Source organism: Pseudomonas asplenii (assembly GCF_900105475.1).
GTDB lineage: Bacteria > Pseudomonadota > Gammaproteobacteria > Pseudomonadales > Pseudomonadaceae > Aquipseudomonas > Aquipseudomonas asplenii.
The window spans coordinates 4,819,191-4,876,861 of record NZ_LT629777.1 but is presented as its reverse complement, the minus strand read 5'-3'; the positions used below and the strand labels follow the sequence as shown (position 1 = coordinate 4,876,861).

Below are 57,671 nucleotides of genomic sequence, written 5' to 3'. Positions count from 1 at the left end.
TGCTTCAGCGAGATACCCGCATCTAGGTCAAGCAAGGTGATAGCGCGAACGTTATCCAGGAAGATCAGGTCGCTGGGGGCCCAGTCATCGAACCAAGCTTCTAGAGAGTCAAGGTCATAATCTGGATAGAGGTCAACGCTGACCATAGTGTGGTCGGCGTGGGGATCGTAGAAATCCCTGATAGGCTCGGCTTCTTCCACCATGGCCACGTGGTCGTCACGTGAGCCGAAATGGAAGGGCGCGCTATGGACTGTCAGATTATCGCCGAGCTGCGTTAGGGTTTTCAGGCCGATACCGAACCGACCTTTGAGCTCAGCTGATTGCTGCTTGGTGGAGTAGAAGGGGTAGATCATTGGTAGCACGTGAGGCAGTTCCACGGGCAAACCGTTATGGACGATGACCAACTGCTTACTGCCGTGAACAGTCTGTACACCAAATTGCACGGAGGTGGCATTCAGGTCATCAGCATTCTGGATAACCTCACGAAGCCCTTGGTAAGGGTCAGTGTTCAGCCGTTTGGCGCCCTGATTTCCTCCCTTGAGCAGGGTGGTCAGGATCTCGGGCTGCTCACGTTGAAGCTTTACAAACTCGGTGAGTGCAGCATTCGCATACGCTTTGCTGCGCAGCGTCGGCTCCTTGAAAGTGGAGGCCGAGTTAAAGCAGGCTGAAGCGTGTAAGCGTCCGAGTTGCTCGTCCATGATGGACTACTCCATAAAGGCATTTTGAGATCAGCCGATCATAGACTCGCTTCGGTGCCAGTTCCATGGATGGCTAGGGTTCGGAGCGCCGCCTGTATACCAGTTGGGTGGCGGATAAAGCAGATACGTCACGCCTTAGGTGGAGTTACGGGTTCCCGAGCTAAGGTGCACTTCGCAATCTGATGATCGTGCTTATCTGCTGGCGCCGGCTGCAGATCTTGCCCCTCCATACCCGCAACAGCAGTGGTTGCGCAGATCAACGGGCACTCGATAACATTGGCCATTACAGAAAAAAGGACTTTGGAAGCATGTATTCCCCACGTCAGCATTTCGCGCTACTGAGCCCCATCACCGATCGCCAATTGGAAGAGCTTCCTTCTAACCTTGCCAGCCTTTTTAGCAAAGCCGCCTTGGTAGAGGCCGGTTTAATGGCGGAACACGAAGAGCTTGAATTTGAGACCAGCGCTATTGAACGGGATGGCGGCTTATGGGCTTTTTTCACTGTCGCAGTCTCAGGTTGCGCCCCTACTGAGAATTTGCTGACTGCCTTGGTATCTGGTTTCGAGCGCAGTGCTAACAGTGGCTATATGATTGGTAAACCAGGTAGTGGATATGGCTTGCAACCAGGTGGGACACTACTGCCCGAGTGGGAATGACTATATCGGCTTTCGGTGGGCTCGACCGAGCGAGGCTGCGAGCTTAAAGGGAAGCGGTGCATTGCAAGGCAGCCAAACGGCTGAAATTGCTTGCCAGGGTGGCGCTCCTTCACCCTTGGGCCTAATCGTCACGTCCCAAACACTCGGGAGAGTAGGGTGCTCGTGTTGAGTAGAGTGCTACTGCTTCAAAACCTCAGAGATCCAACGCTCCATCTCCGCTTCAAACCCATCCGCGCAAAAGTCCAGGTTTGGCCAGTAGTTTTGGTACACCTCGTAATCGAGCGCGGCTGCGTTCGCGCGGTTCTCGGCATTCAGGGCATTCCAGGCCCGGTACATCCGGTGCTGCCAATCGGTCTCCATGACCAACTGGTACGACGTGTCCCATGACCAACTGTCTTTCATGAGCGTCGTCACGAAGAAATCCGCAGCCGCATTCGCACAGCTGGCGTTGTGGGCAATCATCCTGTCCACGATCGTATAGGAAATGCCAATGGCCTGGAAGATGGATTCCCCTTGACTGTCCAGCTTGTCACCGAGTTGTGGAGAATACGTGGTCTGAGGCTGCTGCGGGATGAAGATGAAAATTTCCGTGGTCGGGGAGGTCATAGGTCTGCCCTTATTGTTGTTTGATTTCATGATGCCCGTGGAGCAACCGTCGCTGCAACGCGTTGCATGGCGTCTGCTCTGCATTCCTCAATCAGTGAGCTCCAGCCTGATTCTCCAGCGGGAAGACACGCGTGGATCTTGTGGCTAAAATCAGTACGCCCGTACTGGCCATAGGCAATCATTGCGTTGATGATCCGCCACTTCAGGAATGCTTACAGGGGGATACATGGAGTCAGTTGTTCCAAGAGACCGGTCGATATCCGATCTCTTATCGCGTGCCGCAACAGCGGATCTGGAAGTCTTGGCCGACCTGATCACCGACAATGGCAAGGGCAGGGTAGCCCTCGACAGCGACGTGAAGGCAACCATCATGACCCGGAAGGTGCAGGGCCGCTTGCAATCTATTTCAGGCCTGCTTGAAAAGGAAATTCGTGCGTTCGGAAGCAACACCATTGCCTCCGCATTTCGAACGGAGAGCATCGACTACCTCGAGCTTGCGACAGATGTCGCCAAAAAGCTGGACGGAAAACCCTCCGCGCAAGATGACATTTTCGCCATTGAGGAAATCATCATCCGCCAGGCCATGGACAAATACATGGGAGACGAAGCGCTCAAGGACTATCTGAGCGGCGGCAATCTCGCTGGCTACATAAATGAAATGGTGAAAACGCTGATGTTGTCTGCCGGTAGCCTGGGCGGTATGGCTGCTACTGGTGGCGGGGCGGGCTTTGCCAGCGCATTAGGAGGCCGGGTGCTCTCAATGGTGGCAGCGCCACTTGCTATCGGAGCCGCAGGACTCGCGATTTACCAGGCTTCGTCGCCGGCGTTCCGGATCACCATTCCTGCCGTGCTGCAAATCGCCAAGCTGCGGCGCGCACGTTACGACCAGGACTTCGAAGCCTACACGGAGAAACTGAAAGCATGTTTGTAAACGTTGACGCGCTTGTACGCTCCTTGCCTGATATCCCAGATGTCCTGGCCAAACTGCATAGCGGAGATTACACGCTTTGGGGTGGCGTAGTCCGACACTCAAAGGGAACCGAGAAGGCTGGCCAGATCGTCGGGCACCTCCTTTTTCCGGGCGACTCAGGGCATGTCCAAGAGAGCCTACAGAGCCTGCAGTCCACCCTATCAAGTGGCCTGGGGTCGCTCCAAACCGGCATGGATCAGGTGCAGCAGAGCTTGAATGTGCTTCAGGGTCTGCAGTCGGCCAATCTCGTAATGAGCGGCCTCAACCTCGCAGTGACAACTGCAGGCTTTGTCATCGTTTGCAAAAAACTCGATAAAATCAGCCAAAAAATAGACGAGCAATCAAAAACGATCGCACATACATGGCAGTTGGTGAGTGAGGGGCACGAACGGAATCTACTCGCTGATGAGGCTCGCTTTCGGGGCCTGCTAGTCACCGCAATGCAGTTCTGCGAGGAAGGTGATGTTCCGCAGCTCAGGCCATTGATTGGATCGTTCAATGAACAGTATCAGTTCACCAGGCTTCTCCTGGAACGGCATTCGCGGAATGCCACCAGTAACGTCGTGCTCTTCGATCAGATTTCATTACTGCAAAACCGATTGGTAAACCTTGGCTTGATGATGTCCCACGTTCAGTTGAAGGCCGGTTCTCACAAGTACGCCCGACAAAGCCTGACGGAGCTTGCCACCGACATCGCCAGCCTCAACGCTTCACGGGTAAACGCTTTGTCCAACGATCGCAGTGTTGCGTCAACGGTCACTCATGAGCAATTCGCGGGTCTGACTCGTTTCCTGCAGGACGGAACACAGATGACGCCGTCTCTGACCTATCAAGCTGATCTCATTGAGCTTGAAGTGAAGCATCCTGGGCTGCTTCAGCATGCGACCGAGGCGCGGGAAATTTTGCTGATAGCCGCGTGAGCTATTAATCCGGTTGCCGTCAACGAAACGCGATGCTCGACGCTGCCATTAATGCCGGGGAGGGCAGTTGCAAGCGGAGCGCGCAGGCCTTTGGCCGTAGGCACGAGGATGGAAGCCCGCAGGGCCAAGACCCCGATTCAGTCGGGGCTTGGTTCACGACAGCCGTGCCGCAGGCCGTGCCCAGCTAGGTGTTCCTGGGTGTGATGTCACCGGTGGTGCATGATCGCCGTCAGAGCGACGGCCCACTTGCATGCTTGCGTAGCCACTGAGACGCCGGCAGATGCTTTCGGATTCCAATATCTGGCCAAATAGATTCATCTTGATGTAGCTCATCAATACGCACTGCGCTCGGCACCCATCCAGCCGCCTTCGCCGACTTCCTCAGCTCGAGGAACGTGATTGATGCACCGGGCTGAAACCGCGCGCAACCACGCCAATCGGCGTTCTCCGCGAGCGGACTTTGCTGCAGACGCATCAAAATGGCGGTCGTGAATCTGCTGAATAGCTCGAACATGGTAGGACTCGCGTAACCACCACTACCATCTATCAAAGGCAGAAGCAGGCTTTGCGGGGAAAGATCCGAATTCTGGCTGTGCCTGAACTTGGCATATCGGCGGAAATAGGCAGCGAACTCAGAAGCCAGCGGATAGCGCAGGCGAGGGTAGTGAGGACTCTCAAACCAGACCGGTGAGGTTTGCCCTGTGCTTGCCTTTGGGGAGCCGGCCTCGTCGGCTTTGAAGCTTGAAAACCGCAATTTAAGGGCCGATGTTGACCCCAGCGCACGCAGTGGAACGTCAGAGTAGATGGCCACGGCCGCGACGAGGAGCCATGGCTGCCACTGATTATCGTTCTGGGCCAATGACGTGGCTGTAGACATCAGATCAGCCAGTTGTGCCGGTGTGAAAGTCGGCCGGGCTATCCCTTGGCGAACCTCGAAATCTCTAGGCTTTAGGGCACCGAACGGATTAATTAGAGTTGTAATTCGCAGGGCGCATAGGTAGTCGAAAAAATCCCTCCCACCGTGCAGGAAGATACTGCGGTGCTGGTCAGTTCCGAGTGCGAAAGTCGACGCGGAATTGTCCGCCAGCTGCTTTCTGACTATCGGACGCCAATTGCCATTAATTGGCTTAACAGCGAATTCCGTCTTGGTCTTCAGCAGGTAACGCGTTCCGCCAGTCCTCGAAATCCATGACATAGGTAGGCGCATGACGAAGTGCATGAACTCCCTAGCATCCGTTTCTCGCCATTCTTGTATCGGCTTGTGCCGAACAGACCAGCTCCAATGCATCATCGTTTCGAGCACTGGACACATGATCTTGTAGTGCCTGGGGGTGAATTCCGGCCGTTGGCACTGCTTGGCCAGAAAGTCGATGCCGAGGCGCCAGGCTTGGAATGCTTCCAGTGCGGGGTCTAGGGTACCGAGCCGTACGCGGACGTCGTTATTGATTGGACGCTCCAGGCCTTGGTGGTCGGTTAGGAGCACAATGGGCGGAAACAACGGATACGGCACGAAGGAATCCGTGGGGTCGGCTGGCTCTGGCGATTCGCACGGCTGGCTCGACGCAGGCTTAGGACGTGGTTTGCGCGCTGGGTTCTTAATCGATGTCCGCGCTGACTTCATCATGGCGCAAAGCTCCTCATCCGTCGGTTGAGCGTCTGTTGAAGGACAGCCCTAATCGTGGCGGTGGCCGTAAACACGCTGCGGCCACTAGGCACGCAACGTGGTCGGGTCACCGGCTGCGGCTGCCTGCAAGCGATCTAATCTGGCAGCCTAGCCTAAGCTGCAGGGACGCCAGCACTCGGCCGTGGAGTGCCTGCGCATGGATGTAAATTGTAGACGCCGAGGGATGCTGGCGAATGCGGAATCACATTTAGGCCGCTGAGGCACAGGGATCAATTGTGGTTAGGCTTGGGGCTGACTTGAGTGCAGGTGCCGATTGTCGAGCAAACCACCGGTATGACAGTAGAAGACTAAACTCTGCCAATCGTCGGCGCAGTTCAGTGAAGCTTCAGTTTCAACCGTAGATCGAGAGCGTTGACTGAACTAGAGGATAGAATTTCGGATGGGATCTCTAGCTGCTGGATTATGGTTTTCAAACCGGGCGTTCAGGGGTGGTGGGGCCGGTGAAGCTGAGGAGGTACTGGAGAGATGGAACGTAACGGGTTGATTCGATGGGTGTATGGTCAATTCAAGCAAAGTCTGGTTTTCGGGGGCTGGTGACATGAACATTTCTGACATAGCACATAATTTAACATAATATACATTATGCGTAGTGTTATATGCTCCGATCAGGCGGGAGCCTTGCAGAATCCAAGACCCCATTCCGACCTCTGGACAACGTGGCTTCCTCTCCGGGACACTCCCTCCAATCGCATAACCTCGCAACCAAGGACGCTTCATGAAATGGATACTCGCTACGCTTATGCTGTTCGCCTGCTGCCCAGGATCCGCGCAATCCATCACGCAGCCTGTTGTCGCTCAAGTTCAGAAAACTGCTGACTCGATGCTCTGCGCAACCTACAAAGGTGAACACTCGGCATTTGGCAAAGCCATGAACAAACAATGCCGTGATCGTGCACGTGCCGAGTTCGATAGCCTGCCAGACGAAAAGTCACTCAAGGACTGCATCAAGCCTGGCAATGTGATCAACGATGACGTCAGAAAATGCATGAAAGGCCTTTGACGTGCCCAACGTTTGAGTCGATCGTCAACTGCTCATGCCAGATAGGCGTCCTATGAAATAACTCATCACGCCGTGATAAACGATACCAATTCCTTGCGTAAATTAGCCTGCGTCAAAATCGGTTGCAGGGTATGCAGAGTTAAAGCTTTATCGAACCCATGCTCAGGAGTGTCACGAACGATCGCAACAGCCCGGCGGTACTCGTCGCCCACAAGATGCGGTCCATTATTCCTTTGGTAGTCAGGATGCAACTTGGGTGCCTGCGCTACTGAATAGGCAAAAAGCCCTCCCCATATTTCATAAAGTGCGTTGAACGGTGGTCGATTCATGTCAAAGGGTTTGTAACCGGTCATGATCAGATACTGCTCCGCGCGTGGAATCTGGCCCATTGCATCAAGGTCTTTCTGGAGCTGGCCCGCATCCCAGGATAATGTCTGCCCGGAAAACGCAACGGCCATACCCTCAGAAAACCAGGTTGGTAACGCATAAATGTGGTTCTTGCGAAGTACCTGATGCTGGAAGATATGCACCAGTTCGTGATGGATCAGGCGTTTTGCTGCCTTGACCTGATAAGATTTCTCTTCATCTTGGGCGTTCAGGTCCAGCGTTGGCGATAGGCAAAGCTCCAGTTGATCTAGCCGCGCTTCCCCCCCATAGCCTTCCTTGACGACCGTTTTCGGTATCTGCCATTCGATAGCGCATCCCGAAAACTGTTTGATACAGAGCGCGAAGGCCCGCTCAAACTCTTCCTCGATCCACGTTTTGATGCTCGGAGTGAAGTCCCCCTCGAACTGGATATTGCTGGCCATCAACTAACCTTTCCTGTGTTTACACGTATATCAATCTAGATGGGGGCTTTCTACTGTAGAACAAGGACACACGCCAATTGTGCCATCTGTACCTTTAATGAACGAAGCCCGGCCTCAGGGCTCAGATGCTACGCTGAAGCCATCTGTTATCAGCAAGGCAACTGCCAATGATGTCCGCCGTGCTTGAGATACCTGCCATGAAACCGAAGCCGCGTCTATCGACTCGCCGTCCTGGAGTACTGGGGCTGTATTTGTCGTTCGCGCTGCTGGTGACACCGCCTGTGCATGCTACACCCTCGCCCCTCGATCTGTTCATCCTGGATGCGCCGCCGCTGACCTTCGTCGATGACGCCCTCGGGCATGGGATCGCCGGCGATATGGTCATGCAGGCGATCGTCAAGGCGGGTTACACCGCCCAAATAGAGGTACTGCCCTGGGCCCGGGCGCAGCGGCATGTCAGTGAAAAACAGGACTTGTTGATCGCACCGCTGACGCGTACCCCGGAACGCGAAGACCGTTTCACCTGGATCGCGCCGATCATGAGCATGCAGCGGGCATTTTTCACTCTTGATGCGCCGGTGACCAGTTTTGCACAAGCCCGGCAGTCCTACGGGTTGATTGGCGTCGGCCTGGGCAGCGCACAGGAAGAGATTCTGCGGGCCCAAGGCTTCGACGAAAAACAGATCTATCCGTTGACAATCGGCGATAATCCGGCGCAGATGTTGCTCATGGGCCGTATCGATGCCTGGTTCAATGGCGTGCCGGAGAGTCGTTACATCTGGCCGAAGGTGTCCGAGCGCAAGCTGTTCATGAGTCCGGTCATGAGCACTGCGGATCTTTATCTGGCCTGTTCCAAACAGTGTTCCCCGGAACTGGTCAAAGGCTTGCGTGATGCCATGGAAACCTTGCGCCACGACGGCACCCTGGAGCGGCTGCGGGCTCGCTATATTCCGTAATGATCCCCGGCCGATACGCGTTACGTTGGCCCTTCCCTACTCCACTCGTTACAGGCATTCCGTGGCGGCCTGCTTGAACGTCGAGGACTTGAAGGTCGACGCCAGTGGTTGACGCTCGTACAGGAAGATCTTCCCGCCCATTGGCGCCTTGTAGGCTTCCAGGACGTTGTTCGCGGCGAACCTGCTGGCCACCACGATCTTGTAATGCCGCTGGGTTTGCGACACGGTCGGGGTGATGGCGTTTTTCTGCAATTTCGGCACCACGCACTCGGTGTACTGCTCGGGCGTCTTGCTGGTCTGCAGGGTCAGGGTCGGATCGTTCGGGGCTGAGGCACAGCCTTGGAGCAACAACCCGGCGAAAGCCAGGACAGGGACAAGTAAGCGGCGCATGGGCGAATCCTGCAAGAAAAGACACGGTTCGTTGGAATGCGTGCAATTCTCCGGTTTTCCCGCGCAAACGGAACTTGCGATGCTCGATGGTCACTATTACCGGCACTGATAGTCAGCGCTTGACCGCAGCCCGTGCCTCGCACAGCCGGCTCACACAGACCGAGCCGACCACGGCCAGGATGATCGGCACCAGGAAGTCATGCTCGATGCGGGTGAACTCGGCCACCAGTACTATCGCGGTGAGCGGCATATTCATCGATGCACCGAGGAATGCGGCCGCGCCGACGATCGCGAACGCGCCCAGTGGGACTCCCGGCCAGGCCAGGCTCCACGCGCCGCCCAGGATGATCGCCATGAGTGCACCGATCGCCAGTCCCGGCGTCAGCAGGCCACCTTCGGCGCCCGCGCGCAGGCTGCTGCTGGTCACCAGGACCTTGACCACCAGCAGCAACGCCGCCAGGCCGATGCCCAGTTCACTGTCAAAGCCCAATTGTGCCGGGCCCTTGCCATTACCGAGCACCTGCGGCAGATAGACGGCGATGCAGCCGATCAGGATGAAGTTGAGCAATGACAGCACGGGCAGTTGCCAGCCCCGGGCGGCCGTGGCCCGGGCTCGGCTGGTCAGGCGTACGAACCCGTAGGCGGCCAGGCCGAACAGCGGCCCGGCGAGCAGCGCCCAGGTCAGCAGGCCGGTGCTCAGGGGCATCGCCGGGACTACGTACTGCATTTCTGCACCGAGGCCAATCCAGGCCACACAAGCGCCAATCGCCGAGGTCGCCAGCGCCATGATCGCCACCGGCCAACTGAAACTGCCGACCAGCACCTCCAGTACAAAGATCGCACCACCCAGCGGCACGTTGTACACCGCCGCCAAACCGGCGCCGGCGCCACAGGCGATTATCAGCCGATGAGTCGCGTCGGGCAGCCCGGCCTTGCGCGATAACCATGCGCCGACCAGTGCACCGACTTCCCGCGGCGCGACCTCTCGGCCCAGCGGAGAACCCAGCGCGACCGTGACGATTTGCAGCAAGGCATGGACCAGTGTGCTTTTCGCCGGCATGTCGGCTGCGCCTGGCATCACCGCTTTCTTGATGCTCACCAGAGGGCGGCCAAAGCGATAGAGCAGCCACCAGCCCAGGCCGGCCACCAGTCCGCACAACGTCAGCACCAGCACTCGGCGCTCGGGCGAGGCACTGCTGACGCCGATCAGGAAGCTGTCGTGAAGGGTCAGGCTGTCCTGGCCGTAGCCATAGGCCAGGTGCTGGATGCCATGCAACAGCATCGCCAGCAGCATGCCACCGAGTCCCGCCCCCATCCCGGTGAGCAGGACCACAGCGCCGAGCGTCAGCCATTGGCGTGTCCGTGAGTGGGTTTGCGGGTGGGTTAGCTGTTCCTGTGCTTCCTGTTGCGCCAAAGCCATTCGAAACCCTGTATTGTCGACCGCGTCAAATACGCCTGGCGGTCAGTATGTCGGGTTGGCGCGGGTCTGCAAATGCCAGGCAAGGGTCGAGTCAGGTTGGGTTCAGGAAAGCCTGGGAGGCTATGTCCCCTGGCGCTGCAGCGCGTTGCCCGCCAGTTCTTCGCGCAGTTCCTCGAGCAGGCGCAACGCATCTTCCCGCTTGCGCAGGCGACTCAGGGCAATGCCCGCGACCATCAGGTCGACCCGCCCGGTTTCCCGGTCGTAGACCCTGACGCTCAGCGAAGCATCGCCCAGCACGCACTCGCACGCCAGCGGCGCAAAGCCCTGTTCGAGGAGTGCTCGTATATCCATTAAATAAAACACCGGCAATGTCCTTGACCTGATGGGCGGCGAGCCGGACACAAGGTTCGCTCGCCATATCTCCATCCTGAAACGACAAGGCCGTCGAATAAACCCGAATATGAATTAGTGGCACTGGTGCATTTGCACTATCAGTCCTTGCTCCGGCCACTGAACAGACCCCGTTCACGGGCCCAGACAATCGCTTCGCTACGGCTGTGTACGGCAAGCTTGGAATAGACCGTTGCGACATGATTGCGCACGGTATTGGGCGCCAGCTTCAGCCGCGCGGCGATTTCCTTGTCGGCCAGGCCTTCGCAGATCAGCTCCAGCACGTCACGCTCGCGCGGCGTCAGGTCGGCGTAGGACAGACCGGGCAGTTTCTGCACACTGACGTTCTTCACCGTTGCCAGCTTCTCGATCAGTTTCTGGCTGAACCAGGAGGTATCCTGCATCGCCGCCTCGATCGCCGCGACCAACTCCATTTCGGAACGCTTGCGCTCGGTGATGTTCATCAGCACCAGCAGGTAACACGGCTCGCCCTGGATCTGCACACTGTCGGCGGACAACGCACAATCGATCAGTTCGCCGTCCTTGCGGCGGATTCTCAGGTCCAGGTTGCTCAGGCGACCGTTCGTTGCCAACACGCTGAAGATCCGTTCGCAGAGTTTATCGTCTTCGAAGACACCGATCGCCTCGACCCGCTGCCCCAGCAGTTCCTGAGCCGAGTAGCCGGTGCTGTCGAGAAACGCTTCGTTGATATCGAGCAGTTGCCGGTCGGCGGCGACGCAGAGCAAGGTCGGCGCCGGAGCCAGGCGAAAGGCCTTGGCGAAACGCTCCTCACTCTGGCGCAGCGCGGTCTCGATCCGCCGACGCGGCTCCAGGTCCATGAAGGTGAACAGCATGCAATCCTGTTCATTGATGTCCAGCGGCTGGCCGGCCACGATCACCAGTTTGCTGCCACCGTGTGCCAACTTCAGTTCAGCCTGCATCTGCGGAATGGTCGCGCCCTCCCCCAGGCGCTGGATTGCCAGCTCGCGGCGCTCGGCCTCTTCCAGCACATCCAGCTCGTAGACCGAGCGGCCGATCACCTCCTCGCGGCGGTAGCCGGTCATTTCCAGGAAGCCCTGGTTGACCTTGATGTAGCGCAGGTCACTGAGCCGGCAGATTACCGCCGGTGCCGGGTTGGCGCCGAAGGCCTTTTCAAAGCGTTGCTCGGCAACGGCCAGTTCGGTGGCGTCGCTGATGATCAGCACCAGCGATTCCGGCTCGCCGGCGCGGTCGGTCAGAATCATGCTGCGGATGTTGTGGACCCAGGTGCGCTCCGGCTCGGCCTGGGGCGTGACCTCGACGATCAGGTCGCTGAAGGTCTCGCCCTTGGCAACCCGGGCGATCGGGTAGCTGTCAGCGGTCAGGGCGTGGTGATTGCGATAACGCAGGGCAAACCGTTTGCGGTACTGCGCCGCATTCGCTCCCAGTTCGCCGACCTCACTGACCCCATGCATGGCCAGGGCGGCCTCGTTGGCCCAGAGAATGCTCTGGTCGATCTCGATCAGAATCACGCCGTCGGACAGCCCGGAGATGATCTGCTGCAGTTGGCGGCGGTTGGTTTCGGTGGCGAGGAAATCCTGGCTCATCGTTTCTCCCGAGGGGTCTGAGGACACGAGGGCCGGGATTTATCCGGCCATTGCGATATCTGACCCCTGCCGCGTGCGCAAGTGCCTCGAAAGACAAGCGCTTGTGGAGCGCGCGGCGAGCTTGGCCGCAAGAGCGTCCGTTGCTTCAGGGCTTGAGCGAGACGGCGATCCAGTTCGCCAGGTCGGTGACCTCGTTACCGCTGATGGTGTGCACGACACCGGGATAGGAATGAAAACCGGGCTCGATGGAGAGCGTCTGCAAGTAACTCAGCGCCTCTGTCGCGCCGGCATAAGGCACCTGTGGGTCGGCGGTGCCATGCCCGATGAAGACGCTCAACCCCCGGTAGCTCGACGGTGCCAGCACCTGCGTGCGAACCACTGGCAGCAGTCGCCCGCTCAACGCGGCAATACCGCGCAGCACTTCGGGGTGCCGCAAGGCTACCTCGTAGGTCATCATCGCGCCCTGGCTGAAACCGATCAGGAACACCTTGTCTGGCTGGGTGTGGTACTTCTCGGTGGCCCGCTGGATGAAATCGGTCACCGCTTCGGCGCTCTGGCTGAGGTCTTCGCGGTTGCCATCGTACTGCGCCGAATCGGTACGCCGGTGGAACCACTGGTAGCCTCCCGACGCCAGTTCCAGCCGGCCGCGCACCGAGAGCACGGTGTAGTCGGCCGGCAGGCTCTCGCGAATGCCGAACAGGTCGTCCTCGTTACTGCCATAGCCGTGGAGAAAGATCACCAGCGGCTTATCGTGGGTATCGGGGCTCGCCTGTTCGAGGTAGGTCAGCGGCATGTCCGCAAGCAACTCGGCAGGCTCGGCGGCCTGGGCCAACGAGCAGGACAGCAGCAAGGCCAGGGCCAGGGGTTTGAACATGGTCGATCCTTTCGGGTAATGGGGCCGTGATACCGGTTCGGCCTGGCCGGGGCATGTTGCAGCCGGCCGTGGTGGTGATATTGGCGTGGGAGTACCTCAGGCTTCTGGTACGCCCTGCTCCCAGGCGGCCCAGTTGCCCACGATTTCCTGCACCAGCGTATTCCCCACCCGATAAAGGTTTTCCAGGGCCGGCTCGAACCCACCCTGCTGCGCGTAGTTGAGCAGGTTGTCGGCATCGCTGTAGCCTGGATACGGTCGGTCGAAGTTCGATCCGGCCCGCACGACCGCCAGGCGGTCGATATCCAGCAGCCCGGCTCGCGCCGCTCGCGACAACGCTTCATAGGTCGAATTGTCTTCCTGCTGGGTGGTGCAGTAGATCCCTTCGCCATCCGTCAACAGGCGGGTCCAGGCCTCTGCCCGTTCGCCCAGGCGAGTGCCGGAGAACCAGGTGCAGCTTGCCGCAGTATCGCCACAGATCACCTGCGGTGGCTGGTTGGCCGGGGCATGGGGATACTTCGTGCGCCAGGCCGCCGACTCGGCGCTTTCGCTCAGGGTCACGTGGCGGGTCAAGGCATAGGCCCTGGCCTGCAGGCGCGGATTGAGTTCGAACAGCTCAGTGCGGTAATCCAGGCGCGGTTTTTCGTCCGGGCCACGGGTATTGACGCCGATATAACCGCTCGGCCAATCACTCGGTGCATCCCGCGAGTCGAGCGCCCACTGAGTGCCGAAGTCCACCAGATAGCGGGCCCAGGCCGCCGTACCGAGGGTGCCGCGGTGCGGGTTGATCCCGGCGATACCGGCAATCAGGAAATAGGACTGGCGCAGGTCGAATTGTGTCGACAGGGCCAACGCAAGGGTCGAGGCTGCCGCGTTGGTCTGGCCCATGCCGGTCACCAACAGGCAGACGCCCTGGTCGTTACAGAGGATGTTCGGGTAGTCGGCACTCAGCCCCGGCAGAGGGACCGGGTGATTGAGCGCCAGGCGCTCGATCCAGCTCTGTGCTTCGGGCGCGAACATGGCGATCAGCACCACTTTCGGCTTGATCGGTAAATCGAATGACATGAAACCTCCATGGACTGGGCTGCGGGCATGTAGACCCGCAGCACGGCTCGAACGGGTTGTTGCAATCAGTTCTGCTGCTCGAGCTGACGAACGATCTTGTCCTTCACCAATAGCCGTTTTTCCTTGAGCTTCCTCACGTCGTCATCCTCTGCCAGCGCTGCTTCAGCAGCCAGTACCTGTTTGTCGATGTCGTCATATTCGTCAAGCAGGTGATTGAGTTTGCTGTCCTGTGCCCTGCGCTCCGTGACCTGTTCCCGGGTCAAATGCAAATCTGCGAACAAGTCGTGCTTAACCGGCATATCGTCACCTCGTAAATCTTGAAACAGATGGCTGTTCAGGGAGTTACTGTCTATCAATAACACGCCCCGCTGCCGATTGCCTCACTGCTTTGCCTGGCGCCGGCGAATCCAGCGCCAGCCGATAGCCCCCAGCAGCAGTGCGCTTGCCCCAAACACCATGGCCTTGTAGGGACGTAGCGTCGAACGCACAGTATCTATCGGCTGGATCAGGTAGCGCCGGTTGGCCTGGTCGAACCTCGGCTCCTGGCATTGCTGACCGAAATTGCCCGCCCAACTGACATACGGGCCCTGCTCGACATAACGCTGGTACAGCGCGATTTCCTCGTCAGTGCCGGCTACCCAGCCCGCCGCCTTGCACAAGACCGCAGCAAATGCCTGGCTGCTGTGGGGCAACTGGTCGGCGGCCTGGTTTGCCAGATCGGCGGCGATGTAACGGTAGTGATAACGCTGGTTCGGCTTGGCCTCGGTGCCCAGTTGGCGCTGCACTTCGGCGGCCTGCAGGAACGGTCCCGGTTTTATCTCGACACTGCCCAGGCTGTAGCTACCGCCGAGCAAGTGATAATCCGGCGACATCTCGTAGCCGAGCAGTTCCATCCCAGACTTGCGCGCCAGGGTCGCTGCGCCGAACAATGCCTCGGCACGGCCGGTGGCGGTCCAGCGTGAGTCCGCGTCCTGGCGATCCTGGCCGTATTCGAGGGCCTTGGCCTGCAGTTCGGGGGTGTCGAAGTAACCCGGCGCTTGCGCGTAACGGCCTTCGCGCAACAATCGCCGTCCCAGCAGTTCGCGCAATTGCGCGGCCACCGGGCGGTGCACATAGTTGTCCTTGTCGGCCTGGGTAGCTGCTGGTGGTGCCGTCACATGGGCATCGACATAGCCCTTCAACTCATCCAGGGTCAGGACCCGCTCGGCCACGGTCGCGGCATCCGGCCAGTAGATGTCCTGGCTGCGATAAAGCTGATCGAAGGCTTGCAGATAGTCGCCGCGATCGAGGGCCAGGATCGCGCTTTCGCCCTCGACCCTGCAGCCGGGCTGGACGCTTTCCCACGTCCAGTCCGGCGTACGCCGCGAGCCCCAGCTTTCATTTTTGGGAAACGCTGCAGCCGCCTTGGCGTAAGCGGCGGCAGCCTGAACCTTGTCGCCGTCGCGCAGCGCCAGCTTGGCCCGTACCCACCAGGCCAGGCCGCCATCGCCGGCGTGTGCGAGGAAAGCCTTGGCCGTGGCGAAGTCACCTTTCTGGTAACTCAGCGCCGCCAGTCGATCAGCGTATTCCAGATTGCCAGCGGCGCTGTCGAGCACCATCTGGGTCAAGCGCGGGGTTTGCGGCGGCTGGTCCTCGAAAGACCCGCCCACGCGACTCAACAGGTAGGCGGTCAGGAGCTTGTGCACCGTGGGATGTTGCAGTTGTTCCCGCAAGGCCTCATCCGGCAACGCCTGCAGCTCGCCAGCTACTTGCAGCAGCGAGCTGTAGCCACTGCTGGAGCCGAGCCGACTCTGGCTGGCATACAGTTGCACCGCACTCTCCCAGTCACCGCCGAGCTTGGCCAGCAGGGCCTCCTCGCCCAGGCTGGCGACTCCCAGCTCCAGCGGGTCGCTGAAATCGCCGGCACTGAGTTCCCGTACCTGCTGGAACGCCAAGCGTGCCTGGGCCTGCAGGGCGACAGGAGTCTGCTGCGGATCGTCGTTGGCCTCGCTGCTCAAGACCACCAGGGCCCGACCGAGGGAATAGGCCGCCCAGGTACTGCGCAGCTTGCGCTGCTCGGCAGGCAGCGCCAGGACCTTGCGAAAATACTCCACGGCCAGCGCCTGGTTGCCGGTATCGAAGGCTACGGCACCGGCGAGATAGAGGCGCATTTCCTCAGGCAGGTCGGCGCCCTCGGCTTCGACCTGTCGCGGGTCCTGGAGGGTGCGCAATTGCACCACCTTGGCCCGCAGGTTTTCCGGCAACTCGCTGGCCTCGACCTTGTCGCGTTGCGTGCGATAGGCACGAGCGTTGTCGTCGCTGTACCAATAGGGCGTCAGGGTCGCCTCGGTGGTCGGCTTGAGCCCCACCACCGGCGGGCCGAAGCGACTGATCTCAAAGGCGAAACTGGTTTCCGGCAACTCGGCCAGAGACTGCGCCCGATCGTCCAGCAGGCGCAACGGAAAGTCCGGGCCGCACGCCAGCGCCGTGCCGAACGGCAGGCCGAGGGACAGGCACAACAGGTGCCGGGACCAGTTACGGGTAGACATGCCACGCTCCTTGATCGATGCGAATACAGCGCGCCCAACCGAGGGCACGCCGGCCGCCAGCCGCGACACGGGCGCTGGACGGGCGGCTGAAAACGAGATGTTGCGCTGAGGATTGCACGTCATAGCCATTGAGCCCGTCGGCCGCTTCGCATTGCTCGGCATTCAGTTCAAACCGCTCGGGCAATGCCCGATCGAGATTGCCGACATTGGCCAGGCTGATGTCATAGAGGCCATCGTGCTCTGAGAGTTCGACCCGCCATTGGCTGGCAAGGGGCTCGCCACGGGCAACTGCGCCCAGGGTCGTCAGGCTCCAGGCGCGGCGATCGTCCGGCAACGGCAGGCGAAACCAGATCAAGCCGGCCAGGTGCGCGGGTGGTTTGTTGCGCAGTTGTCCGACCAGGGTCGCTACCTGTTGCGGATCCGCCAACAGCTCGCGGCGGGCGCCGCCACGGCTCAGGGGGGCTTCGCTTTCCACCACGGGAGCGCCGCCGGTATCTGGCAGCAAGGCCACGCCATAGGCCGGCAAGGCGAGGTAAAACGGTTTTTCGGTAACCCGCCCCCAGCGCTTGGCCCACTCCCTGGCCTGGGATGGATTGAACAGGCCCAGCTTCGGATTGCTCACCGCATGGACCTGCAACACGCTGCTGTCCACCGCCCGCAACAGCGCGGGCAACTGCGGGCTGCCGAGCCAGGCCGGCAAGGCGGTGATACTCAGTTTCAAGGTCGGCGGCAACTGCTCGCGCAGTTTCAGCAGGAACTCGGTATAACCGGGCAGGCGGGCACTGGCACTGTCGTGATCGATTTCCAGCCCGGCGAGGGTAATCCCTGCGGCCTGCCAGTCCGCCAACAGTTGCGCGATCTGCGACTGCGCCACCGCCAGGTCCAGGGCCGGAAGCTGGCCATCAAGGCGCACCACCGCGATCAGCGGGCGACCATCGGCCTTGAGTCGCGGCAGATCGACCTGCGCCCTGCTCCAACCGGCTTTGGGTTGAGCCTGCAGCGCCAGCACCCGCAGGGTCGAGAAGTCCGCCCGGCTCTCGGCCAGCGCCTGCTCGTGGGCCGCACGCCACTGGCGTTGCCAGATATAGACCTGCTGGTCGAGGGGCGTAGCCGGTTCCGGCTGGCAGCCGCCCAGCAGCCCCAGCACCAGACATGAACACAAGCGGCGAAAATACGACGTGACAGGCATACAGTCCTTGGCCGGGCGCTCAAGCGCCGTTTTGAGCGGCGATGTTACCTCAACACGCAAGCCGCCGACATGAAACGCGTGCCCACTGAAAGCAAGCGACGGATGGCCGGGGTAGAAAGCGGTGTCCGGCTTGCGCCTGGGGAATCGCGATCTAGTCTTTATCCATGCCTTTGCAGAAAAACCGATCCCCCCACGTAGTCGGGTCAGCCGTTTTGCCCAGTGACAACGACAGCGGAGTCCGCGTCATGGAAGAAACCCTCATCCTGGTCGATGAGGATGATTGCGAAACCGGCAGTGCGCAAAAGCTGTTCATCCACCAGCAGGGCCTGCGACACCGGGCCTTCTCGATCTTCATCTTCGATGAGCCAGGCCGTTTGCTGATGCAACAGCGGGCTCTGGGCAAATATCACTCGCAAGGCCTGTGGAGCAACACCTGCTGCGGACATCCGCGCGTGGGCGAACAGACCCACGCTGCCGCGCAACGGCGGCTGTTCGAGGAAATGGGCCTGGCCTGCCCGTTGCACAAGGTCGCCTCCCTGCTCTATCGGGAACAGGTCTCGAACCAGTTGATCGAGCATGAATTCGATCACCTGTTCGTCGGCCTCAGCGACGTCCCGCCGCTCGCCAATCCCGACGAGGCCATGGCCTGGTCCTGGCTGGCGCTGTCCGATATTCCCGGGTGTATCGCCGCCGAGCCGGAAAAATACACCGTGTGGCTGCGGCGGATTTTCGAGATCTACACACCTGCGGCCTTGCAGCGCTGGCACGAAATCGCCGTCACGCGCCCTTCCCCCAGTCATTTGGCTCTATAAGAGGCGCTTGTTCATGACGGCAGATGCGCCCCACGCGCTGGCGACCTTGTTGCCGGACGACAAGACCCGGCAGGCTTTCGACACCGGGTGTCGGGGCGTGCGGCCTGGCGGTCTGCGCTGAGTCCGGGAGACGTCGACACCATGTTCGAACTGCTCAATACCATCGACAGTCCCGCCCACCTCAGGGCCCTGCACCAGCAGGCACTGGCGCCACTTGCCGACGAATTGCGGGCGTTTATCCTGCACAGCGTGTCACGAACCGGCGGGCATCTGTCGGCGAACCTGGGCAGTGTCGAGATCGCCATCGCCCTGCACTATGTTTTCGATACCCCCCATGATCGAATCGTCTGGGATGTGGGGCACCAGGCCTATCCGCACAAGATACTCACCGGCCGCCGCCAGGCCATGGCCGGAATACGGCAATTGGGTGGGATATCCGGTTTTCCACGACGGCAAGAGTCCGAGTACGACAGCTTCGGCACCGCACATGCCGGCACCTCGATTTCCGCGATACTGGGCATGGCCCAGGGCGCGCGGTTAACGGGCAGCCCAAGGCATTGCGTTGCGGTGATCGGCGACGGGGCCTTGAGTGGCGGCATGGCCTACGAAGCGATGAACAACGCCGGCCGCTACGCGGATCTGCCCTTGCTGATCGTGCTCAACGACAACGACCTGTCGATCTCTCCGGCGGTCGGTGCTCTGCGCGAGCATCTGCTCAGGCTCTGCACCGCCGATGCGCCAGATGAGCCGAACAATCTGTTCGAGAGCCTTGGCCTGGACTACAACGGCCCGGTCGATGGACACGATCTGCAGGCGTTGATCCCGATCCTGCGGGCAGTGAAACACCGACGCGGTCCGCAACTGCTGCATGTCATCACGCAAAAGGGCCATGGCTACAGTCCCGCCGCCAGCGATCCGGTGCGTTATCACGCGACGGGAACATTCAATGCGCAGCAGGGCCTTCAGGCTTCTGCCCCCGGACCACAGAGTTTTACCCAGGTGTTCGGCAACTGGCTGTGCGACGAGGCCGAGCGGGACCCGCGGGTTGTCGCGATCACTCCGGCCATGCGTGAAGGTTCCGGCCTGGTGGAGTTCGAGCGGCGCTTTCCCGACCGCTACTTCGATGTCGGCATTGCCGAGCAGCATGCCCTGACCTTTGCCGCTGGCCTGGCGACCGAGGGCCTGAAGCCGGTGGTCGCGATTTACTCAACCTTCCTGCAACGGGCCTACGATCAGTTGATCCACGACATCGCCATCCAGAACCTGCCGGTGCTGTTGGCCATCGACCGTGCCGGTCTGGTCGGCGCCGACGGTGCCACGCATACCGGGGCCTTCGACATTGCTTACCTGCGTTGCATCCCCAATCTGGTGATCATGACGCCGGCGGATGAAAACGAATGCCGGCAGTTGCTGCATACCGGCCTGTTGCACGACGGGCCGGTGGCGGTGCGCTATCCCCGCGGGACCGGCTGCGGCGCCACGGTAGAGACACACTTGAGCGCGCTGCCGATCGGGCGCGGGGAAATACGTCGGCGTTCGGCGCAGCTCCCTGGCCACCGCGTGGCGATCCTGGCTTTCGGCCCCCTGCTGTCCGTCAGCCTGGAGGCCGCTCAGTACCTGGATGCAACCGTGGCCAACATGCGCTACGCCAAACCGCTTGACGTGGACCTGATCGAAAACCTGGCCAGCAGTCACGACCTGCTGGTGACGGTGGAGGAAGGCTGTGTGAAAGGCGGTGCTGGCGCCGCTTGCCTGGAACACCTGGCCGCCTCGCTGATGGGCAAGCCTCTTCTGCAATTGGGCTTGAGCGATCAGTTCATCGAGCACGCCACCGTCGAGCAGTTGCTGCACGCCTCGGGCCTTGACGTCGAGGGGATCGTTACCTCGATCCAGGTCTTTCGCGAGCAGGTCGGGTTTCGTAACGGCCAGCGGCGGCCAGACGATGGCAGCCCCATCATGAGCCCCCTCTCGAACTCATGACCGGGTCGCGGCATGGCGACCTCTGGAAGGTCTGTTTTCCCTGATCAGCGGTGCCGGCATTCAGACCTGCCACCAGCGCGGCAGAAGCCGGCGGATCGGCTCCTGGTCGAAACGATCGTCGATCAGTACCACCACACCACGATCCTGCTGACTGCGGATCACCCGGCCCGCCGCCTGTACCACCTTCTGCAAGCCCGGATACAGGTAGGTGTAGTCATATCCTGAACCGAATAGCGCGGCCATACGCTGCTTGATCTGCTCGTTGAGCGGGTTCAATTGCGGCAGGCCGAGGGTGGCAATGAAGGCACCGATCAGGCGCTGGCCGGGCAAGTCGATGCCCTCGCCAAAGGCTCCGCCCAGCACGGCGAAACCGATGCCCTGGCTGTGTTCGGTGAACTGGTCGAGAAACGCCTGGCGCTGGCCCTCCTCCATACGCCGCGATTGCAGCCACAGCGGGATGTCTGGGTGGGTATCGGCCAACAGTTGGGCCACTTGTTGTAGATAGTCGAAGCTGCTGAAGAACGCCAGATAGTTGCCGGGGCAGCGATTGAACTGCTCGGCGAGCAATTCGACGATCGGTGCCAGCGAGGCCTGGCGATGCACGTAGCGGGTGGAGATCCGGCTGACGATATGCAATTCCAGTTGCTCACGCTCAAAGGGCGACTCGACATCGATCCACGCGGTATCGGCCGGCAGGCCCAGCAGGTCGGCGTAGTAGTGCCGGGGGCTCAAGGTCGCGGAAAACAACACGCTGCTGCGGGCAGCACTCAGTCGCGGGCGAATGAAGGCCGCCGGTACCACATTGCGCAGACACAGCTGCGACAGGCGCCGTCGGCCCTGCTCACGTAAACGGATATCGAACAGGAAATGCTCGTCGAACAACTCGCCGACACGGGCAAACTGCAACAACTCGAAGTAGAACCCCTGGAGTTCGCCATCCAGCCCCTGCGGGTGGTCATTGAGGTAGTCGCCGATGGCCGAGGTGCACAGGGCAATGGCCGCCAGCAGTTTGCCCGGCGCCTGGTCGTAGGCCTGATAGCTGGCAAGCTGCTCCTTGTGCAGGGCATTCCATTCGCGATTGAGTCGCTGCAGCGCTTTCTTCAGCGGTTCCGGGGCGTTTTTGCGCAGTTGCCCGAGGACCTGCTGATCGAGGCTGGCGCTGTACATCTGCCGCCCCCGCTCCACCAGATTGTGGGCCTCGTCCACCAGGGTCGCCACCCGCCACTGGTTGGCCTGGGCCAGGCCGAACAACAGCGCGCTGAAATCGAAGTAATAGTTGTAGTCGGCCACCACCCAGTCGACCCAGCGGGCCATTTCCTGGCTCAGGTAGTACGGGCAGAGGTGATGGGCAAGCGCAATCTCCCGCAGCGCCTCGCGGTCGAGCAGAGCCACGGCAGCGGCAGCCTGACGCGCAGCGGGCAAGCGATCATAGAAACCCTGCGCCAGGGGACAGGCGTCGCCATGGCAGGCTTTGTCCGGATGCTCGCAGGCCTTGTCCCGGGCAACCAGTTCCAGCACCCGCAACGGCAATCCGGGCTGGCTGGCGTGCAGCACCCGCGCTGCATCGAGGGCGAGCTGGCGCCCCGGGGTCTTGGCGGTGAGGAAGAACACCTTGTCCAGTTGCTGCGGCGCCAGGGCCTTGAACATCGGAAACAGGGTGCCGAGGGTCTTGCCGATGCCGGTGGGCGCCTGGGCCATCAGGCAACGGCCGGTGCTGACCGCCTTGTACACTGTCTCGGCCAGGGACCGCTGGCCGGGGCGGAACTCGCCATGGGGAAAGGCCAGTTCCCGGGCCGCCTGGTCACGCGCATGGCGATGGGCCATTTCCTGCTCGGCCCAATGCAGGAACAACGTGCACTGCTGCTCGAAGAACACCTTGAGATCGTCAGCGCTCCAGGTTTCGCGTAGCAGGGTTTCCTTCTCGCTGACAATATCGAAGTACACCAGCGCCAGGTTGATCTGCGCCAGTTGCAGGCTCTCACAGGCCAACCAGCCATAAATGCGCGCCTGGGCCCAATGCAATTGGCGATGGTTGGCCGGTTGCCTGGCGAGGTCGCCGCGATAGGTCTTGATTTCCTCCAGCTGGTTTTGTGCCGGGTCATAGCCATCCGCCCTGCCCCGGACCCGCAGTTCGCGGTAATGCCCCTCCAGCGCCAGTTCGGCACGATAACCCTCGTTGCGACGCGCAGCCACGGTGCGGTGGCCGGTGATGCCCTCCAGGGCCGTCGGCGACGGCGTGAAGCGCAGATCGAGGTCGCCAGCCTTGGCGGTGAATTCACACAGGGCCCGCACGGCAACGCTATAGCTCAAGCGACCGGCTCCGCCCATTGCACGTAGCACACGGCAACCGGCATCTGGTGCTGGTGACAGAACTCCAGCCAGCGCAACTGGTTGTCTTGCAGGCGGTCGCCGGGGCCCTTGACCTCGATCATTCGATAGCTCTTGCGGGCTGGCCAGAACTGGATCAGGTCCGGCATGCCGGCGCGATTGGCCTTGATATCGAGCAGCAGGCGTTCGAACCAGTGTTTCAAATGGGCCGCCGGCAGGCATTCCAGGGCCTGCTCCAGCAGGGGCTCGGTCAGCACGGTCCAGTACACGAACGGTGATTGCAGCCCCCATTTGGCACGGTACGTTTGCCGTATGGTGTGCAGGTAGCGTTGATCCCCCAGTTGCTCCAAGCACTGGGCAAACAGCTCGGCGCGACGGGCATGGAAGTCTTCGCTGTGCAGATCGGCGGGGCCGCTCTGGAACGGATGGAAGAATGCCCCCGGCAACGGTGCGAAGATCGCCGGCCAGCACAGCAGGCCGAACAATGAGGTGATCAGGGTGTTCTCGACGAAATGCACCGGTCCCTGTTCTTCGTGCAGGTGCCGGGCCACTCGCTGCTCGACCGATTCGTCCGGTTCCAGGCTCAGGCTGAAATCCAGCCGGGTGACCGGCGTCGGTGTCTCACGGGCGACCGCCGGCAGACCGAGCCGCCGCCGCAAGCGCGGCAGGATACGCAGCAGATGCTGTTGCTCTTCGGCGTTCTGCGGCGCCGCCTCGGCGACACAGGCCAGGGCCATCGCCTGTTCAAAGCGTTCCAGGCGCTCCAGTACCCGGATGCTGCGCAAGCGAGCGCCGGGGTACTGGCAGTTGTCATAGATCGCCAACGCGTCAGCCAGCTCACCCAGCCGCTCGCCGTGCTGGCCCAGTTGAAACAGCAACTTGCCGCGGCGCCGTTCCAGCCAGGGGTTGTCGGTTTGCATCTGGCTGACCTGTTCCAGCACCGTGGTCAGCGCCTCGCCGGCCTCCAGCGCCTGCCGGGCCACCTGCAACTGCAGATAGCCGTCGATATCGGCCCGGCTGCGCAGGCCACGGGCGTCGGGATGAAACTCGACCTTTTCGTAGCTGAAAATCCCCAGGTCGGCCAACACGAACTCCGACCAATCCTGGTACAGGTTGCCGAAGAACATCAGCCGCAGGCGGTCACACAGCGCCATCAGTTGAATACTGTAGAGCCGGTCCGGCACCTGCGGGCACCACTGGGCGAAGGGCCGTGACTCGACGAACAACGGCGCCAGTTGTGCATACAGCTCGGTTTTCCTGGCCTTGGGCTGCTCGATGGCAGCCTGGAAGGTCTGGACGATCTCGGCCTTTTGCAATACCGCGAAGACGCTCTCCAGCGTCAGCGGCTGGTCGTCGCGGACCCAGCCGAGCGTCAGCAGTGGCTGCACCGCCGCGTCGCTATCGCCGATTTCCGCATAGCTCAGCTTGCTGGCGCGAAAGTGTTCGCCCTTGCGCATCACCATGCGCACCAGCAAGGCCCGCGACGCCTTGGGCAGACGGGTGAAATGCTCGATGAACGCCTGTTCCTCGGCATCCAGCAGGTCGGCATAACGCTGCGCCAACCAATCGAGCACACACTGGAAGTTGTTCAGGTAATAAAACGGATCGTCGAGAGGAGCGTTTGTCACGGGCAGGCAGGACCACGGTTGTCGAATGCTGGTTATGCATACAGATAACAGCCCTCCCCGCGTCTGGCAAACACAATTGGACAAAGGGTTGCCCGAGCGCCGTTTTCAGCTGCCGGACTCCAGCCGCAAGGCGTGGCCCAGCGCTCCCAGCGCCTGTTCCAGATGGCGGTGGCCGTTGGCCGTGCTGCTCAGGCGCAGGCAATCGCGATGCAACCCGTGCAGGCTGAACAGCTCGCCGGGGGCGATGACGATCCGCTGTTCGAGCAGGTGCTCGAATACGCTGCGCATATCCACCGCCCGCGTGGCCCGCGCCCAGACGGTCGCACCGCCCTGCGGCAGGCTGAAGTCCAGCCCGTCGGCCAGGCGCTCCTGCAGCAGTTGGCAGAACTGCAACATGCGCTCCTGCAACAGACGGCGCAGAGTGCACAGGTGCTGGTCGATGCGCCCGCTGCTGTAGAGTCGGGCGATGGCCTTCTGCCGGGTCGGCGACATGCGAAACGAACGCAACAGGAAATGCCGTTGCAGTTCCACCGCGAAATGTCGCGACAGCAGATAACCAAACGGCGCCTCACAGCCCATGAAACGCTCGAAGCCGGCCAGCACCAGCAGGCGGTCCGGGTCGACCAGGTCGCGCATGCGCATGCCGCCGGTCTGGAAGGCCAGTTCGCCGTGGCTGTCGTTTTCCAGTAGCCAGACGCCAAAGCGCTCCAGCAGCCGGGCAACCTGCCGGCGTTGTTCCAGGGGCATCAGGCTGCCATGGGGCATATTGATCCCGGAGGACATCAGCAGCAGCTTGACCGGCAGCGTCTGCAACAACTGTTCGAGCCGACCCAGGTCGAAAGCGCCGTCGCGGTCCAGCGGCAGCTCGACCACATTGACTCCGCCGGCCTGCAGCAGCCGCAGGATCACCCAGTCGCATGGCGATTCCACCAACACGGTGGTGTGCTTCAACGACAGCGCCGCCATCAGGGTTTCCAGCACGCCGCGCAGGTCAGCGCCGATATACACGTCGTCGGCATGCCAGTAACGCTGGGCCGAGGTGGTGTAGCGCACCGCGAGGGCGGCGCGCAGTTCCAGTTCGCCGAACGGCTGCAACTGCGGCTGCTGCTGTCGCGGGTACTGGCGCACCAGTTCGCGCTCCAGCAGCAACAGCGGGTTGTCCAGCGAGAGCAGCAAGGCCGGTTCGTCATTGCCCAGCAGCAACGTGCCGGGCCTGCGCGAATGGACATAGATCCGCTCCAGCAGGTCGGCGCTGCCACTGACGAACGAGCCACCGGGAACCGGCAACGCGTAGTAGCCCGATTTGGCCTGGGAGTACACCCGCCCTTCCTTTTCCAGCAGTGAATAGGCGTACTGGACGGTTGAAATCGATACGTCCAGGCGTTCGGCCAACTGGCGTAACGAGGGCAGCCTGACCCGGGCGTCGGTTTCCACCTCATTGATCAGGCTGACCAGGTAACGATACACCGCCTGGTAGGCAAAGCCCGGCTGCTTGCGTTCCCGCGAGGTTCTGGGTGTCCGGCCGCTCGGCCAGGCCGGAGTCGTGGTGGACTCGGGAGGTTCTGAAACAGTCAATCGCAATCCCTTTAGCGTCCCGACAGGACTTCTTTACGGACTTCGCCGCTGTCGGGATTGATGATGTCGACCCGGTGCTTGTCCGGATCGCTGGCCCGAACCCGGGCAATCAACGAAGCGGCAGTGCTGAAGTCGACCTGTTTTTTCTGATAGAGGTCCTGCAGTCGTTCGAGGGGCAAACCACTGATATCCGTCAGCCATTGCTCGACCTGTTCGCCGACCGGCATGGCTGACAAGGCCTTGTGCAGATCCGGCAAGGCCACCAGCATGCCCGGGTGGCAACGCCTGAGGAAAAGCTCCAGGCCACGCCCCTGGTTGACGAAGGGCGCGAACAGCAGGCAGATCAGTTGCCCTTCGCTCAGGCCATAGGCTTCCTGGGCGTAGGCCCTGGCCAGGGCTCGCCGGCCGAGGAGTTTTTCCGGTGTGTCATAGGCCGCCATGGACTGCTCGATCAGGCGTGCCGACATGCGTTTCTTGCGCATCATCACCACCGCCAGTTGCAGGTATTCGCTGATACCCACCTGGTAGCTCAGGCCTCTGACGTACTGCGCCTGCAAACCACGCATATGCGCCATCAACAAAGGGTTGGCGCAATCGGACTCGCTGAAGTGAAACGCCAGGTCGTCGAAACGAAAGCCGAGGAACTCGGTCAGCAACGGCCAGCGCTGCTCGATGTCGCTGCCCACCAGATCATGGATGCCGACCAGCATCGGTCCATGGCTGCGGTTCGAACGGCTGATGGCCGGGCCTTGCGGTTGCACCGGGGTATCGCCGTAGAGTTCGCGGTAGTACTCGAGGCTGAGTTCGTTGCAGGTCCTGACGGCCTCCTCGAACTCCAGCGGGCGGCCTGTCGGGCGGCTCTGCTCGAGCTTTTCGGTCGAGCGCAGCAACCACGTCAGGTACTGTTTCTGCTCGCGGGGAGGATCGCCGATGATCAGGGCGTCGATCCCCTGATCCCAGGAACTGGCGCGCTCGTGAAAATCAGCCATCGACAGGTAGCAACTGTTGCAGAACGTTGTCCGGCCGTCCCCGGCCGTCAGGTGGCCGTTCATGAGCAGGTTGCGCCGGTTGAGGTCACGGCCCGAATCGGACAGCGGCGTGCGGTGATGAAATGGCCGGACATGCTGGTTATCCACCATCAGCAACTCCACACGCGGATCGTCATAGACGAACAAGGCACTGTAGCCGTGGTGAATGTTGTTCATCACCGTGGACGTCAGGCCAGCATGGCGCGAGGTGGCGATGCGCAGGTTGAACGTCGCCGGCGAGCGCCCGGCGATGCTCAACTGCGCGGCACGCAGGAATGCCAGCGTATAACTGCTGTCCTTGCCGCCGCCGTGGGCCACCATGACCTTGAACTCACCGATGCGCTCGATGCCGCCAGCGGCGACAATCAAACGCTGGATCAACAACTGCAGGGCGATACGTTCGGCACGGGTGAAATAACTCATCAACCGTTGCAGGACCTGCTGATATACATAGTTCATTGCCTGCTCATGAATGGAGCTCATAGCCTTTACACCTGGGTTGGGTTCAGTGTCGGGCCAACGGCGCTCGTATTGTGCGTACTTGCCGGATTTTCACGTTCAGGAATATGTTTGCCGTCCGCCACCGGGACCTGTCGAGCAACAATTAAGAGTATGACCCTGAACCTGTAACATCCATAGCAGGATATACGAGAGTGCCCTGACCACTGAGTGCCGGTTAGCGTTGGGGGTTTCCGCAGAAAAACAACTTCCTAGGAATGTTCCTACATCTACTTACAAGCGCAACTTACATGGACATCCTTAATTGCAAACACCCCTCGACGCTAACATGCCATTACTTTGCCTAACCCCTGGCCACACGGCCGCAAAAGCTTGTGCAACTGGAGCGTGGCAGTACAACAATTGAAACTCGACCATGACTCGTTCCTTGAGCTGAAAGTTACCGGCTAATTATCAGTGCTTGCCGAACGATTAATAGATACAGAATTTCAAGAAAAACCAGTTCAGTTCGTATAAAACGAACATCGTCAGGCCGTTTTTCCGGGGCAAGGCGCCCTGAAATGTTGGACAAAATAAAAAGCCCCGTATCAGGCGACTGATACGGGGCTCGATAATGCGCGGTGACTTCAGACGGGATCGATCTGCAACACCACTCGTCCACGGCATGGACAAGCGTCCATGAAACGATGGGCCTCGACGAACTCGTCGAAAGGGAATGTGCGAATCTCCATCGGCGGCAACACCCGATCCGCCGTCAGTTGGTTGATATCGCGCAGTGCCCGTTGGAGCGCTGCCTGGTCCTGGACGATCCCCAGTTCCGGCTTGCCGGTGAAGTTGCCGATGCAGTGCACGAAGAACTGGATGTTCTTCTGGAACGCCGCACAGGCCGGGAACGGCGTCTGGTTGCCGCCCTGCAGGCCGTACAGCACCAGGCTGCCACGCGGCGCGAGCACATCCCCCAGCAGCGACATCTGCGGGCCACCGAGGCCATCGAAGACCATGTCGACCCCACGCCCGTCGGTGTACTTGTTGATCTGCATCAGCAGATCCTGTTCCTCGGTAACCACCACCTTCTCGGCACCCAGGGCCAGCAGGCACTCGCGTTCTTCGGCGGTCTTGGTTGCGGCGATCACCTTCACGCCCAGGGCCTTGCCCAATTGCACGAAGGCCGGGCCGGCGCAGTGGCTGGCGTCGGTGATCAGGGCGAACTGTCCCGGTTTGACCCGTGCCAGCTCGACATAGGCGAAATAGGCAATCAACAGCGGCGTGTAGTGAACACTGGCCTGAACCGGCGTCAGCACATCCGGATAACGGGTCAGGGCCGAGCGCGGCATGAGGATCAGCTCGCCATACACCGGGTAGTCGTTGGGGCTCTGGGCCGGAAAGCTGGCGACCTTGTCACCGACCGCCAGGTCCTCCACTCCATCACCGAGCGCCGTGACCACACCGGCCATTTCATGACCGATACCGGCCGGCAGGCGGGCATGGGAAGAAGCCAGGTTCTGCCGCCAGAGCACGTCGTACCAACTGATGCCAATCGCTTCGACACGGACCTGCACTTCACCGGGTGCAGGCAAGGTCGTCACATGCTCTTCGCATTTGAGCACCTCGGCCGAACCAAACTTGTGAAAACGGATCGTGCGGGACATCGCAAACCTCGCCAAATGAACTTCTAATGACACGAACTCTATCCGGGCTTTGGATTGAAGACCATCCGTGCCCATTAATAGTCGACATGCCTGTCATTGATTCCGGGGTATTGTACACAATGTCAGCCGCCGCAGACCGTGGCCGTGCGAAAAGCCGCTTTTGCCTGACGGGACAAACCTCAACCCTGCCCCCAGCCACGACGATGACCGGCTTAAACCGGAAAGTTCATTTTTCCAGTGCGAATCAGCTGCTTTTGCCCGTAAGATTCATCCCTTACGTTATTGACCGTCTTGTGAAGCGAGCCCGATGAACCGTAACGACCTGCGCCGCGTCGATCTGAACCTGCTGATTGTGTTCGAAACCTTGATGCACGAGCGCAGCGTGACCCGGGCGGCGGAAAAGCTGTTTCTCGGCCAGCCGGCGATCAGTGCGGCGCTGTCGCGCCTGCGCAGCTTGTTCGATGATCCGCTGTTCGTACGGACCGGGCGGAGCATGGAGCCCACGGCGCGGGCCGAAGAAATCTTCGGCCTGCTTTCGCCGGCCCTGGACTCGATTTCCACGGCGGTCAGCCGCGCGGCCGAATTCGACCCGGCCACCAGTACCCAGGTGTTCCGTATCGGTCTGTCCGACGACGTCGAGTTCGCCTTGCTGCCCCAGTTGCTCAAGCGCCTGCGGGCCGAGGCGCCAGGTATCGTGCTGGTGGTGCGTCGGGTCAATTACCTGCTGGTACCGGCCAAGCTCAGTTCCGGCGAGATTTCCATCGGTGTGTGCTACACCACTGATCTGCCTGCCAATGCCAAGCGCAAGGTCCTGCGGCGCAGCTCCCCCAAGCTGCTGCGGGCCGACACCATGCCCGGCCCGCTGACCCTGGACGACTTCTGCGCCCGCCCCCACGCCCTGGTGTCCTTCGCCGGCGACCTGAGCGGTTTTATCGACACCGAGCTGGAGAAGCTCGGGCGCAAGCGTCATGTGGTGCTGGCCGTGCCGCAGTTCAACGGCCTGAGCACCCTGCTCAGCGGCACCGACATCATCGCCAGCGTGCCCGACTACACCGCCGATGCCCTGACTGCGGCGGGTGGCGTCCGTGCAGAGGATCCGCCGATTCCGGTGCAGAGTTTTGAACTGCACATGGCCTGGCGCGGATCGCAGGACAATGACCCCGGGGAGCGCTGGTTGCGCTCGCGGATTCAGATGTTTTGTGGGGACCCCGATAGCCTGTAACGGAATTCCACTAAATTCTATAAAACCATTTAATAACAACAAGTTATTGGATTTTTAAGACCATAGCCGTCTGTCTAAATCCAATGGATTCCACGACTCATGGGGGCATAATTGGGGGCAAATTTCGGTTCCTTAAAAAGGATGCCCCCACCGATGCCCCCAGATAATGCGGTTGTTTTCAAACGAAAACTCAGCGATGCCTTGATCCGCTCACTGACCGAACCTGGCAAACACGCCGATGGCGAAGTTCCTGGCCTCTACTTGGAGGTGAGGGCGTCGAGTAAGGTCGGCAAATCCCCTTCCAAGGTTTGGCGATTGAAGTATCGGCTGCATGGGAAGGAAAACCGCTTCTCCATCGGCGCTTACCCCGACATTAGCCTCAAGGAGGCACGCGACATTGCCCGCGGCGCACGCCGCGACGTGGCTAACCACACCGCTCCGCTCAGGGCCAAGACCGCCAAGATCGAGGCACAGTTGCTCAATGAAGAGCGCACCTTCGCTTACGTGGCCGAGCAATGGTTGGCATTCAAGTCTGCCGAACTGGTGACAAAATCCATCTCGGGCTTTACCGGAGCGCTGAACAACCACATCTTGCCTGCCATTGGCAAAAAACCGATCAGCGAGATCAAGTTGGAGCACATCACTACGATCATCACTGAGTTGCGCCGCCAGCGCACCATGGCCATGGCCCGGCGCGTGCGCACCATCATACGTGCCGTTCTGGGCTTTGCCGAAGGTCGCGGCTGGGTGGAGCGCAACGTGGCACTCAGCAACATTGAGGAGTTGAAGATTCGCCACATCGTGACCAGCAACCCGGCGATCGAAAGGCCATCCGACTTGGGCAGGTTTCTTCTACGCCTTGATGACTGCAACGACGGCAGCGTTGCCACCGCAATGCGCCTGCTGGTCATGTTGCCGGTCCGCCCAGGCGAACTGGTGCAGATGCGCTGGGAAGATGTCGACTTGGCGGGCGCCGATTGGCGTTATGTGGTGAGCAAGACCAAGCATCTGGACAAGAGCAAACACATCGTGCCGTTGCCTGAACAAGCCTTGGTTCTGTTACGCGAGCTACATAAAACCCGCGTGGTGGATGAAGAAGGCAAAGGCTGGGTGTTCGTCTCGCCGGTCTATCCGGGACGTCCCATAAACCCGACCTCCATGCTCAAGTCCTTTCAGCGTATTTGGCCGGAGTACAACATCACTGCTCACGGCTTTCGCGCGACCTACAGAACCATTGCACACGAGCACTTGGGCATCGATCCAATTGTGCTCGAACTATCGTTATCCCACAGAATGCCAGGTGCACTAGGGGCTGTTTATGCGCGTGCGCAACTGCTAGCGCAACGCCGGGAAGCGGCTCAACGATGGGCTGACTATTTAGATCATCTACGGCAAAACGCTTGGCGAGTGACCACAGATTGACGATATACGAAAATCAGGAGATTGGAGCAGGAAACGATACTCGCATCTAACGCCCGCCCCATTGAAATCTAAAGATTTTCTTTTCTTGCCTAAGCAGGGAAGGACTTAATTATAAATTTTATTGAGGTACATCAAGAGCCAAGTACAAGTGACTCCATGCTACGCCATTTAATTCTATTTATCGCCAATCGACGAACTCTCCGTAATTGACGCTCTTTTCGCATCACCACAGAGAGCTATGAATGAGAGAGCGCGGGGACCCTCTGACTGAAAAAAAGGATCAGGATGCGTAAAGATATTCACGGGCTTCTTGTTTACGTTATATCGACCTATGTTAGCTGAGCGCCCGCTTGAAGCGGGCCACCCATTAACAAGTATTAATTAAAAGGTCGGCATCCAGCCGTGACTAATAGCTAGTTAGACCTTGAATTGGGTGACTAACCTACACTGCTCAGCCGATAGAGCATTAAGGGTTGATCCCGACTCCAACGCCTTCTTCGCCGCTGTGGCGACTTGATCCGTAATTTGTCCCATTCCTGTTATTGTGAAGTTGATTTCTTCAGCCACCTGGCTTTGCTGTTCTGCAGCTGCAGCAATCTGATTATTCATCTCATTGATGATGTTTACGGACGCCGTGATACCCAAGAAGGTATGCGCGGCCATCTGCGCTTGCTGTAAACATGATTGAGTATGGGTATGACTTTCAAGCATTGATTGGGTCACCGACTGACTCCCGCCCTGCAAACGTTCGATGATTAATCTAACCTCCTCAGTCGCAAGCTGGGTTTTTTGCGCCAAGCTTCTAACTTCATCAGCCACAACAGCGAAACCACGGCCATGATCTCCGGCTCGAGCGGCTTCAATAGCGGCATTGAGTGCGAGCAAATTGGTTTGTTCTGCGATGGCACGGATCGCAGTTACAACAGCTCCGATATCATTGCTGCTTTCTTCGAGTACTCTCACCGTCTTGACAGAATCTTCCATGCGAATAGCGAGCGAGTGAATAGCGGCGACGGCGTCCTCCATCGCTACTTTCCCATCACTTACCGCTTGTTCCGCACGCCCTGTTGCTCTTGCAGCATTCATAGCGTTTGCTGCGACATCCTGCGAGGATGTAGTCATCTCGTTAATTGCTGTTGCAATCTGCTCAACGTCACTCTGCTGACTCTGCATCCCTTTATGAGTTTGCGCCGCCATAGCGGCGCCGTCGGACGTTGAGTCAGCAATCATTTTGGTCGAATCTACGACCTTAATAATTAACATCTGTAACTTCTCTAAAAATACGTTAAACTCTTGAGCAATAAGCCCTAATTCGTCAGCCCGCGAACTACTCAGTCGCCGAGTTAAATCCCCCTCCCCTTTAGCGATATTTTTTATCATCGCCAGCATACTGCGAAGTGGACGAACGATTCCGCGCGCCACGAATCCGACAATCAGAATTCCGAAGCCACTCACCAGTAAACCAACTAATCCCATTGAGCGCGCTTCAGAAATGTAGTGCTGCTCTAAGAGATTTTTTAGATCGCTAACGCTCTTGAAAACGACACTTTCTGGAAGTCGTACCAATAGTGTCCACTTCGTAGCTGTGTTGGCAACGGCAAAACGAATTGCCAGTTGAATCATACCTCGTTGATCAAGATTATACCTCTCATCTGAAGTGCTTAGCGTTGAAAATGAGCTAACCAGTTCTGTTCCAAACATATCGCTAGCAGATTTCCCTACTTTACTAGCGTCCCCAGTGTACGCTACGAAACGGCCGTTGCCGGAAACCAGGGCCATGTCACCCACCCCTCCATACAACTCACGATTTGCTTTTTCGAGGATTTTTTGGACAAACTCCAAATCTAGCGATGCACCAGCAATACCTTTGAATTTATCCTTTACGAGAATCGGAGCGGTAAACGCAGTCAACTGCACTGTTTTCCCGTTAATAGTATAAATTACAGGATCGGTTGCACAGGCAGAGCGACTTTCCTTTGGACACAAATAAAACTCGCCCTCTCTTACACCCGTAGGTAGCAGAGCCTCACTTTCCATAGCATATAGCTTTGATAGAGTGTATTTGCCGCCTTCAGCACGAAACCACAAGGGCAAGAAGCGCTCTAGCTCGCTCAAACCCCTATTAGCACTTTTTTCAAAAATACCTTCTGGTTCCCAGGCTATGTAGGTAGTCACTAGTTGTGGGTTTTGAACGAGCGCATCAAGGGCAAGATCACTGAGCAATTTCCCTTCTGCGTCACGATCACCATCAGGCTTGGATCCAGCCAAAACATTGGCTCTTGCAAGATTTTTTGCGACCGCAATTGGCTGATCCAACTGCCTCTGAATTTCGCTAACTTGATACTTTGAAAGGCCTACCAAGTGCTCTTTAACCTCGCCCCCCAAAACCTCTCGGGTTTTATCGCCGATCCAGTTCTGGGTTTTCTCTCCAGAGATTAGCGCATACAGCACTAATACCGCCACTACGGAGAGAATCGCAGCCCCTGCGTAAAACATAATGTTCAACTGAAGAGATTTTATTTTCATTATTTTCTCACTCTTGCTTACGAAGCTAAAGGCGATATTATTTTTCCACAACTACTAGAGCACATGACCTGAACATTAATTTTTTTCTGACGCCGCGCGCGTCTTCAGTGCACAGGCGTTAGGATGATGGCCATCCTTGGCCATTAGTTTCAATCGACTGCCTTAACCATATCTTCGATGACCTTCTTGGCATCACCGAAGACCATCATGGTCTTGTCCAGGTAGAACAATTCGTTATCCAGACCGGCGTAGCCGCTGGCCATCGAACGCTTGTTGACGATGATCGTCTTGGCCTTGAAGGCTTCGAGAATCGGCATGCCGGCTATCGGTGAGTTCGGGTCGTTCTTGGCGGCCGGGTTGACCACATCGTTCGCGCCCAGCACCAGCACCACGTCGGCTTGGCCGAACTCGGAGTTGATGTCTTCCATCTCGAACACTTGGTCGTAAGGCACTTCGGCCTCGGCGAGGAGGACGTTCATGTGGCCAGGCATACGGCCCGCGACCGGATGGATGGCGTATTTCACCGTGACGCCGTGGTGAGTCAGCTTCTCGGTCAGTTCCTTGAGCGCGTGTTGCGCCCGCGCCACCGCCAGGCCGTAGCCGGGGACGATGATCACGGTATCGGCGTTCGTCATCAGGAAGGTAGCGTCGTCAGCCGAGCCGGATTTGACCGGGCGTGCTTCTTTGGAGCCAGCCGCTGCACCGGCATCCGGCGCATTGCCGAAACCGCCCAGCAGTACATTAAAGAAGGAACGGTTCATCGCCTTGCACATGATGTACGACAGGATCGCGCCGCTGGAGCCTACCAGTGAGCCGGCAATGATCAGCATCGAGTTGTTCAGCGAGAAGCCGATGCCCGCCGCCGCCCAGCCGGAGTAGCTGTTGAGCATCGAGACGACCACGGGCATGTCCGCACCGCCGATCGGGATGATGATCAGCACGCCGAGCACGAAGGCCAGGGCCAGCAGCAGCGCGAAGGCGGTGAGGTTGCCGGTGAACATGAACGCAAGGCCCAGGCCCAGTGTTGCTAGACCAAGCACTAGGTTCAGCTTGTGCTGGCCGCCGAACTGTACCGGCGCGCCCTGGAACAGGCGGAACTTGTACTTGCCCGACAGTTTACCGAACGCAATCACCGAACCGGAGAAGGTGATGGCACCGATGGCTGCGCCGAGGAACAGCTCCAGGCGGTTGCCGGCAGGGATCGAGTCACCCAGGTGTTTGACGATGCCCAGGGATTGCGGCTCGACCACGGCGGCGATCGCAATGAACACCGCGGCCAGGCCGATCATGCTGTGCATGAACGCTACCAACTCCGGCATCTTGGTCATTTCTACGCGCTTGGCCATGATGGAGCCAGCGGTACCGCCGACCAGCAGGCCGACAATCACATAGCCAATGCCAGCGGTTGCCAGCTCGGCCCCCAACTTATAGATGAGGCCGACGGTGGTAAGGACGGCCAGCGCCATGCCGAGCATGCCGAACAGGTTGCCGCGCCGCGAAGTGGTTGGGTGCGACAGGCCCTTGAGCGCCTGGATGAAGCAGATCGACGCGATCAAGTAGAGCGTCGTGACGAGATTCATGCTCATTACTTAGGCGCCTCTTCTTTTGCTTTCGGGGCTTTCTTCTTGAACATCTCAAGCATCCTGCGGGTTACCAGGAAACCACCGAACACGTTGACCGCTGCAAGTGCCACGGCCAGGGTGCCCATGGTCTTGCCCAGTGGCGTGACGGTGAGGGCTGCGGCCAGCATGGCGCCGACGATCACGATCGCGGAAATGGCGTTGGTCACCGCCATCAACGGCGTGTGCAATGCTGGTGTCACGTTCCAGACCACGTGGTAACCGACATAAATCGCCAGCACGAAGATGATCAGGTTGTAGATACCGGGGGAGATAAGCTCTTCCATTGTCTGAATCCCTGCTTAGGCGTTTTTACGGATGACTTGGCCGTCGCGGCACATCAGGCACGCGGCGACGATGTCGTCTTCCAGGTTCACGTCGAACTGACCTTCCTTGGTGAAGACCAGCTTCAGGAAGTCCAGCAGGTTGCGTGCGTACAGCGCCGAAGCGTCAGCCGCGACTTCACCGGCCAGGTTGGTCGGGCCGCAAATGGTCACGCCATTCTCGATCACGACCTGATCGGCCACGGTCAGCGGACAGTTACCGCCCTGGGCTGCCGCGAGGTCGATGACCACCGAGCCAGGCTTCATCTGCGCAACGGTTTCGGCGCTCAGCAACGTCGGCGCCTTGCGGCCCGGGATCAACGCCGTGGTGATGACAATGTCGGCCTGTTTGGCGCGCTCGTGCACGGCTTGGGCCTGACGCTGCATCCAGCTCGCAGGCATGGGCCGGGCGTAACCGCCGACACCAACGGCGCACTCACGCTCCTCGTCGGTTTCGTAAGGCACGTCGACGAACTTGGCGCCGAGGGATTCGATTTGTTCCTTCACCGCCGGACGCACGTCCGAAGCCTCGATCACCGAACCCAGGCGCTTGGCCGTGGCAATCGCCTGCAGCCCGGCCACGCCGGCACCGAGTATCAGCACGCGCGCCGCTTTCACAGTACCCGCAGCGGTCATCAGCATCGGCATAAAGCGTGGGTAATGATGCGCAGCCAGCAACACGGCTTTATAGCCGGCGATGTTGGCCTGGGACGACAGCACGTCGAGGCTCTGGGCCCGTGAGGTGCGCGGCGCCGCTTCGAGGGCGAACGCGGTGATCCCGCACTCGGCCATTTTGGCGATGGTTTCGTTGTTGAACGGGTTGAGCATCCCCACCAGCACCGCGCCGCGCTTGATCAGCGTCAGTTCGGCGTCGCTGGGGGCGACCACTTTGAGAATCAGCTCGGCACCGAACGCATCGTTGGCACTGCCAATGGTTGCGCCTGCCGCTTCATAGGCACTGTCGACGACGCTGGCTTTTAGGCCTGCCCCGCTTTGTACAGTGACCTTATGGCCCTGGCCGATCAGCTTCTTGATGGTTTCCGGGGTGGCAGCCACCCGCGTTTCACCCGTCAGACTTTCGAGAGGAATACCGATTTTCACGTATATCTCCATACCAAGATAAGAACGCACCATGCGACTGGATGAGCAGCCACCGCGTAGATATCTTCTGGTTTAGGTGAACAGGACTAGAGAGGAAGCAGAGGCCTGGCTAGGCAAATATTTTCGAGGGCTTGCGGGGGCAGTTCGATCGACCTTTCGTGCGAAGTGCTGAGGTAATGCAACGCTGGCTCAGCGTTCCATAAAGCACAATACACAGTGGGGGACTTTACTAATGTCGTGAGTATGCAGCGAGCGTTGTGAGACGTCATCTGTAGACACCTTGTACGGCGCAGTTGGAGCGCTCTAGGTTCTCTCTGAAACGCATGAAAAGACGATCCACTCACAGGAGTTGTGTGGAGTGCTGAACCGAGTCCGTTGTCTCGCGAGTGAGACAATCTTTAGCTAAAGAGGATCAGAAACGGCACATCTCTCATACGATCTATTATTTTTATACGCCATGATGATGCACCACTAATATGCTAGCATGCAAGCACGCCATTAAGAAAAAATTGCGGCCGTCCGTCCTCCTCAGCTATCTGATCCAAGCCATTAGGGCGAAGGCATCCACCTCTATTTTGATCGCGTGTAGTGGTCAACAATTCCCGGACACAGAATTGAGTTTTTCTTCCGCAACCGCCGGCGGTACGAAACCGTTGTGCTGATGCGGCCTTGTCCAGTTGTACCGCTGCATGAGGTAGCGGCCGATGTCCTGCTCAGCCAACGCTGTCGTCATGTAACCCACCGTCGGCACCCACTCCGTTTTCAGGCTACGAAACAGCCGCTCCATGGGTGCGTTGTCGTAGCAATTTCCCCGTCGGCTCATGCTTTGGGTCATCCGATAGCGCCAGAGCCGCTGGCGGAAACTACGGCTTCCATATTGGCTGCCTTGGTCGCTGTGAAACAGGACGCCCCGTGGTCTACCGCGCATCTCGTAGGCCTTGTCGAGTGCCTTGATGACCAGCTCGGCATCAGGCTTGGCGGACATCGCCCAGCCCACTACTCTGCGGCTGTACAAGTCCAGCACAACGGCCAGGTAACTCCATCGCCCCTGTGCCCAGATATAGGTGATATCACCGCACCAGACCACATTCGGCGCGGCCACGGTGAACTGCCGATCAAGGACATTGGGAATGTCGGGGCGCTCAACCGTGGCCTTCTTGTACGCATGAGAACCAGGCTGTTTGCTGATCAAACCCTGCTCCTTCATCAATCTTCTGACTTTGAAGCGCCCGATCTCGACGCCTTTATCCCGGAGCATAGCCACGAGACTGCGGCTACCGGCTGAGCTACGACTTTGGCTGAACAGCTCGTTGACACGGCTGCGCAGACTCACTCGGCGCACATCGATACGACGCCGCCGGGCCAGATGGGCGTAGTAACAAGATCGGGGCAGCTCGAAGACCGAACACAACAATTGAACGGGGTAATGCTTGGCCAACTGCCGAATCGATCTCAACGTCTGCGCCCGTGTTCCTCGGCCATCAAGAGCGCAGTGGCCTCCTTTAGGATTTTCTTCTCAAGCTCCAGCCGGTTGATGCGGGCCTGAAGCTCCTGGATGGTCTGCTGCTCCGGCGTGAGCGCCTTGGCAGTGGGCGTAACGCCTCCGCGCTCCAGTTGCAACTGGGCAACCCAGCGGCGCAATAAGCTCTCACCCACGTCGAGGGATCTGGCGGCCTCGGGGCAGCTGTAGCTTTGGTCAAGCACGAGGCTGGCAGCCTCGCGCTTGAAGGTCGGGGTGAAAGTACGTCGTTGTCTGCTCATCGAACACCTCTGTATGGCGATCATTCTCGCCTAAAAAGGTGTCCGGGGTTAGTAGACCACTACATTGTAAAGCCTGCGGTTGACTGAAGCTAGCAACCTGCGCCTACGAACACGCTTGAGCTTAAGGCGCATGCTGATTCAGCACGACTAGACTCCGATTGAATCCTTAAGCTTTAACAAGTTTCGAAGCAAGCTTGGCAACGTATTCGCCTTGATGACGAGCGATTTCCAGCTCGCGTGTATCAGGCTGGCGCGAGCCGTCGCCGCCGGCAATGGTAGAAGCACCGTAAGGAGTGCCGCCGCCAACTTGCGACACATCGAACAGCGCAGGCGTGCTGTAGCCCAAGGGAACGATGATCATGCCGTGGTGAGCCAGAGTCGTCCAAGTGGACGTGATAGTCATTTCCTGGCCACCACCGGTACCGGTGGAGGTGAAGACGCTGGCAATTTTGCCAACCAGAGCACCTTTGGCCCACAGACCGCCTGTCTGATCCAGGAAAGTGCGCATCTGTCCGGACATGTTGCCGAAACGGGTCGGGGTGCCGAAGATGATCGCATCATAGTCGCTCAACTCGGATGGACTAGCCACCTGAGCTTGCTGATCGACTTTCCCGTAAGCAGCTTTGAACGCTTCCGGATCCATGGTTTCCGGCACACGCTTGATAGTGACCTCAACGCCGGGCACTCCTCGCGCTCCTTCGGCGACTTGTTGGGCCATGGTCTCAATATGACCGTACATGGAGTGATATAGTACCAGTACCTTTGCCATTTTTACTTCCTCTTGGTTTGGAACGGGGGAATTACCGCCAACAGTCTTGGCGAATAAATTGCTGAGCCAACCCATGCTGGAACCTCTGTCATAGAACTGATCGTGTATGACCTGATTTCGACGGTGGCCCGTCTTATGCGACGTCCACCATCACGATTTCACTGAGTTCAAGCGCGTTGAACTCCAGCAAATTTTCATCTCTTACGGCCGCGCCATCACCCACCTTCAAGGTTTTACCATTCAACTTGATGCTGCCTTGGGCCACGACCAGATACGCTTTGCGATGGTGTTCGATTGCGTAATGGGTGCTCTGGCCTTCTTGCAGTTTCGCCGCCACAAGACGTGCATTACAGCGGATAGGCAACGCATCCTCATCCCCTTCCATTCCGCTGGCCAAGGTAACAAAACGCCCTGCGGAGGCACCGCTGGGAAACGGACGGGTACCCCAGGATGGCGGCATACCGGTTTGGTCTGGCTGGATCCAGATCTGGAAGGTCTTGGTAATACCCGGCTCGAGGTTGTATTCGCTATGGGCGATACCAGTGCCGGCGCTCATGACCTGGACGTCACCAGCAACCGTACGCCCCTTGTTACCCAGGTTGTCCTGATGAGTGATTGCCCCTTGGCTAACGTAGGTGATGATTTCCATGTCTTTGTGGGGATGAGAAGGAAAGCCTGAGTTGGGAGCAATTATGTTGTCGTTCCAGACAAGCAGGCGCCCCCAGTTCATACGATCCGGATCGTAGTAGTTCGCGAACGAAAAGTGATGTTTCGCGTTCAGCCAACCGTGATGATCGCTACCAAGTTGTTCAAATGGGCGCAGCTCAATCATGTCTGTTTTCCAAGTTAAGGCAGGAATTGCCAGACATCATCCATTCAACAACGCATCGAAAAAAGCGCAAATTACTGTCCAATGCGTACAGTATTTTAGATAGTTGATGGGATCAGCAGTTCACTACCCATGCCATGCAGCTAGGCAACAGCTGAGACAGGCAGCCATCGCGTTGCTGACAAGCTGTCTCTGCCAGACACTTGCCGTTAATCACGGACTAGCTCAGTCCCTGAGCCCATGACCCACGGGATCGAAATCTACTTTTTAGATCGATTTGAGCGAAAAATTTCGCTTTTCCAGGCAGGGTTTTATGAAGATAATTTCATCTACAAATATTAGGATTAAAGGTAAGTGGGTATGGCAAAACTTCCAGGCTATACAAGCACAGCTAAGTGGCTTCATTGGGGCATGGCGTTAATTTGGATTTTTGCTTGGTGCGTAGGGATTCTCGCAACCCAATGGCGCGATGAACTCAACGCACATCATGAGTTGACCTTCCTGCATAAAGCGGTAGCCAGTACGATTATCATCCTGGTTGTCGTGAGACTTGGTTGGCGTTTGGCTAACCCTGCCCCAGCATTACCAGAAACCATGAGTCCGCTGATGAAGCGTGGCGCCTTTATAGGCCACGTCCTGCTTTACGTGATTGCTCTGATTGGCCTGCCGCTGTCGGGTTGGTACTGGAGCTCAGTTGCCGGCAAACCAATTATGGTAGCCAGTCTTTTTGCGCTGCCAGCACTTGTTGCTCCGGACCAAGGCCTTTATGACTTGGCCAAAGCGATCCACACCTATACCGCTTGGTTTTGCGGAGCTTTGGTGGGTGGACATGTCCTCATCGCACTCAAGCATCACTTCATAGAACGAGACGACGTGCTCAAAGGCATGTTGCCCAACACGAGAAAAGCATAAAAGAGTGATCGCGTCCGCTAAAGATAGGCGGACGCAATTGCCCTTAATGCTGAAGTTCGGAAGTCTAATCCTGCGTAGCCATTTGCTAAGCAAGCACGCCTGCTCCAGCCTGGCGGTAACAAGGGGGGCCGACAGTCAAACGATACCGAGCAACCTGCTCGCATATCAGTTGATATCTGGCGAAATCACGCAAGGTGACTTGGCTAAAAACTTACGCCTCTGCGGCACGCCAAGGGTGTAGGCGTACCTATAGAGTCAAAGTCTTAGCTTGTGGCAGATGACCACACGCCATCGACCAAACGATTTATGCCCAAGGGATTCGCGTTTTTTAGCGCGTCGGGCAATAGAGCATCTGGATAATTCTGATAGCACACTGGTCTCAGGAATCGATCTATGGCGGCCGTCCCTACTGAGGTTCCCCGAGCATCTGATGTAGCAGGGAATGGCCCGCCATGTACCATCGCATCGCATACCTCGACTCCCGTAGGATAGCCGTTAACAAGAATACGCCCCACCTTCTCTTCGAGCATTGGCACCAACCACTCATGCTCTGAAAGGTCAGAACCTTCGGCGATCAGGGTGGCTGTTAGTTGCCCCCGAATCGCTTTTAAGACAGATCGGAGTTCATGAGTATTTGCGGCTTCCACCAATATAGTGGTCGGCCCAAATACCTCTTCCTGAAGTAAGGAGTCGTCGTCTATCAACAGCGTCACATCGGCCTTGAAAAGTTGGGCTTCAGCCACACCGCCGGTTTGAGGTCTACCAGCAAGATGCGTGACTCCTGAGTGGGCGTGCAGCTTATGGACGCCTTGGCTATAGCTGCTTAATCCTCCAGCGTTAAGCATGGTCTGGGCGGGAGCTTGGCTAAGCCGATGTACTAAATACTCAATGAAGCGCGAGAACTCTGGCGATTTCAAACCGATAACCAAACCAGGATTAGTGCAGAACTGCCCTGCCCCCAGCGTCACTGAATCACCAAGCTCATTGGCGATTGCTGCGCCACGGACCTTAAGTGCCTCAGGAAGTACGAACACAGGGTTGATGCTGGACATCTCGGCGAACACCGGAATAGGCTGGGCACGTTCAGAGGCAATCTTGCAGAGTGCGGTACCACCTGACAGTGAGCCGGTAAATCCCACTGCTTGAACAGCCGGGTGCTTAACCAAGGCTTCTCCGACCCTTGAGCCGAAAATCATATTGAAAACGCCCAGGGGCATTCCCGTGCGCTTTGCAGCACGGTCGATCGCGCAACCCACAAGATCGGCGGTGGCCATATGTCCACTGTGAGCTTTTACGATTACCGGGCAACCTGCTGCTAATGCCGCGGCCGTATCTCCACCGGCTGTTGAAAATGCCAGCGGAAAGTTACTTGCTCCAAATACCGCAACGGGCCCGACCCCAATTCGGTATTGCCGAAGGTCAACTCGAGGGGCGGGCTTACGTTCTGGCAAGGCGTGATCGATACGAGCGCCGAGGTAGTCGCCTCTACCTAAAAGCTTCGCGAACATCCGCATTTGATTGCTCGTACGGGCTCGCTCGCCGTGGATTCGCGCTGCTGGCAATGCTGTTTCCCGGCTCACGAGGGAGATGAAGTCGTCGCCCAGCAAATCGAGCTCTTGTGCGATTGCTTCCAAAAACTCGGCCCTTCGAGATGGCAACAGGTTTCGAAAAATCGGAAAGGCGTCCTGTGCTGCACGTGCCGCTTCGTCCACCTCTTCAGGTGTTGCCTGGAAGAAAACGCAATCCAATTCCTGGCCGGTAGCGGCGTCGATACTGCGTAATGAAGCAGGGCCTTTACCACTCCGAGTTCCTGCGATGAAATTCTTACCAAGGATATGCTGCATACAATCGATTCCCTCACTGTCTCTAGCGATAGCTCTCAAGCATTAGGTCTGCGAAAAGCCGATAAAGGGGGCGCATCACCCCCCTTCAAAATCAGACTGTACCCAGGACTTTCGCCAAAGCATCCTGAAGTTGGGTAACCGCGCCCTCAACGCTCCAAACTGCCTCCGATTGGCGCCATGCAATGTAGCCATCAGGGCGGACAAGGATCGCTCCAGCCTCGTTGATCTCACGTATGCGCTGCCAATCGAAATAGGCGTCAGCAGTACCCTTTTCACCTGTCACGACTGTGCGTAGATAGGGAAGATTGAGTTCCTTCACCGCGCAGACCCAGGCCTGGCCTGAAAGACCGGTGACCAGAGAGAATTTGCCCTTACCTGTGACATCGAGCGTTGACGTTCTCAGTCCGTTTTTGTCGACGAGCCAAGCATGGGGAATCTTCGCACCAGGTCGGGTAGTCGCCTGTAGGAAGAGTTGCTTATCTTGAGCCCAAACTTCCTCGCCCGCGGCCTCGTCAACAACAACTGCATTGGACTCATAGCGCTGATTGAGCTCTACGCCCTGAGCGTTGAACTCGAAATCCTTGAGCTCGAGAGCCTTCTGAAGAAGCTCGCGTGTTTTCGCGCCTTCTGCAGTCGGTTCGCGCATACGCTTCAGCAACTTTTCGACTGTGTCCACACCTTGGTTCATTTTGAAGCATTCTTTGAAAGGCCCGTAATCCACTCGTGATTGGTTGGCCCGCGTTACGATTTGTTTTCCTACGGGCTGACGCTCGAGGGAGTAGGAATCCAACAGGGATTGGTTCGCATAGCCCTTGATAACGTAAGCCAGCTTCCAAGCAAGATTGAAGCCGTCCTGTACCGAAGTATTCGAACCCAAGCCGCTTGATGGCGGATGACGATGCACGGCATCACCGCCGCAATGCACCCGCCCGTTGGAGTAGTAAGAGGCGTATGCCTGATTAACGTACCAGGTACTGTTCCTGACTATCTCTACTTCGAGTTCAGGATCGCCCACAAGAGTACGAATACGCTGCAAAACATGTTCTGGTGAGAAATCAGGTTCGCCTTTCGCCATGTCGAAGCCCCAACCGGCGATCCACTGATTCCAAGGCTTGACCGCGCGAAGCAGGCCCATGCCAATCTCACCAAAGCCAGCAACAGGATTCGCAATCCACTGCAGCACACTCGGGCGGTGGGCAACGTAGCGGCTTAGATCAGCGTTAAAAACGACATAGGCAGTACCTGCCCGAGCCATTTCCCCTTCGATCGGCAGGCCAATTTGCTCGACTATCTTCGAGCGCGCACCATCTGCCCCAACCAGGTAACGTACACGCATCGTGTACTCGCGCTCTGTGAGCAGGTCTTTGAGGGTGACAGTAACGCCGTCCGCATCCTGGACGTGATTGAGGTACTCGGTGTTAAACGAGAATTGCGCGCCACGCTCAGCAGCGTGCTGAACCAAAATAGGCTCCATGAGCGGCTGGACGATATCAGCCATTGGGCATGGGCTGCCTTTGATGTAATCGCCTTTGCGTGCATCACCTGACCCCCAGGATCTCATCCGGGCGATTTCCTCACCAGCCAAACTGGTGGTGATCAGAGCATCTCCCATTTGCTCCCAAGGCGTTGCGTGTTTCTTCACTACATCTTCAACACCCAGGTCACGGAAGACCTCCATGGCGCGCTGATTTGTAATGTGCGCACGAGGGGAGTTGGCAAGGTAATTGAACATGGTGACAACTCGTACTCTGACTCCATATGTGGCGAGAGCGAGTGCCGTGGTAGCGCCGGCAGGCCCTGTACCCACAACCAAAACGTCAGTATCGAAGTGCTGGGAATTGTTCATTATTGTTGTCTCCATTACGACAGGCTTGTAGTTATTGTCTGATAAAGCATCTGGCCCATCCTAGAATCAGCTTCAGGATGGGCCGCGATCACTCTGCACCCTGATAACTGGAATGCTAGCATGCTAGTTATCGACGGTAAATCAGATTTAACTAGCCGGGCATCTGAGTTTTTAGTGAGTGAATAGGTTCTGCGTTCGGGCCCTGCGTCGCCAGTGCCGTACGATTTTTCACCGCCGACAGATAGCAAAGGGATACGGCCGCCACCACTATCCCTGGCGCACAGGAGAGCATCACTCCAGCAGTGCCAGTGCCAAGTGCAAGCATTTTACCAGCGACCAACGGGCCGCTCATTGCGCCTAGCCTGCCGATTGCCACGGCGGTGCCAACTCCGGTAGCCCTGCCCCGCGCGGGATAGAATAAGGGTGCCAGGGCATACAACACACTTTGGCCCCCCGTGGTAAAAATACCCGCAAGAAAACCAGCAACGAGCATTCCGAGCAATGTAGTCGATACGTACAGACCCATTAGCGCTACGAGAATGCCTATGTAGATAATGATTGACATTACCCAGGTCGGCACCCTATCCATCAGCACCCCGAGCATCAGCGTGCCGATTGTGGCCCCAAGCTGCATCGTGAGGACAACCCAACTCGCATTTTTGCCCGAAAAACCCTGAGCGACCAAAAGGCTCGGCAGCCAGTTGATCAAGATGTAAGTCACCATCAACGTAAAGAAGAAGCTCGCCCACAGCAGTAACGTAGGCTTAGCATTGCCTTCTGCAAACAGTAACGTCGAGACCGGTAACGTGTCCGGCATCGCTCCAGAAAAAGCTTTCGATTCAGGAAGGAAAACGCCTAGTAAGGGCACGATCAGCAGAGGAACGATACCGCCGACATAGAAGACCAATTGCCACCCCAGGCCGAAATCGTTAACGCCAATTAGCGCGGCTCCGGCTGCACCCAAAGGTACGCCGCAATACATCATGCTTACTGCAGTGCCACGAAACTTGGGGCCCGCGACCTCTGAGGTCAATGCGATGAGATTGGGCAGAGAAGCCCCTAGACCCGCGCCGGTGAGGAACCGCGCCGCAATGAGCGAGTTGTAGTCCCACGCCTGCGCTGTCACCAGAGAAAAAACGCCAAATAGGGCAACAGAGGCCATGAGCACATACTTGCGCCCATAACGATCAGCTAACCTTCCACCCAGAAAAGCACCTGGCAGCATTCCCAGCACACCCGCACTGAAAACCCAGCCCATATGGAGTTTGTCTATACCGAATGCAGACATCATTCCCTGGGCTGCAATCCCCGGAGCCTGAAGATCCAAACCCTCCATCAGAGCTACCATGAAGCACAGTGTGATAGTGATAACGAGCCCGCCACGGGCTGTGTTATTCGGTAGATTAGACATCACCTGCTCCCCGGTGTGGCGTCGCCAGTACAGCTGTTTTTACGAGGCAGAGATGCGGTCGGAATGAAACACGTTGACGGTCTTTATCAACAATGAATGGTTGGCAGGCGTTCATATCAGTAACCCAATTGTTATTGTTGTCATTGAGCAAAAGGCCGCTTTGAAAGCGGCCAATTCTTAACGTTTCAAGAGATCCAGAGCGACATCGACAATCATGTCTTCTTGACCACCGACCATACGGCGCTTGCCAAGCTCGACGAGGATGTCGATGGTCTTCAAACCATACTTTGCAGCTGCCACTTCGGCGTGTCGCAGGAAGCTGGAATAGACTCCGGCGTAGCCCAGAGCCAAGGTCTCACGGTCTACACGTACTGGTCGGTCTTGTAGAGGGCGGACGATATCGTCTGCAGCATCCATCAAGGTGTAAAGATCAGTGCCATGGTTCCAGCCCAATCGCTCAGCTGCCGCGATAAAAACTTCTAACGGCGCGTTGCCTGCGCCTGCACCCATACCAGCAAGACTGGCATCGACTCGGTCACACCCCTCTTCGACTGCGGTAATGGAGTTAGCTACACCCAGTGAGAGGTTATGGTGAGCATGCATCCCGGTGTGAGTCTCAGGTTTGAGCACTGCTTTGAAAGCACGGAACCGGTCGCGGATATCCTGCATATTCATGGCACCGCCGGAATCAGCCATGTAAACGCATGTCGCACCGTAGCTTTCCATCAGCTTTGCCTGCTCGGCCAATTTTTCCGGCTCGATCATGTGGCTCATCATAAGGAACCCAACGGTATCCATCCCTAGCTCACGCGCAAACTCGATATGCTGCTTGGATACATCCGCTTCGGTGCAATGGGTGGCCACGCGAACGACACGAGCGCCAGCGTTGTAGGCTGCTTTGAGATCATGGACAGTCCCGATGCCTGGTAGTAACAGGGTCGCGATCTTCGCGTGGGTGATGACGTCAGCTGCAGCCTCGATCCACTCAAGATCGGTGTACGCCGCAAAACCATAGTTAAAGCTTGAGCCCTGAAGACCATCACCGTGCGCCACCTCGATGGAGTCGACCTTGGCTTTATCCAGCGCCCGGGCAATGTCCTGAACATTCTGGATGCTGTACTGATGACGAATCGCATGACTGCCGTCGCGCAGAGTAACGTCAGATATGTAGAGTTTTTTATTCAGATCGATGCTCATTGAATATTCCTCAGACGCTCGTCATTGAATGGGCCATGCGCTCTGCAGTTGCCAACGCGGCGGATGTCATGATGTCGAGGTTGCCCGCGTAGGACGGCAGGTAATGCGCAGCGCCTTCGACTTCCAGAAAAATGGAAATCTTGAGGCCGTGAAATTTTCCTAGCCCAGGAATGTTCAACGGCGCCTGTTCCGAAATCTCATCGAACTGAACCTTCTGCTTCAAGCGATAGCCGGGAACGTATGCTTGTACCGCAGCGACCATCTCCTCAACCGACGCTTCGATCTGGGCTTTATCCGCGGCTTCCGAGAGAACGAACACTGTATCTCGCATCATCAAAGGCGGCTCTGCCGGGTTCATTACGATGATGGCCTTGCCGCGAGCGGCCCCACCGACAGCCTCGATAGCCTGAGAGGTGGTTTCAGTGAACTCATCAATGTTCGCACGCGTACCCGGCCCAGCGGACTTGCTAGCGATAGATGCGACGATCTCGGCGTAGTGAACCTTTGCCACTCGCGATACCGCCGCCACCATCGGGATGGTCGCCTGACCACCGCATGTCACCATGTTGACGTTGAGCGCATTGAGGTTCTGTTCAAGGTTCACTACGGGAATGCAATAGGGCCCGATGGCGGCAGGCGTCAGGTCGATCAAACGGATACCTGGCTTGATGCTACGCAGGAAAGCATCGTTCTTCACGTGAGCACCGGCACTCGTCGCATCAAAGACAAAGTCGATCTCGGAAAATATCGGAAGCTTAGTCAGGCCCTCTACGCCCTCGTGCGTAATGGCGACGCCTAGACGTGCCGCTCGAGCGAGGCCGTCAGAATTAGGGTCGATACCTACCATAGCGCCCATTTCCAGGTACTTCGCATTACGCATGATCTTAATCATCAGATCCGTGCCGATGTTGCCGGAGCCGACAATGGCTACTTTGAGCTTTTTCATGTTTTTTGCTCTCTCAGGTGCGCAATCAACCAGCGCTGAATTCCACCGCGACTTTTCCGATGCCGCTAATCGTTGCTTCAAACCGATCACCGGCAGTCACTTGCACCATCGGCCCTAGGGCACCCGTAAGAATGATGTCACCTGCTTTCAAAGGCTCACCAAGTCGAGCCATAGTGCGAGCTAGCCATACCGCAGCATTCAAAGGATGTCCGAGACATTGCGCGCCGCTACCTACTGAAACTGACTCACCATTTCTAGTCATTTCCATTTCTGCTTCACGCAAATCCAAACCGTCTAATCGCCGTGCTGGGCCGCCCAATACGAAACATCCACTTGAAGCGTTGTCAGCCACCGTGTCGACAAAGCGGATATTCCAGCCTTGAATACGACTACCTACAATTTCGAGCGCAGGAAGCACCCACCCGGTAGCGGCTAGGACATCCGCAAATGTGGTATCCACTCGAGGCAGGTCAGACTCCAAAACCAGAGCGATCTCAGCTTCAATTTTTGGTTGCAGTAGGCTTGCGTAGGGAACGACTTCGTTATCGCCATAACACATGTCGGCGAACAACGTGCCAAAGTCGGGTTGTTCGACCCCTAGCTGGGCCTGAACCTGTTTATTTGTTAAGCCGATCTTGCGACCGATGACCCGCCGACCAGCTGCAATGGCGTGGGCCACGTTCAATCGCTGAATGGCGTACGCCGCTTCCCGGTTATCAAGACCAATCTGATCACGTAGAGGCTCAATTGCCTCACCACTGCTTTCAGCCTGGCGCAAAGCTCCCGCTAATTGCTCTAGAGTCTGCTGGGTCACATTCATAAGACACCTCGTAATTGCGCGCTGTACGAATCACCCGATGCTGTGCGTGTGGGACATCGGGGTGTTGGGTGTCGGTACTGAAGGAACCATAGTCACCGACACCAGGTAAGCGATTAATGGGTGAGGAAGTCCAAAACCATGCGGTTGAACTTGTCAGCATGCTCCCACTGCGCCCAGTGCCCGCAGTTGTTGAAAACGTGCAATTCGGAGTTCGAAATACCCGCAATCAAGCGCAGTCCGGTATCCATCGGGACGAAGCGATCGTTACGCCCCCAAATGACGAAGGTCTCGGCTTTGATTTCACCAAGGCGATGGCCGAAGTCTGGAAATTGCTTAGGGTTTGCGTCGATACTTTTGACAAAGTTGTCCAAGTGCTCGCGCTGGCTCAGCATATTATCCAGGCGGCCTTGGAATAGTTCGTCAGTCAGCGCACTGCTGTCGTAGACGAACACCTTCATCATTTTTTTGAGGTTCTCGATATTGGGCTCGCGGTAGACGCTCTGGATCAGCTTGATGCCCTCTGTGGGCATTGGCACGAAGGAACTCGCTCCACCAGTACCACCGCCCATCAAGACCAACTTGCCCACCCGCTCAGGGTTGTCCAACGCAAAAGCGACTGCTGTGTGGCCACCCATCGAATTGCCTACCAGGTGGACGCGGTCAAGCCCAAGTGCGTTGACAAACCCTTTAAGCGCAGCAGCATTAAGATGGGAGCGTGAGCCAGTGCAGACCACGGGATCGCTTTTGCTCCAGCCCGGACAGTCCATCAAAATGACGCGAAAACCTGCGTCTACAAACGTGTCGATGTTGCGATTGAAATTTGCCCAACCGCTGGCGCCAGGACCCGAGCCGTGGAGCATGATGATTGTTTCAGCCCCGTCACCAGCATCGTTATAGTGCAGTTGAAACTCATGTTCGCCTTCTTTGACGCGAACCAGTTTGCTGGTGTTTTCATTGGTGAAGGCTTGCTTGGCAGACGTCATCTCTTCTTCCTCATATGATCAGGAGATGGGCTCTTGCGATAAGACGCAGGAGAGGAAAAAACTCAAATTCGCTTAATCCGCGATTGGACGAGCGCTCAAAGCACCGAAGCCCGCAATCCACTCTGGGATCGGACGGTAATAGCGGTTACTCGTTTGATAAGAGCCATAAGCCGTCATGGCGGCGAATGCAGCCACCCAGGCTTTGACCTCGTGAGTGGATTTGCCCGCTATGGCTGAGAGTTCGTCATCACCGATGCCATCAAGCTCATGCAAATCGCCGGCTTGAAGGGTGTCGAGAAAATAGCGATCCCATGTCGGGTTTAGCGGATGCAGGGAATTCTGATCATCGATAAACAGCAGGGCCGCGTTGATAACTCGCTGCGTGCGCGCCTCCCGCTCATCTAGCGGCAGGTTCCTGCCTCCACCTAACAAACGCTCTCGTAAGTGCGAGTTTGCACTTGCCAGCTCAGGTACCGGGGGCTGATGAGACAAACCCCCAGATCCCAGAAACAGAACACGCTTGTCGGTTTTGGCGGCATAAGCCCCCACTGCTTCACCGAACATTCGAACCCGCTGAAAACTCGGCATGGGGCGCGCAAGGCAATTGATGAAAATCGGAATCGTGGGATACCGATCTAAGCCGCCTAGCAGAAAATCGAGTGGTTGGGCGAAACCGTGATCGACCTGCATGCGATAAGAAATTGCAGCATCTACACCCGCAGCTAACACCGCAAAAGCGAGTTCCTCAGCTTCCCGAGCTGGCACTGAGATGACACCCGCAGCAGATCCAAAATCGCCGATGGCTTCTGCAGCAGTACCGATGCAAAAGGACGGCATGATGTCGTAAAAGAAACCGTTGTAATGGTCAGGAGCAAACAGGATTACAAGTTCAGGATCGAAAGCTTCGATCTGCTGACGGGCCGAATTAATCTCGGCATTAATTTCTGCCAGAACATCGGGGGAAGGGTCGACTAAGCCGACCAGAGGTGTGTGTGACAGACAGTGGAGGAAAACGCTCATAGCCATGCACCTTGTCATGCGCTAAAAAACCCGAAGGTTTTCGGCACACTAACGACGGCCCAAGTCGAATGCAGTGAAGGCTGCATCGATACCCTAAAAAGGGCGAGTAGCGCTCGTCGTCATGCGTACGCTTTTGTTGTTGGTGAAATCATCATGCCTACTCACATGCTAGCATGCAAGAACAATATTCACCTGAGGCGCTGGCATTTTCTCGTCAATGATTGTTCTGGAATCCCTGCGGCCGATGCTGAATTGGCCGCAGGGAGCGCACTTACGCTTGCGGGTTTATAACGAAATTAGTGAATCCACCATGTCGCCCGGCAATGGAATCCAAGGCTTCGTTGATGCGACTCAGCCCAAAACCAGTCGTCTCGAATACCGACAGATCGAGAACGCCTCGCTCCGCCATGTCAGCAATATCCTGTCCCTGGCCGGCTGTGAACCAGTTAGAACCCAGCCACTGAACCTGGGCTGCCATGAGCTTGAACAGATTCATCGGAACCAACTCAGACACACCACCCACATGCACCGCTTGCGCACCACGATGCAGGCAATCGATCGCATCAGTGACTGCGCTTGCAGGCGCTCCCGGCCCCAAGGTGTCGACAACGAGATCAACCCCTGCTCCGTTGGTATTAGAAAAGGCCCACTCTGACAAGGAGTTGCCGTCAGACGTTGAGAATGTTTCGATTCGCTGAGGGGCTAACTGACGAACTTGCTCCAGAAGCGCCTTATCCCTGGCGACAGCAAAGATACGAGTGACGCCAAGTGCTAGCGCCAATAGCACAGCGCCAAGACCAAGAGTCCCGCTTGCACCGTTGACCAACACAGTCATACCAGGGCCCGCTTTACCACGCTTAAGAGCAGCGTACGCCGTTCCTAGATACCCGAACCGCGCCGCCTGATCGAACGTTACATTATCTGGCAGCTTCACAAGGCTATATTGCGGAGCAGTCATAAACTGCGAGAAGCCACCGTAGGGGTAGTGCTTCAAAAGATCATTCGCCTCGGGCGAAAAACCGAAATAACCCGAGTAGCCGAAGCGCTCGCAGCTCAGGGGATCACCCTTGCGGCAGCAGCGGCATGTGCCACAGAACCGAGCCGGATTTACATAAACCCTATCGCCCTCTTTAAAGTTGAAAACGCGCTTTCCGACCCCGACAACGGTACCGGCAGGGTCCAAACCGAAAATGGCAGGTAACTTCGGCAGCGGCAGATCTGGAAACCAGGTTGGATAGTTCTTGATCACGTTCCCAAGGTTGGGCACGACACCACACGACTCTACTCGTACAAGCACTTCATCGCTGTCAGGAGTAGGAATATCGATTTCGTCCACACTCATCGGGGAACCGATATCGTGAAGTCGAGCGGCACGCATTTTATTAGTCATTTGAATTCTCCATTTTGTTATTGATAGCGGAGTTATTTTTTACTCATGCTGCACGCTGACACGGATCACTTTCGCGTCGCGTTGTACAACCCTTCAATTACGTTTACGTTGGCACGTGCACCATCTTGAGCGGCGGCCATCCTGATACGTCTAGCCTCTTCCTGGCCTTCTGGAGGCAGCCAGTTGCGGTCATGCCCCCAGAAACTGGGCCCGTGGACGACTTCATAGGGCTCCCACGTTTCGGGATCAATAACCAGCCCGCCCCAACCGCACTCAACCAGAAACCCGGATGGGCTCTTTGCATAGAATGAAACCACCTGATCGTTCGTATGCCTTCCTAACGTCGTTGCAATTCGCCCTTCATCCACCAACGCCAAGTCGTAGGCCTGTCCGACGTCATCAAGACTCAAGGTTTCAAACATGAGGTGGTGGATACCAACCTTGCCCGTTTCCAGAATTGCCAGACTATGGTGACGTTGGTTTAGATGCAGGAAGATCGCCTTGAACGGTCGCTCGAAATAGTCACTCAGATGAAAACCCAAAAGGTCACGGTAAAACGGCAAAATATCCTTGGCGCTTGGTACGGTGAGGACCACATGGCCAATGCCCATGTCCCCAGTCCGGAAACCTTGCATCGTACGTCCTGGAATGAAGGGCGTTCCTGCCTCAGCCAATCCGTGATAGACCTCAATGCGATTGCCAATGGGATCTGAAAAAACAATCAAGTCCCGAACCTGCCTTTGCTCACAAAGCGAGCGCGACCCGCGATTGACGCGTACCTGTGCCCGCTCCAAACGCACTGCAAATTGATCCAGAGCCGCAGCGTCGGCAACCTCCCACCCCATGAAGCCAAGACCGTTGCGGTTCGCTTCGTTGACGGTCAACCGTTGCTTACGGTCATCCATCCTGAAGGACATACCATCACTCACCGTTTCGGTGAGCTGGAGCCCAAGAAAGCGAGAGCCATAATCCTTCCAACCCGAGGAGTCGGTAGTATCGACTCCCAAATAACCCAGAGCTTTAAGCGTCATTACTGCATATCCTCTGTCGTCGCTGATGCACTTACCGCTATAGCGAGTCGCCTCGTTTAGAAATGAGATGGGGAAAATGCAGTGGGCAGCAGGATTTTGCTTTCTTGCTTCTGCATCACGCTGATGGTCGATTTGGATGGATCCGTCCACTCTGGATCAGACCAGAGCGCCTTACGACGGGCTTCACGATCAGCGTAATTTTCGTACGCCCAGAGCTGCACGATTTGATTAAGTTCACCCGTGTCAGTCGTGTAGTAACCCACCAGATTGCCTAAATGTTTTTTCTGAATTGGAAAGCGCTCTTTTTCAAAAAACGGTAACCATTCACGAAGTTTTCCGGGCAAAAGCGTGTAAGTCCGCATTTCTACGATCATTGGCTAAATCCTTGTTAAATTAGGTGTGATTAACTTTCACGATCCCGGCATCTCGCATCGCGGATGCGAGAACCGGCCTTGCCTTTTCAGAAAGCGGAACCAGCGGTAGTCGGCAGTGGGGCTTGATTAGGCCTAGCTCCCCAAGGGCCCATTTCGTCGGCGATGGGCTGCTCTCGATGAACAGTGCTTGGTGAAGAGGCATCAGTTGCAAGTTAAGCGCCGACGCTGCTTTTGCCTCTCCTGCCAATGCGCGCTCACAGAGCTGAGCCATTAGACGGGGGGCAACGTTCGCGGTAACGCTTATCGTCCCCTCCCCTCCAAGTAGCATTAGCGCCACAGCTGTAGGGTCATCACCTGAATACAAGCTAAAGCCGCTAGGTCTATAGCGAAGAATTTCAGAAGCCCTCTCGATACTGCCGGTAGCATCCTTGATACCAATAATGCTTGGCTCACATGCAAGCTTCAGAGTTAGCTCAACCCCAATATCTACCCCGGTTCGCGCAGGGACGTTGTAGAGCACAATAGGAAGGTCTACTGCCTGAGCGACGGCTCGAAAATGTTGAAACATGCCTTCCTGCGTAGGACGAACGTAGTAAGGAGCTACATGTAGCGCAGCGTCCGCACCAATCTTCTTAGCGAGCGCCGTCAACTCAATAGCTTCGCTGGTTGAGTTCGCACCTGCCCCTGCGATAACAGGTACGCGACTAGCCACCTGGCGAACCGCGAAGGCACATACCTCAATGTGCTCCTCGACGGAAAGCATGGCGGACTCGCCGGTAGTGCCCACGACGCAAAGGCCATGTGTTCCTTCGGCGATATGCCATTCGATAAGCCGCGCGAGGGACTCGTAGTCGACGCCTCCGTTCTCAAGCATCGGTGTAACAACAGCAACGATACTGCCTGCCAGGCTAACCATCACATACCTCTTCAGAACTGAATTGCACTGCAATCCGTCAAGTACACTTAGAGCTGCGGGGCGCCATATGCCCCGTTCCAAACGGGTGAAATCACCAACTCGTTAACACAGACATGGCGCGGCATATTGGCGACAAACCTAACGGCAGCGGCGATATCCTCAGGTTTGAGCATCTTCGACAAAGCGGCCTCGGTGGGTGGCACTTTGCGGCGCGACATGGCAGGTGTTGCGACCTCCGCAGGAGACAGCGCACAGGCTCGGATACCGTGTTGGTATTCGGAAGCATTGAGGCTTGTAGTCAATGCGATCACCGCGGCCTTGGCCGCGCTATAGGACGGCCCTGGCTTAGCCGATACAAACCGACCGGCCCACGAGGCGATGTTGATTACCAACCCGCTCTTAAGCGCTCGCATCGATGGGAGCACCGCGTCGATCGTGTAGTAGACGCCGTTCAAATTGATCTGCGTGACCTGATCGAAATCTGAACTAGAGAGCTCTCCCCATGCGCGAGCCGCCACGTTCATCCCAGCATTCGCCACTAGGATACTTACCGGCCCGTAGTCAGATTCGATTTGGGCTACAGCACTACGAACCGCATCGAAAGATGTCACATCAACGCTTACAGCAGCAGCGTTCGGACTTAGGGTGTGCAAGCGTTCTAGCGCTTGCGCAAGCGCAGCTTCACCCCTGGCAGAAATCACAACAAAATGCCCGTCTTGTACAAGTGCTTCCGCTATTGCAAGACCGATTCCGCTCGACGCCCCCGTTACCCAGCAAACAGTTCGATTCGTGCTGCTCATGACACACCCCCGACTTCCAGGAACTCATCGCTTCCTGGATTCACGTCACCGCAGAAAAGCGAGAGCGGCGGGAACGCGTGGGGATCAATCATGACGTCCAGCAAAGCAGGAACACCGGCGGCGAGTGCTCGCTCCAGTGCACCCGCCATTTCGGCAGGATCACTTACAGTTTCGGCCCAGCAGCCAACAGCCCGAGCAATACCCGCATGGTCTACCGCCTGGAATCTGCAGGCAGTACTGTGCACACCGTAATGCACATGCTCGGCATGAAGCTCATAGCCCAGAATGCTGTTATTCAAAACAATGAGAACCACAGGAATATTCATGCGCCGCGCTGTTTCAAGCTCCGACCAGCAGTGACCGAATCCACCATCGCCCTCAAGGGCGATCACTCGTGCATTCGGATGCGCTACCTTAGCCCCCAGCGCCATTGGATAACCCCAGCCCAAACCTGCGAGTCCTCGTGGAGTCAGAAAGCGAGATCCTGCACGGCGAGACGTGAGGAAGCTGGTGACCCAGTTGGTGGAGTAGCTCGCGTCTGCCACCACGATGTCATCTGGGCGCAGAATCTTGTCCAGTTCCGCCATCAGCGCCTCCGGTCGAAGCGCGCCATTGCGACCACTACCTATCGCAGCACGTGCTTCTCGCACTTGCGGTCGAGCAGCTTCGATTTCCGCTTTGACCGCTGCAGTCCGTTGAGCACCATGACTAAAGTCATGCGAAGCCAATGCCTGGATGAGCGAATCAACGGTGAGTCGCGCATCGCCTAATAAGCGCACGGAATCATAGTTGCGCCCGATTTCCATCGGGTCGATATCGATGTGGACGATCGTCGCGCCGTTTGGAACAATTTTCCAAGTGTCCGTCCCATTTTGATTGGTACGAGTACCAACCAGCAGAATCAGGTCGGCGTCAGTCAGATGGTGGCCGAGCTCATGACCGGGTGTGCCAGGCCCCATGCAGTTGCCAAAGACGCCCAGAGACAGCGGGCCGGTTTCGTCGACTGTCCCCTTGCCCATATTGGTTGTGGCAACGGGAATACCGCACAGCTCGCTCAAGCGATTGATACTAGCCGTCGCTCCAGAGAGATGCACACCACCACCGGCTACGATAATCGGTCGCTTGGCGCCTGCGATCAGCTTGGCAACGTGCTGTACAGCCTCCGACGATGGAGCGAAGCGATCCAGTGGGAAATGCCCAAGATTGGAGGTGCGCGCCGGGCTGGATGTAGCAGGCTTGCGCAGCAGATCCATTGGCAAAATAAGCACAGCTGGCCCTGGTCGGCCGCTGGATGCAGCAGTGAAAGCCTGGTCAATGTAATCGTCCAGTCTGCTGACCTCTGTCAGACGTCTAACCCATTTTGCACAAGACTGAAAAAGGCTGACGTGGTCAAACTCCTGAAACGCGTTGCG

The 57,671-nt window shown here is 57.7% G+C and carries 48 protein-coding genes and 2 pseudogenes (2 of these 50 cut by a window edge); 10 read left to right on the top strand and 40 right to left on the bottom strand.

Annotation, left to right across the window (positions count from 1 at the left end; genetic code table 11):
• Nucleotides 1-698: the 5' portion of a sacsin N-terminal ATP-binding-like domain-containing protein gene (locus tag BLU37_RS21545; protein WP_090208697.1), read on the bottom strand. Its footprint begins 3,781 nt before the window's first position; 698 of the gene's 4,479 nt are visible here — the first part of the coding sequence; its start codon is at nucleotides 696-698; its stop codon lies beyond the left edge, outside the window.
• Nucleotides 699-880: 182 nt separating this feature from the next.
• On the opposite strand from BLU37_RS21545, the gene BLU37_RS21540 reads away from it, so the two are divergent.
• Nucleotides 881-1,354, top strand: coding sequence for a hypothetical protein (locus BLU37_RS21540; protein WP_090208694.1), 474 nt, complete (start codon nucleotides 881-883; stop codon nucleotides 1,352-1,354).
• A gap of 177 nt (nucleotides 1,355-1,531) precedes the next feature.
• On the opposite strand, the gene BLU37_RS21535 is transcribed toward BLU37_RS21540, so the two are convergent.
• Nucleotides 1,532-1,960, bottom strand: a complete 429-nt coding sequence (locus BLU37_RS21535) for a hypothetical protein (RefSeq protein WP_090208692.1) — start codon at nucleotides 1,958-1,960, stop codon at nucleotides 1,532-1,534.
• A 301-nt stretch (nucleotides 1,961-2,261) separates the two neighbouring features.
• Between BLU37_RS21535 and BLU37_RS21530 the strand changes: the two genes are divergently transcribed.
• Nucleotides 2,262-2,891, top strand: a complete 630-nt coding sequence (locus tag BLU37_RS21530) for a hypothetical protein (protein WP_157696399.1) — start codon at nucleotides 2,262-2,264, stop codon at nucleotides 2,889-2,891.
• Entirely contained in the window at nucleotides 2,882-3,850 is a 969-nt protein-coding gene (locus BLU37_RS21525) for a hypothetical protein (protein WP_090208686.1), read from the top strand. The genes BLU37_RS21530 and BLU37_RS21525 overlap by 10 nt, the downstream gene beginning before the upstream one ends.
• 229 nt (nucleotides 3,851-4,079) lie before the next feature.
• Here the strand turns inward: BLU37_RS21525 and BLU37_RS21520 are convergent, their stop codons facing one another.
• Entirely contained in the window at nucleotides 4,080-5,474 is a 1,395-nt protein-coding gene (locus tag BLU37_RS21520) for a hypothetical protein (protein ID WP_090208683.1), read from the bottom strand.
• Nucleotides 5,475-6,249: 775 nt separating this feature from the next.
• On the opposite strand from BLU37_RS21520, the gene BLU37_RS21515 reads away from it, so the two are divergent.
• Nucleotides 6,250-6,534 (top strand): hypothetical protein, encoded by a 285-nt coding sequence (locus BLU37_RS21515; RefSeq protein WP_090208680.1) that lies wholly within the window; start codon nucleotides 6,250-6,252, stop codon nucleotides 6,532-6,534.
• A gap of 65 nt (nucleotides 6,535-6,599) precedes the next feature.
• On the opposite strand, the gene BLU37_RS21510 is transcribed toward BLU37_RS21515, so the two are convergent.
• The gene (locus BLU37_RS21510) at nucleotides 6,600-7,343 is read right to left on the bottom strand and encodes a hypothetical protein (protein ID WP_090208677.1); all 744 of its coding nucleotides are present in this window, start codon (nucleotides 7,341-7,343) and stop codon (nucleotides 6,600-6,602) included.
• A 197-nt stretch (nucleotides 7,344-7,540) separates the two neighbouring features.
• Between BLU37_RS21510 and BLU37_RS21505 the strand changes: the two genes are divergently transcribed.
• Entirely contained in the window at nucleotides 7,541-8,299 is a 759-nt protein-coding gene (locus BLU37_RS21505) for a substrate-binding periplasmic protein (RefSeq protein WP_232000368.1), read from the top strand.
• A 48-nt stretch (nucleotides 8,300-8,347) separates the two neighbouring features.
• Here the strand turns inward: BLU37_RS21505 and BLU37_RS21500 are convergent, their stop codons facing one another.
• From BLU37_RS21500 to BLU37_RS21460, 9 genes are all read right to left on the bottom strand, one after another.
• Nucleotides 8,348-8,689 (bottom strand): hypothetical protein, encoded by a 342-nt coding sequence (locus BLU37_RS21500; RefSeq protein WP_019362604.1) that lies wholly within the window; start codon nucleotides 8,687-8,689, stop codon nucleotides 8,348-8,350.
• 112 nt (nucleotides 8,690-8,801) lie between these two features.
• Nucleotides 8,802-10,109 (bottom strand): chloride channel protein, encoded by a 1,308-nt coding sequence (locus BLU37_RS21495; RefSeq protein WP_172833044.1) that lies wholly within the window; start codon nucleotides 10,107-10,109, stop codon nucleotides 8,802-8,804.
• 120 nt (nucleotides 10,110-10,229) lie between these two features.
• A complete protein-coding gene (locus BLU37_RS21490) occupies nucleotides 10,230-10,460 on the bottom strand; it encodes a DUF1652 domain-containing protein (protein ID WP_010446220.1) in 231 nt (76 codons plus the stop codon).
• A 140-nt stretch (nucleotides 10,461-10,600) separates the two neighbouring features.
• The gene (locus tag BLU37_RS21485; RefSeq protein ID WP_090208670.1) at nucleotides 10,601-12,085 is read right to left on the bottom strand and encodes a helix-turn-helix transcriptional regulator; all 1,485 of its coding nucleotides are present in this window, start codon (nucleotides 12,083-12,085) and stop codon (nucleotides 10,601-10,603) included.
• Between the two features lie 145 nt (nucleotides 12,086-12,230).
• Complete coding sequence (locus tag BLU37_RS21480) at nucleotides 12,231-12,959, bottom strand: alpha/beta hydrolase (RefSeq protein WP_090208666.1); 729 nt, start codon at nucleotides 12,957-12,959, stop codon at nucleotides 12,231-12,233.
• Nucleotides 12,960-13,055: 96 nt separating this feature from the next.
• On the bottom strand, nucleotides 13,056-14,090 hold the full coding sequence (locus BLU37_RS21475; protein ID WP_172833129.1) for a purine-nucleoside phosphorylase: 1,035 nt from the start codon (nucleotides 14,088-14,090) through the stop codon (nucleotides 13,056-13,058).
• The gene (locus BLU37_RS21470) at nucleotides 14,087-14,320 is read right to left on the bottom strand and encodes a DUF465 domain-containing protein (protein WP_010446227.1); all 234 of its coding nucleotides are present in this window, start codon (nucleotides 14,318-14,320) and stop codon (nucleotides 14,087-14,089) included. Before BLU37_RS21470 ends, BLU37_RS21475 begins: the two co-directional genes overlap by 4 nt.
• Nucleotides 14,321-14,401: 81 nt before the next feature.
• Nucleotides 14,402-16,549 carry a hypothetical protein gene (locus BLU37_RS21465; protein WP_090208660.1) on the bottom strand — a complete coding sequence of 716 codons (2,148 nt, stop codon included), beginning with the start codon at nucleotides 16,547-16,549 and terminating at the stop codon, nucleotides 14,402-14,404.
• Complete coding sequence (locus tag BLU37_RS21460) at nucleotides 16,536-17,738, bottom strand: DUF3142 domain-containing protein (RefSeq protein ID WP_090208657.1); 1,203 nt, start codon at nucleotides 17,736-17,738, stop codon at nucleotides 16,536-16,538. The genes BLU37_RS21465 and BLU37_RS21460 overlap by 14 nt, the downstream gene beginning before the upstream one ends.
• 245 nt (nucleotides 17,739-17,983) lie before the next feature.
• Here BLU37_RS21460 and idi point away from each other — a divergent pair, with 245 nt between their 5' ends.
• Nucleotides 17,984-18,550 (top strand): isopentenyl-diphosphate Delta-isomerase, encoded by a 567-nt coding sequence (gene idi, locus BLU37_RS21455; RefSeq protein WP_010446231.1) that lies wholly within the window; start codon nucleotides 17,984-17,986, stop codon nucleotides 18,548-18,550.
• 141 nt (nucleotides 18,551-18,691) lie between these two features.
• Entirely contained in the window at nucleotides 18,692-20,530 is a 1,839-nt protein-coding gene (dxs, locus tag BLU37_RS21450; protein WP_090208654.1) for a 1-deoxy-D-xylulose-5-phosphate synthase, read from the top strand.
• Nucleotides 20,531-20,590: 60 nt separating this feature from the next.
• On the opposite strand, the gene BLU37_RS21445 is transcribed toward dxs, so the two are convergent.
• From BLU37_RS21445 to BLU37_RS21425, 5 genes are all read right to left on the bottom strand, one after another.
• Nucleotides 20,591-22,840 (bottom strand): ATP-dependent DNA helicase, encoded by a 2,250-nt coding sequence (locus BLU37_RS21445; RefSeq protein ID WP_090210985.1) that lies wholly within the window; start codon nucleotides 22,838-22,840, stop codon nucleotides 20,591-20,593.
• Entirely contained in the window at nucleotides 22,837-24,486 is a 1,650-nt protein-coding gene (locus BLU37_RS21440) for a VRR-NUC domain-containing protein (protein WP_090208651.1), read from the bottom strand. Before BLU37_RS21440 ends, BLU37_RS21445 begins: the two co-directional genes overlap by 4 nt.
• 105 nt (nucleotides 24,487-24,591) lie before the next feature.
• Nucleotides 24,592-25,953 (bottom strand): aminotransferase-like domain-containing protein, encoded by a 1,362-nt coding sequence (locus BLU37_RS21435; protein WP_081354538.1) that lies wholly within the window; start codon nucleotides 25,951-25,953, stop codon nucleotides 24,592-24,594.
• A gap of 119 nt (nucleotides 25,954-26,072) precedes the next feature.
• Nucleotides 26,073-27,572 carry a hypothetical protein gene (locus tag BLU37_RS21430; protein WP_172833043.1) on the bottom strand — a complete coding sequence of 500 codons (1,500 nt, stop codon included), beginning with the start codon at nucleotides 27,570-27,572 and terminating at the stop codon, nucleotides 26,073-26,075.
• Between the two features lie 602 nt (nucleotides 27,573-28,174).
• On the bottom strand, nucleotides 28,175-29,197 hold the full coding sequence (locus BLU37_RS21425) for a zinc-dependent alcohol dehydrogenase family protein (RefSeq protein WP_010446239.1): 1,023 nt from the start codon (nucleotides 29,195-29,197) through the stop codon (nucleotides 28,175-28,177).
• Between the two features lie 307 nt (nucleotides 29,198-29,504).
• On the opposite strand from BLU37_RS21425, the gene BLU37_RS21420 reads away from it, so the two are divergent.
• Nucleotides 29,505-30,419 carry a LysR family transcriptional regulator gene (locus BLU37_RS21420; RefSeq protein ID WP_010446240.1) on the top strand — a complete coding sequence of 305 codons (915 nt, stop codon included), beginning with the start codon at nucleotides 29,505-29,507 and terminating at the stop codon, nucleotides 30,417-30,419.
• A gap of 153 nt (nucleotides 30,420-30,572) precedes the next feature.
• On the top strand, nucleotides 30,573-31,841 hold the full coding sequence (locus BLU37_RS21415; RefSeq protein ID WP_090208645.1) for a tyrosine-type recombinase/integrase: 1,269 nt from the start codon (nucleotides 30,573-30,575) through the stop codon (nucleotides 31,839-31,841).
• Nucleotides 31,842-32,258: 417 nt separating this feature from the next.
• On the opposite strand, the pseudogene BLU37_RS30010 reads toward BLU37_RS21415, so the two are convergent.
• The 8 genes and pseudogenes from BLU37_RS30010 to BLU37_RS21380 form a co-directional block, all read right to left on the bottom strand.
• Nucleotides 32,259-32,777 (bottom strand): annotated as a pseudogene (locus tag BLU37_RS30010) (methyl-accepting chemotaxis protein); the annotation flags it as partial.
• 339 nt (nucleotides 32,778-33,116) lie between these two features.
• Nucleotides 33,117-33,317: pseudogene (locus BLU37_RS30005) on the bottom strand (HAMP domain-containing protein); the annotation flags it as partial.
• A 1,199-nt stretch (nucleotides 33,318-34,516) separates the two neighbouring features.
• Complete coding sequence (locus BLU37_RS21405; protein WP_073162384.1) at nucleotides 34,517-35,953, bottom strand: NAD(P)(+) transhydrogenase (Re/Si-specific) subunit beta; 1,437 nt, start codon at nucleotides 35,951-35,953, stop codon at nucleotides 34,517-34,519.
• Nucleotides 35,953-36,273, bottom strand: coding sequence for an NAD(P) transhydrogenase subunit alpha (locus BLU37_RS21400; protein ID WP_003220416.1), 321 nt, complete (start codon nucleotides 36,271-36,273; stop codon nucleotides 35,953-35,955). The genes BLU37_RS21405 and BLU37_RS21400 overlap by 1 nt, the downstream gene beginning before the upstream one ends.
• Before the next feature lie 15 nt (nucleotides 36,274-36,288).
• Nucleotides 36,289-37,410, bottom strand: a complete 1,122-nt coding sequence (locus BLU37_RS21395; protein WP_073162386.1) for a Re/Si-specific NAD(P)(+) transhydrogenase subunit alpha — start codon at nucleotides 37,408-37,410, stop codon at nucleotides 36,289-36,291.
• 592 nt (nucleotides 37,411-38,002) lie between these two features.
• Nucleotides 38,003-39,171, bottom strand: a protein-coding gene (locus BLU37_RS21390; protein ID WP_090208642.1) for an IS3 family transposase whose coding sequence is annotated in 2 segments (ribosomal slippage) — nucleotides 38,003-38,910 and nucleotides 38,910-39,171 — 1,170 coding nt in all. Because the reading frame shifts where the segments join, the coding sequence is not laid out codon by codon here.
• 166 nt (nucleotides 39,172-39,337) lie between these two features.
• Nucleotides 39,338-39,940, bottom strand: coding sequence for an NAD(P)H:quinone oxidoreductase (wrbA, locus tag BLU37_RS21385; protein ID WP_073162389.1), 603 nt, complete (start codon nucleotides 39,938-39,940; stop codon nucleotides 39,338-39,340).
• Nucleotides 39,941-40,073: 133 nt separating this feature from the next.
• Entirely contained in the window at nucleotides 40,074-40,772 is a 699-nt protein-coding gene (locus BLU37_RS21380) for a pirin family protein (protein ID WP_090208639.1), read from the bottom strand.
• A gap of 357 nt (nucleotides 40,773-41,129) precedes the next feature.
• On the opposite strand from BLU37_RS21380, the gene BLU37_RS21375 reads away from it, so the two are divergent.
• Nucleotides 41,130-41,681 carry a cytochrome b gene (locus BLU37_RS21375; protein ID WP_073162393.1) on the top strand — a complete coding sequence of 184 codons (552 nt, stop codon included), beginning with the start codon at nucleotides 41,130-41,132 and terminating at the stop codon, nucleotides 41,679-41,681.
• 263 nt (nucleotides 41,682-41,944) lie between these two features.
• Here BLU37_RS21375 and BLU37_RS21370 read toward each other — a convergent pair whose 3' ends face one another.
• From BLU37_RS21370 to BLU37_RS21305, 14 genes are all read right to left on the bottom strand, one after another.
• Complete coding sequence (locus BLU37_RS21370; protein ID WP_073162395.1) at nucleotides 41,945-43,525, bottom strand: aldehyde dehydrogenase (NADP(+)); 1,581 nt, start codon at nucleotides 43,523-43,525, stop codon at nucleotides 41,945-41,947.
• Nucleotides 43,526-43,616: 91 nt separating this feature from the next.
• Nucleotides 43,617-45,371, bottom strand: a complete 1,755-nt coding sequence (locus BLU37_RS21365) for an FAD-dependent monooxygenase (protein WP_090208636.1) — start codon at nucleotides 45,369-45,371, stop codon at nucleotides 43,617-43,619.
• A gap of 151 nt (nucleotides 45,372-45,522) precedes the next feature.
• Nucleotides 45,523-46,782: a 3-(3-hydroxy-phenyl)propionate transporter MhpT gene (mhpT, locus tag BLU37_RS21360; RefSeq protein WP_073162400.1), complete on the bottom strand. Its 1,260-nt coding sequence runs from the start codon at nucleotides 46,780-46,782 to the stop codon at nucleotides 45,523-45,525.
• A gap of 177 nt (nucleotides 46,783-46,959) precedes the next feature.
• Nucleotides 46,960-47,979, bottom strand: a complete 1,020-nt coding sequence (dmpG, locus tag BLU37_RS21355; protein ID WP_090208632.1) for a 4-hydroxy-2-oxovalerate aldolase — start codon at nucleotides 47,977-47,979, stop codon at nucleotides 46,960-46,962.
• Between the two features lie 10 nt (nucleotides 47,980-47,989).
• Nucleotides 47,990-48,925 carry an acetaldehyde dehydrogenase (acetylating) gene (locus tag BLU37_RS21350; RefSeq protein WP_090208627.1) on the bottom strand — a complete coding sequence of 312 codons (936 nt, stop codon included), beginning with the start codon at nucleotides 48,923-48,925 and terminating at the stop codon, nucleotides 47,990-47,992.
• A gap of 25 nt (nucleotides 48,926-48,950) precedes the next feature.
• The gene (mhpD, locus tag BLU37_RS21345; RefSeq protein ID WP_090208624.1) at nucleotides 48,951-49,745 is read right to left on the bottom strand and encodes a 2-keto-4-pentenoate hydratase; all 795 of its coding nucleotides are present in this window, start codon (nucleotides 49,743-49,745) and stop codon (nucleotides 48,951-48,953) included.
• A 113-nt stretch (nucleotides 49,746-49,858) separates the two neighbouring features.
• Entirely contained in the window at nucleotides 49,859-50,728 is an 870-nt protein-coding gene (locus BLU37_RS21340; RefSeq protein WP_065896207.1) for an alpha/beta fold hydrolase, read from the bottom strand.
• 72 nt (nucleotides 50,729-50,800) lie between these two features.
• Nucleotides 50,801-51,748, bottom strand: a complete 948-nt coding sequence (locus BLU37_RS21335) for a 3-carboxyethylcatechol 2,3-dioxygenase (protein WP_090208622.1) — start codon at nucleotides 51,746-51,748, stop codon at nucleotides 50,801-50,803.
• Between the two features lie 271 nt (nucleotides 51,749-52,019).
• Complete coding sequence (locus tag BLU37_RS21330) at nucleotides 52,020-53,138, bottom strand: alcohol dehydrogenase catalytic domain-containing protein (RefSeq protein ID WP_065892871.1); 1,119 nt, start codon at nucleotides 53,136-53,138, stop codon at nucleotides 52,020-52,022.
• Nucleotides 53,139-53,203: 65 nt separating this feature from the next.
• Complete coding sequence (locus tag BLU37_RS21325) at nucleotides 53,204-54,169, bottom strand: VOC family protein (RefSeq protein WP_017138684.1); 966 nt, start codon at nucleotides 54,167-54,169, stop codon at nucleotides 53,204-53,206.
• 56 nt (nucleotides 54,170-54,225) lie between these two features.
• Nucleotides 54,226-54,543 carry an NIPSNAP family protein gene (locus BLU37_RS21320; protein WP_017138683.1) on the bottom strand — a complete coding sequence of 106 codons (318 nt, stop codon included), beginning with the start codon at nucleotides 54,541-54,543 and terminating at the stop codon, nucleotides 54,226-54,228.
• A gap of 19 nt (nucleotides 54,544-54,562) precedes the next feature.
• Nucleotides 54,563-55,459: a 4-hydroxy-tetrahydrodipicolinate synthase gene (dapA, locus tag BLU37_RS21315; RefSeq protein WP_017138682.1), complete on the bottom strand. Its 897-nt coding sequence runs from the start codon at nucleotides 55,457-55,459 to the stop codon at nucleotides 54,563-54,565.
• A gap of 47 nt (nucleotides 55,460-55,506) precedes the next feature.
• Nucleotides 55,507-56,259, bottom strand: coding sequence for an SDR family oxidoreductase (locus BLU37_RS21310; RefSeq protein WP_073162415.1), 753 nt, complete (start codon nucleotides 56,257-56,259; stop codon nucleotides 55,507-55,509).
• A protein-coding gene (locus BLU37_RS21305; RefSeq protein ID WP_090208619.1) for an acetolactate synthase catalytic subunit crosses the window boundary here: on the bottom strand, nucleotides 56,256-57,671 show its 3' portion. The gene runs 363 nt beyond the window's last position; 1,416 of the gene's 1,779 nt are visible here — the last part of the coding sequence; the start codon falls outside the window, past its right edge; it ends in the stop codon at nucleotides 56,256-56,258. The genes BLU37_RS21310 and BLU37_RS21305 overlap by 4 nt, the downstream gene beginning before the upstream one ends.

What these genes read in the sequence shown, in the direction of transcription:
- BLU37_RS21540 (WP_090208694.1), top strand. Translation starts at nt 881, where the DNA reads ATGATCGTGCTTATCTGCTGGCGCCGGCTGCAGATCTTGCCCCTCCAT.
- BLU37_RS21535 (WP_090208692.1), bottom strand. Translation starts at nt 1,960, where the DNA reads ATGACCTCCCCGACCACGGAAATTTTCATCTTCATCCCGCAGCAGCCT.
- BLU37_RS21525 (WP_090208686.1), top strand. Translation starts at nt 2,882, where the DNA reads ATGTTTGTAAACGTTGACGCGCTTGTACGCTCCTTGCCTGATATCCCA.
- BLU37_RS21520 (WP_090208683.1), bottom strand. Translation starts at nt 5,474, where the DNA reads ATGATGAAGTCAGCGCGGACATCGATTAAGAACCCAGCGCGCAAACCA.
- BLU37_RS21515 (WP_090208680.1), top strand. Translation starts at nt 6,250, where the DNA reads ATGAAATGGATACTCGCTACGCTTATGCTGTTCGCCTGCTGCCCAGGA.
- BLU37_RS21510 (WP_090208677.1), bottom strand. Translation starts at nt 7,343, where the DNA reads ATGGCCAGCAATATCCAGTTCGAGGGGGACTTCACTCCGAGCATCAAA.
- BLU37_RS21505 (WP_232000368.1), top strand. Translation starts at nt 7,541, where the DNA reads ATGAAACCGAAGCCGCGTCTATCGACTCGCCGTCCTGGAGTACTGGGG.
- BLU37_RS21500 (WP_019362604.1), bottom strand. Translation starts at nt 8,689, where the DNA reads ATGCGCCGCTTACTTGTCCCTGTCCTGGCTTTCGCCGGGTTGTTGCTC.
- BLU37_RS21495 (WP_172833044.1), bottom strand. Translation starts at nt 10,109, where the DNA reads ATGGCTTTGGCGCAACAGGAAGCACAGGAACAGCTAACCCACCCGCAA.
- BLU37_RS21490 (WP_010446220.1), bottom strand. Translation starts at nt 10,460, where the DNA reads ATGGATATACGAGCACTCCTCGAACAGGGCTTTGCGCCGCTGGCGTGC.
- BLU37_RS21485 (WP_090208670.1), bottom strand. Translation starts at nt 12,085, where the DNA reads ATGAGCCAGGATTTCCTCGCCACCGAAACCAACCGCCGCCAACTGCAG.
- BLU37_RS21480 (WP_090208666.1), bottom strand. Translation starts at nt 12,959, where the DNA reads ATGTTCAAACCCCTGGCCCTGGCCTTGCTGCTGTCCTGCTCGTTGGCC.
- BLU37_RS21470 (WP_010446227.1), bottom strand. Translation starts at nt 14,320, where the DNA reads ATGCCGGTTAAGCACGACTTGTTCGCAGATTTGCATTTGACCCGGGAA.
- BLU37_RS21465 (WP_090208660.1), bottom strand. Translation starts at nt 16,549, where the DNA reads ATGTCTACCCGTAACTGGTCCCGGCACCTGTTGTGCCTGTCCCTCGGC.
- BLU37_RS21460 (WP_090208657.1), bottom strand. Translation starts at nt 17,738, where the DNA reads ATGCCTGTCACGTCGTATTTTCGCCGCTTGTGTTCATGTCTGGTGCTG.
- idi (WP_010446231.1), top strand. Translation starts at nt 17,984, where the DNA reads ATGGAAGAAACCCTCATCCTGGTCGATGAGGATGATTGCGAAACCGGC.
- dxs (WP_090208654.1), top strand. Translation starts at nt 18,692, where the DNA reads ATGTTCGAACTGCTCAATACCATCGACAGTCCCGCCCACCTCAGGGCC.
- BLU37_RS21430 (WP_172833043.1), bottom strand. Translation starts at nt 27,572, where the DNA reads ATGAGCTCCATTCATGAGCAGGCAATGAACTATGTATATCAGCAGGTC.
- BLU37_RS21425 (WP_010446239.1), bottom strand. Translation starts at nt 29,197, where the DNA reads ATGTCCCGCACGATCCGTTTTCACAAGTTTGGTTCGGCCGAGGTGCTC.
- BLU37_RS21420 (WP_010446240.1), top strand. Translation starts at nt 29,505, where the DNA reads ATGAACCGTAACGACCTGCGCCGCGTCGATCTGAACCTGCTGATTGTG.
- BLU37_RS21415 (WP_090208645.1), top strand. Translation starts at nt 30,573, where the DNA reads ATGCCCCCAGATAATGCGGTTGTTTTCAAACGAAAACTCAGCGATGCC.
- BLU37_RS21405 (WP_073162384.1), bottom strand. Translation starts at nt 35,953, where the DNA reads ATGAGCATGAATCTCGTCACGACGCTCTACTTGATCGCGTCGATCTGC.
- BLU37_RS21400 (WP_003220416.1), bottom strand. Translation starts at nt 36,273, where the DNA reads ATGGAAGAGCTTATCTCCCCCGGTATCTACAACCTGATCATCTTCGTG.
- wrbA (WP_073162389.1), bottom strand. Translation starts at nt 39,940, where the DNA reads ATGGCAAAGGTACTGGTACTATATCACTCCATGTACGGTCATATTGAG.
- BLU37_RS21380 (WP_090208639.1), bottom strand. Translation starts at nt 40,772, where the DNA reads ATGATTGAGCTGCGCCCATTTGAACAACTTGGTAGCGATCATCACGGT.
- BLU37_RS21375 (WP_073162393.1), top strand. Translation starts at nt 41,130, where the DNA reads ATGGCAAAACTTCCAGGCTATACAAGCACAGCTAAGTGGCTTCATTGG.
- BLU37_RS21370 (WP_073162395.1), bottom strand. Translation starts at nt 43,525, where the DNA reads ATGCAGCATATCCTTGGTAAGAATTTCATCGCAGGAACTCGGAGTGGT.
- BLU37_RS21365 (WP_090208636.1), bottom strand. Translation starts at nt 45,371, where the DNA reads ATGAACAATTCCCAGCACTTCGATACTGACGTTTTGGTTGTGGGTACA.
- mhpT (WP_073162400.1), bottom strand. Translation starts at nt 46,782, where the DNA reads ATGTCTAATCTACCGAATAACACAGCCCGTGGCGGGCTCGTTATCACT.
- dmpG (WP_090208632.1), bottom strand. Translation starts at nt 47,979, where the DNA reads ATGAGCATCGATCTGAATAAAAAACTCTACATATCTGACGTTACTCTG.
- BLU37_RS21350 (WP_090208627.1), bottom strand. Translation starts at nt 48,925, where the DNA reads ATGAAAAAGCTCAAAGTAGCCATTGTCGGCTCCGGCAACATCGGCACG.
- mhpD (WP_090208624.1), bottom strand. Translation starts at nt 49,745, where the DNA reads ATGAATGTGACCCAGCAGACTCTAGAGCAATTAGCGGGAGCTTTGCGC.
- BLU37_RS21340 (WP_065896207.1), bottom strand. Translation starts at nt 50,728, where the DNA reads ATGACGTCTGCCAAGCAAGCCTTCACCAATGAAAACACCAGCAAACTG.
- BLU37_RS21335 (WP_090208622.1), bottom strand. Translation starts at nt 51,748, where the DNA reads ATGAGCGTTTTCCTCCACTGTCTGTCACACACACCTCTGGTCGGCTTA.
- BLU37_RS21330 (WP_065892871.1), bottom strand. Translation starts at nt 53,138, where the DNA reads ATGACTAATAAAATGCGTGCCGCTCGACTTCACGATATCGGTTCCCCG.
- BLU37_RS21325 (WP_017138684.1), bottom strand. Translation starts at nt 54,169, where the DNA reads ATGACGCTTAAAGCTCTGGGTTATTTGGGAGTCGATACTACCGACTCC.
- BLU37_RS21320 (WP_017138683.1), bottom strand. Translation starts at nt 54,543, where the DNA reads ATGATCGTAGAAATGCGGACTTACACGCTTTTGCCCGGAAAACTTCGT.
- dapA (WP_017138682.1), bottom strand. Translation starts at nt 55,459, where the DNA reads ATGGTTAGCCTGGCAGGCAGTATCGTTGCTGTTGTTACACCGATGCTT.
- BLU37_RS21310 (WP_073162415.1), bottom strand. Translation starts at nt 56,259, where the DNA reads ATGAGCAGCACGAATCGAACTGTTTGCTGGGTAACGGGGGCGTCGAGC.